At 63.5% G+C, this 56,394-nt stretch carries 52 protein-coding genes (1 of these 52 only partly in view); 19 read left to right on the forward strand and 33 right to left on the reverse strand.

Annotated elements, in window-relative coordinates; all coding sequences use genetic code 11:
- Positions 1-167: 167 nt before the first annotated feature.
- Positions 168-875, reverse strand: coding sequence for a YceI family protein (locus Q5Z11_RS17965; protein ID WP_303747660.1), 708 nt, complete (start codon positions 873-875; stop codon positions 168-170).
- A gap of 90 nt (positions 876-965) precedes the next feature.
- The gene (locus Q5Z11_RS17970; protein WP_282272292.1) at positions 966-1,556 is read right to left on the reverse strand and encodes a malonic semialdehyde reductase; all 591 of its coding nucleotides are present in this window, start codon (positions 1,554-1,556) and stop codon (positions 966-968) included.
- Positions 1,557-1,687: 131 nt separating this feature from the next.
- Between Q5Z11_RS17970 and Q5Z11_RS17975 the strand changes: the two genes are divergently transcribed.
- Both Q5Z11_RS17975 and Q5Z11_RS17980 read left to right on the forward strand, forming a co-directional pair.
- Positions 1,688-2,659: a mitochondrial fission ELM1 family protein gene (locus Q5Z11_RS17975; RefSeq protein ID WP_303747661.1), complete on the forward strand. Its 972-nt coding sequence runs from the start codon at positions 1,688-1,690 to the stop codon at positions 2,657-2,659.
- Positions 2,660-2,832: 173 nt separating this feature from the next.
- Positions 2,833-3,318, forward strand: a complete 486-nt coding sequence (locus Q5Z11_RS17980; protein ID WP_293705345.1) for a YajQ family cyclic di-GMP-binding protein — start codon at positions 2,833-2,835, stop codon at positions 3,316-3,318.
- Between the two features lie 21 nt (positions 3,319-3,339).
- Here Q5Z11_RS17980 and Q5Z11_RS17985 read toward each other — a convergent pair whose 3' ends face one another.
- The 3 genes from Q5Z11_RS17985 to Q5Z11_RS17995 all read right to left on the reverse strand — a co-directional run bounded on the left by Q5Z11_RS17985 (position 3,340) and on the right by Q5Z11_RS17995 (position 7,131).
- Positions 3,340-4,437 carry a helix-turn-helix domain-containing protein gene (locus tag Q5Z11_RS17985; RefSeq protein WP_303747662.1) on the reverse strand — a complete coding sequence of 366 codons (1,098 nt, stop codon included), beginning with the start codon at positions 4,435-4,437 and terminating at the stop codon, positions 3,340-3,342.
- Between the two features lie 92 nt (positions 4,438-4,529).
- Positions 4,530-5,654, reverse strand: coding sequence for an NAD(P)-dependent alcohol dehydrogenase (locus Q5Z11_RS17990; RefSeq protein WP_303747663.1), 1,125 nt, complete (start codon positions 5,652-5,654; stop codon positions 4,530-4,532).
- Positions 5,655-5,667: 13 nt separating this feature from the next.
- Positions 5,668-7,131: a benzaldehyde dehydrogenase gene (locus Q5Z11_RS17995; protein WP_303747664.1), complete on the reverse strand. Its 1,464-nt coding sequence runs from the start codon at positions 7,129-7,131 to the stop codon at positions 5,668-5,670.
- 222 nt (positions 7,132-7,353) lie between these two features.
- On the opposite strand from Q5Z11_RS17995, the gene Q5Z11_RS18000 reads away from it, so the two are divergent.
- Positions 7,354-7,917 (forward strand): DUF1415 domain-containing protein, encoded by a 564-nt coding sequence (locus Q5Z11_RS18000; RefSeq protein ID WP_303747665.1) that lies wholly within the window; start codon positions 7,354-7,356, stop codon positions 7,915-7,917.
- A gap of 195 nt (positions 7,918-8,112) precedes the next feature.
- On the opposite strand, the gene Q5Z11_RS18005 is transcribed toward Q5Z11_RS18000, so the two are convergent.
- The 5 genes from Q5Z11_RS18005 to Q5Z11_RS18025 all read right to left on the reverse strand — a co-directional run bounded on the left by Q5Z11_RS18005 (position 8,113) and on the right by Q5Z11_RS18025 (position 13,023).
- Positions 8,113-8,790, reverse strand: coding sequence for an HAD family hydrolase (locus Q5Z11_RS18005; RefSeq protein WP_303747666.1), 678 nt, complete (start codon positions 8,788-8,790; stop codon positions 8,113-8,115).
- Positions 8,790-9,497: a pseudouridine synthase gene (locus tag Q5Z11_RS18010; protein WP_303747667.1), complete on the reverse strand. Its 708-nt coding sequence runs from the start codon at positions 9,495-9,497 to the stop codon at positions 8,790-8,792. Before Q5Z11_RS18010 ends, Q5Z11_RS18005 begins: the two co-directional genes overlap by 1 nt.
- Positions 9,494-10,552: a class I SAM-dependent methyltransferase gene (locus tag Q5Z11_RS18015; protein ID WP_303747668.1), complete on the reverse strand. Its 1,059-nt coding sequence runs from the start codon at positions 10,550-10,552 to the stop codon at positions 9,494-9,496. Before Q5Z11_RS18015 ends, Q5Z11_RS18010 begins: the two co-directional genes overlap by 4 nt.
- 94 nt (positions 10,553-10,646) lie before the next feature.
- Complete coding sequence (locus Q5Z11_RS18020; protein WP_303747669.1) at positions 10,647-10,940, reverse strand: DUF3247 family protein; 294 nt, start codon at positions 10,938-10,940, stop codon at positions 10,647-10,649.
- Positions 10,941-11,004: 64 nt separating this feature from the next.
- A complete protein-coding gene (locus Q5Z11_RS18025; RefSeq protein WP_303747670.1) occupies positions 11,005-13,023 on the reverse strand; it encodes an ATP-binding response regulator in 2,019 nt (672 codons plus the stop codon).
- Between the two features lie 183 nt (positions 13,024-13,206).
- On the opposite strand from Q5Z11_RS18025, the gene Q5Z11_RS18030 reads away from it, so the two are divergent.
- Positions 13,207-13,776 (forward strand): DUF3016 domain-containing protein, encoded by a 570-nt coding sequence (locus Q5Z11_RS18030; RefSeq protein WP_303747671.1) that lies wholly within the window; start codon positions 13,207-13,209, stop codon positions 13,774-13,776.
- Between the two features lie 142 nt (positions 13,777-13,918).
- Here Q5Z11_RS18030 and alr read toward each other — a convergent pair whose 3' ends face one another.
- Together alr and Q5Z11_RS18040 are read right to left on the reverse strand one after the other, a co-directional pair.
- A complete protein-coding gene (gene alr / locus Q5Z11_RS18035) occupies positions 13,919-14,995 on the reverse strand; it encodes an alanine racemase (protein WP_303747672.1) in 1,077 nt (358 codons plus the stop codon).
- Positions 14,995-16,260 (reverse strand): D-amino acid dehydrogenase, encoded by a 1,266-nt coding sequence (locus Q5Z11_RS18040; RefSeq protein WP_303750083.1) that lies wholly within the window; start codon positions 16,258-16,260, stop codon positions 14,995-14,997. The genes alr and Q5Z11_RS18040 overlap by 1 nt, the downstream gene beginning before the upstream one ends.
- A gap of 150 nt (positions 16,261-16,410) precedes the next feature.
- On the opposite strand from Q5Z11_RS18040, the gene Q5Z11_RS18045 reads away from it, so the two are divergent.
- A complete protein-coding gene (locus Q5Z11_RS18045; protein WP_303747673.1) occupies positions 16,411-16,887 on the forward strand; it encodes a winged helix-turn-helix transcriptional regulator in 477 nt (158 codons plus the stop codon).
- Positions 16,888-17,116: 229 nt separating this feature from the next.
- Here Q5Z11_RS18045 and Q5Z11_RS18050 read toward each other — a convergent pair whose 3' ends face one another.
- Entirely contained in the window at positions 17,117-17,521 is a 405-nt protein-coding gene (locus Q5Z11_RS18050) for a classical arabinogalactan protein 4 (protein ID WP_303747674.1), read from the reverse strand.
- A 117-nt stretch (positions 17,522-17,638) separates the two neighbouring features.
- Here Q5Z11_RS18050 and msrB point away from each other — a divergent pair, with 117 nt between their 5' ends.
- The 5 genes from msrB to Q5Z11_RS18075 all read left to right on the forward strand — a co-directional run bounded on the left by msrB (position 17,639) and on the right by Q5Z11_RS18075 (position 21,103).
- Positions 17,639-18,106: a peptide-methionine (R)-S-oxide reductase MsrB gene (gene msrB, locus Q5Z11_RS18055; RefSeq protein ID WP_303747675.1), complete on the forward strand. Its 468-nt coding sequence runs from the start codon at positions 17,639-17,641 to the stop codon at positions 18,104-18,106.
- A gap of 200 nt (positions 18,107-18,306) precedes the next feature.
- Positions 18,307-19,161, forward strand: coding sequence for a flagellar motor stator protein MotA (gene motA, locus Q5Z11_RS18060; RefSeq protein WP_303747676.1), 855 nt, complete (start codon positions 18,307-18,309; stop codon positions 19,159-19,161).
- Positions 19,162-19,171: 10 nt separating this feature from the next.
- Positions 19,172-20,107: a flagellar motor protein MotB gene (gene motB / locus Q5Z11_RS18065; RefSeq protein ID WP_303747677.1), complete on the forward strand. Its 936-nt coding sequence runs from the start codon at positions 19,172-19,174 to the stop codon at positions 20,105-20,107.
- Positions 20,108-20,342: 235 nt separating this feature from the next.
- Entirely contained in the window at positions 20,343-20,813 is a 471-nt protein-coding gene (locus Q5Z11_RS18070; protein WP_303747678.1) for a hypothetical protein, read from the forward strand.
- 14 nt (positions 20,814-20,827) lie between these two features.
- The gene (locus Q5Z11_RS18075; protein WP_303747680.1) at positions 20,828-21,103 is read left to right on the forward strand and encodes a DUF4031 domain-containing protein; all 276 of its coding nucleotides are present in this window, start codon (positions 20,828-20,830) and stop codon (positions 21,101-21,103) included.
- Between the two features lie 143 nt (positions 21,104-21,246).
- On the opposite strand, the gene Q5Z11_RS18080 is transcribed toward Q5Z11_RS18075, so the two are convergent.
- Positions 21,247-21,789, reverse strand: a complete 543-nt coding sequence (locus Q5Z11_RS18080) for a DUF6630 family protein (protein WP_303747681.1) — start codon at positions 21,787-21,789, stop codon at positions 21,247-21,249.
- 129 nt (positions 21,790-21,918) lie between these two features.
- Between Q5Z11_RS18080 and Q5Z11_RS18085 the strand changes: the two genes are divergently transcribed.
- A complete protein-coding gene (locus Q5Z11_RS18085) occupies positions 21,919-22,167 on the forward strand; it encodes a DUF3297 family protein (RefSeq protein WP_303747682.1) in 249 nt (82 codons plus the stop codon).
- 153 nt (positions 22,168-22,320) lie between these two features.
- Here Q5Z11_RS18085 and Q5Z11_RS18090 read toward each other — a convergent pair whose 3' ends face one another.
- Both Q5Z11_RS18090 and Q5Z11_RS18095 read right to left on the reverse strand, forming a co-directional pair.
- Positions 22,321-23,964, reverse strand: a complete 1,644-nt coding sequence (locus Q5Z11_RS18090) for a Na+/H+ antiporter (protein WP_303747683.1) — start codon at positions 23,962-23,964, stop codon at positions 22,321-22,323.
- Between the two features lie 253 nt (positions 23,965-24,217).
- A complete protein-coding gene (locus tag Q5Z11_RS18095; protein ID WP_303747684.1) occupies positions 24,218-25,012 on the reverse strand; it encodes a DODA-type extradiol aromatic ring-opening family dioxygenase in 795 nt (264 codons plus the stop codon).
- Between the two features lie 101 nt (positions 25,013-25,113).
- On the opposite strand from Q5Z11_RS18095, the gene Q5Z11_RS18100 reads away from it, so the two are divergent.
- Positions 25,114-26,016: a LysR family transcriptional regulator gene (locus tag Q5Z11_RS18100; RefSeq protein ID WP_303747685.1), complete on the forward strand. Its 903-nt coding sequence runs from the start codon at positions 25,114-25,116 to the stop codon at positions 26,014-26,016.
- Here the strand turns inward: Q5Z11_RS18100 and Q5Z11_RS18105 are convergent.
- Positions 26,008-28,953: a bifunctional diguanylate cyclase/phosphodiesterase gene (locus Q5Z11_RS18105; RefSeq protein WP_303747686.1), complete on the reverse strand. Its 2,946-nt coding sequence runs from the start codon at positions 28,951-28,953 to the stop codon at positions 26,008-26,010. The two genes, Q5Z11_RS18100 and Q5Z11_RS18105, sit on opposite strands and share 9 nt — an antisense overlap.
- Positions 28,954-29,274: 321 nt before the next feature.
- Between Q5Z11_RS18105 and Q5Z11_RS18110 the strand changes: the two genes are divergently transcribed.
- Entirely contained in the window at positions 29,275-31,380 is a 2,106-nt protein-coding gene (locus Q5Z11_RS18110) for a M13 family metallopeptidase (protein ID WP_303747688.1), read from the forward strand.
- A 269-nt stretch (positions 31,381-31,649) separates the two neighbouring features.
- On the opposite strand, the gene Q5Z11_RS18115 is transcribed toward Q5Z11_RS18110, so the two are convergent.
- A complete protein-coding gene (locus Q5Z11_RS18115) occupies positions 31,650-32,576 on the reverse strand; it encodes an oxygenase MpaB family protein (RefSeq protein ID WP_303747689.1) in 927 nt (308 codons plus the stop codon).
- Between the two features lie 331 nt (positions 32,577-32,907).
- Between Q5Z11_RS18115 and Q5Z11_RS18120 the strand changes: the two genes are divergently transcribed.
- Positions 32,908-33,510 (forward strand): hypothetical protein, encoded by a 603-nt coding sequence (locus Q5Z11_RS18120; protein ID WP_303747690.1) that lies wholly within the window; start codon positions 32,908-32,910, stop codon positions 33,508-33,510.
- 136 nt (positions 33,511-33,646) lie between these two features.
- Here Q5Z11_RS18120 and Q5Z11_RS18125 read toward each other — a convergent pair whose 3' ends face one another.
- The 10 genes from Q5Z11_RS18125 to Q5Z11_RS18170 all read right to left on the reverse strand — a co-directional run bounded on the left by Q5Z11_RS18125 (position 33,647) and on the right by Q5Z11_RS18170 (position 43,656).
- Positions 33,647-33,976: a hypothetical protein gene (locus Q5Z11_RS18125; RefSeq protein WP_303747691.1), complete on the reverse strand. Its 330-nt coding sequence runs from the start codon at positions 33,974-33,976 to the stop codon at positions 33,647-33,649.
- A gap of 27 nt (positions 33,977-34,003) precedes the next feature.
- Entirely contained in the window at positions 34,004-34,777 is a 774-nt protein-coding gene (locus Q5Z11_RS18130) for a LytR/AlgR family response regulator transcription factor (RefSeq protein ID WP_303747692.1), read from the reverse strand.
- Positions 34,767-36,107: a histidine kinase gene (locus Q5Z11_RS18135; RefSeq protein WP_303747693.1), complete on the reverse strand. Its 1,341-nt coding sequence runs from the start codon at positions 36,105-36,107 to the stop codon at positions 34,767-34,769. The genes Q5Z11_RS18130 and Q5Z11_RS18135 overlap by 11 nt, the downstream gene beginning before the upstream one ends.
- 284 nt (positions 36,108-36,391) lie before the next feature.
- The gene (locus tag Q5Z11_RS18140; RefSeq protein WP_303747694.1) at positions 36,392-38,365 is read right to left on the reverse strand and encodes a WD40 repeat domain-containing protein; all 1,974 of its coding nucleotides are present in this window, start codon (positions 38,363-38,365) and stop codon (positions 36,392-36,394) included.
- A 460-nt stretch (positions 38,366-38,825) separates the two neighbouring features.
- Positions 38,826-40,475 (reverse strand): M28 family metallopeptidase, encoded by a 1,650-nt coding sequence (locus Q5Z11_RS18145; protein WP_303747695.1) that lies wholly within the window; start codon positions 40,473-40,475, stop codon positions 38,826-38,828.
- 65 nt (positions 40,476-40,540) lie between these two features.
- On the reverse strand, positions 40,541-41,791 hold the full coding sequence (locus Q5Z11_RS18150) for an RNA polymerase sigma factor (RefSeq protein ID WP_303747696.1): 1,251 nt from the start codon (positions 41,789-41,791) through the stop codon (positions 40,541-40,543).
- A 186-nt stretch (positions 41,792-41,977) separates the two neighbouring features.
- Entirely contained in the window at positions 41,978-42,334 is a 357-nt protein-coding gene (locus tag Q5Z11_RS18155) for a DUF1428 domain-containing protein (protein ID WP_303747697.1), read from the reverse strand.
- 13 nt (positions 42,335-42,347) lie between these two features.
- Complete coding sequence (locus Q5Z11_RS18160) at positions 42,348-42,761, reverse strand: VOC family protein (RefSeq protein ID WP_303750084.1); 414 nt, start codon at positions 42,759-42,761, stop codon at positions 42,348-42,350.
- Positions 42,758-43,195, reverse strand: a complete 438-nt coding sequence (locus tag Q5Z11_RS18165; protein ID WP_303747698.1) for a VOC family protein — start codon at positions 43,193-43,195, stop codon at positions 42,758-42,760. Before Q5Z11_RS18165 ends, Q5Z11_RS18160 begins: the two co-directional genes overlap by 4 nt.
- Before the next feature lie 29 nt (positions 43,196-43,224).
- The gene (locus Q5Z11_RS18170; RefSeq protein WP_303747699.1) at positions 43,225-43,656 is read right to left on the reverse strand and encodes a YciI family protein; all 432 of its coding nucleotides are present in this window, start codon (positions 43,654-43,656) and stop codon (positions 43,225-43,227) included.
- A 167-nt stretch (positions 43,657-43,823) separates the two neighbouring features.
- On the opposite strand from Q5Z11_RS18170, the gene Q5Z11_RS18175 reads away from it, so the two are divergent.
- On the forward strand, positions 43,824-44,171 hold the full coding sequence (locus Q5Z11_RS18175; RefSeq protein ID WP_303747700.1) for a YciI family protein: 348 nt from the start codon (positions 43,824-43,826) through the stop codon (positions 44,169-44,171).
- A 221-nt stretch (positions 44,172-44,392) separates the two neighbouring features.
- On the opposite strand, the gene Q5Z11_RS18180 is transcribed toward Q5Z11_RS18175, so the two are convergent.
- Positions 44,393-45,118 (reverse strand): hypothetical protein, encoded by a 726-nt coding sequence (locus tag Q5Z11_RS18180; protein WP_303747701.1) that lies wholly within the window; start codon positions 45,116-45,118, stop codon positions 44,393-44,395.
- Positions 45,119-46,328: 1,210 nt separating this feature from the next.
- On the opposite strand from Q5Z11_RS18180, the gene Q5Z11_RS18185 reads away from it, so the two are divergent.
- Positions 46,329-49,349: a TonB-dependent receptor gene (locus Q5Z11_RS18185; RefSeq protein WP_303747702.1), complete on the forward strand. Its 3,021-nt coding sequence runs from the start codon at positions 46,329-46,331 to the stop codon at positions 49,347-49,349.
- Positions 49,350-49,731: 382 nt separating this feature from the next.
- Positions 49,732-50,355 carry a hypothetical protein gene (locus tag Q5Z11_RS18190; RefSeq protein ID WP_303747703.1) on the forward strand — a complete coding sequence of 208 codons (624 nt, stop codon included), beginning with the start codon at positions 49,732-49,734 and terminating at the stop codon, positions 50,353-50,355.
- Between the two features lie 102 nt (positions 50,356-50,457).
- On the opposite strand, the gene Q5Z11_RS18195 is transcribed toward Q5Z11_RS18190, so the two are convergent.
- The gene (locus Q5Z11_RS18195; protein ID WP_303747704.1) at positions 50,458-52,542 is read right to left on the reverse strand and encodes an NHL repeat-containing protein; all 2,085 of its coding nucleotides are present in this window, start codon (positions 52,540-52,542) and stop codon (positions 50,458-50,460) included.
- A gap of 87 nt (positions 52,543-52,629) precedes the next feature.
- Between Q5Z11_RS18195 and Q5Z11_RS18200 the strand changes: the two genes are divergently transcribed.
- Positions 52,630-53,103, forward strand: a complete 474-nt coding sequence (locus tag Q5Z11_RS18200) for a hypothetical protein (RefSeq protein WP_303747705.1) — start codon at positions 52,630-52,632, stop codon at positions 53,101-53,103.
- 173 nt (positions 53,104-53,276) lie between these two features.
- Here the strand turns inward: Q5Z11_RS18200 and Q5Z11_RS18205 are convergent, their stop codons facing one another.
- Entirely contained in the window at positions 53,277-54,050 is a 774-nt protein-coding gene (locus Q5Z11_RS18205; RefSeq protein ID WP_303747706.1) for a lytic transglycosylase domain-containing protein, read from the reverse strand.
- A gap of 124 nt (positions 54,051-54,174) precedes the next feature.
- Between Q5Z11_RS18205 and Q5Z11_RS18210 the strand changes: the two genes are divergently transcribed.
- Entirely contained in the window at positions 54,175-54,483 is a 309-nt protein-coding gene (locus tag Q5Z11_RS18210; protein ID WP_303747707.1) for an ASCH domain-containing protein, read from the forward strand.
- A gap of 327 nt (positions 54,484-54,810) precedes the next feature.
- Here the strand turns inward: Q5Z11_RS18210 and Q5Z11_RS18215 are convergent, their stop codons facing one another.
- Both Q5Z11_RS18215 and Q5Z11_RS18220 read right to left on the reverse strand, forming a co-directional pair.
- Positions 54,811-55,887: a chitinase gene (locus Q5Z11_RS18215; protein WP_303747708.1), complete on the reverse strand. Its 1,077-nt coding sequence runs from the start codon at positions 55,885-55,887 to the stop codon at positions 54,811-54,813.
- 188 nt (positions 55,888-56,075) lie between these two features.
- Positions 56,076-56,394: the final stretch of a superantigen-like protein SSL4 gene (locus Q5Z11_RS18220; RefSeq protein ID WP_303747709.1), read on the reverse strand. The gene runs 653 nt beyond the window's last position; the window shows 319 of its 972 coding nt (coding positions 654-972); the start codon falls outside the window, past its right edge; it ends in the stop codon at positions 56,076-56,078.

The raw sequence follows: 56,394 nt of genomic DNA on the forward strand, positions 1-56,394 counted from the left end.
TCCTACAAAGGCAGGGAAGCCATGTTGCGACTTGCTTGACGCGCTTTCGCCTACCCTCACCCCAACCCCTCTCCCGGAGGGAGAGGGGCTTCAGGGCTTAACAACAAAGGCCCGCCAATGGCGGGCCTTTGCGTTTACTGCGTGCTGCGAAGAAACCGCTGGCGCGATTACTTGGCTGCAGCTTCCTCGGCCTTCGGGATCGAGGCTTCGGTGGTGATGCGGACCTTGACGTCGTCGCTGACGGCCGGGGCGTAGGCGCCCACGCCGAAATCGCTGCGCTTGATGGTGGTGGTGGCGTCGAAGCCGACCGACGGCACCTTGGCCATCGGGTGCTCGCCGGCACCGTTGACGGTCACGTCCAACACCACCGGCTTGGTGATGCCCTTGACGGTCAGGTCACCGGTCACGGTCAGCTTGTTGATGCCGGCTGCTTCCACCTTGGTGCTCTTGAAGGTGGCGGTCGGGAACTTGGCGGCGTCGAAGAAATCGGCGCTGCGCAGGTGCTCGTCGAACTTGGCAGTGAAGCTGTTCAAGCCGGACAGCGGCAGGGTCACTTCCACGCTGGACTTGCCCACGTCAGCGGCGTCATACACCAGGGTGCCGTCAGCGTTGCCGAAATGCGCGCTCGGGTTGGAGAAGCCCATGTGGCTCCACTGCACCAGCACGTCGGTGTGGGTCGGGTCGAGCTTGTAGGTGCCGGCGGCGATCTGGATCGCAGCAGCTTCCGGGGCAGCCGGGGCAGCAGCGGCATCGGCCGGAGCAGCGGCGGTTTCGGCCGGGGCGGCAGCCGGGGCAGCGGTGTCAGCCGGCTTGGAGCAGGCGGTGATGGCGGCGGCCAGGGCCAGCGGGAGCAGCAACTTGGTCATAGCGGACATGGATCTCTCCTTGGAGGTGATAGACGGGATAATTCTGGACAAGCAAGGCGTCAGCCAACGTGACGGACGCCGCGTGGAACACTTCAACAATCAGGCAATACGCGCGGCTTCGTCGAACGAAAGCCGCGGCAGGCGCGGGAAGATGCCGGACGGGTCGCCATAGCCCAGATTGACGAGGAAATTGGACTTGATGGCGGTGCCGGCAAAAAACGCTTCATCCACCTTCGCCGGGTCGAAGCCCGACATCGGGCCCGCATCCAATCCCAGCGCGCGTGCGGCGAGGATCAGATAGGCACCCTGCAGGCTGCCGTTGCGGAACGCAGCCTCGTGGCGGCCTTCGCGCGGGCCGTCAAACCAGGCCTTGGCATCGGTGTGGGGGAACAGGTAAGGCAGCTTCTCGTGGAAATCCAGGTCAAAACCAATGATCGCCGTGACCGGGGCAGCCAGGGTCTTGGCCAGGTTGCCCTCGGACAGGGCCGGTGCCAGCTTCTGCTTGGCTTCGGCCGATTTGACGAACACGAAGCGCGCCGGGCTGGCGTTGGCGGAGGTGGGTGCCCACTTCAGCAGGTCATACAGGGCGCGCAGCTGGCTGTCCTCGACCGGACGGTCCTGGAACGTGTTCTGGGTGCGAGCGGTGCGGAACAGCTGGTCAAGCGCGGCATCGTTGAAGATGTCGGACATGGAAACTCCGTGGTGAATTGGCTACGGTCGTGACATTGCACGGGTCGGCCCCGGACAATGACACGCCGATCAGAGGCCTCAGTGTAGAGCCCTCTGGCTGTTGCAACACCCAGCCTTACTGAAACGAATTAATGCCATACGCGAAACGATCGACGCTCCCATGGACGATCACCGACGGCCGCGCAGGCAACGTGCGCCAGGCGGTGGCGTTGGCGTCCGCGCTGGCGCTGGGCGGCCAGCAGCGCCTGCAACTGCTGCCACGGCCGCCGTGGCGCTGGCTGTCGCCGCGCCTGCTGCCGGGCGCTGCGCGGGGCTTTGGGCCGCAGTTCGCGCAGCTGGCCGGCAACCCTCCAGCGCTGGCGATTGGTTGCGGCCGGCAGGCGGCGGGCGCATTGCGGGTACTGGGCCAACGCGGCAGCCGCACCGTACAGATCCTCGACCCTCGTATTCCCCCGCGCCACTGGGACCTGCTGGTGGTGCCCGAACACGACCGCCTGCGCGCGGACAACGTGCTGACCCTGTTGGGCAGCCTCAACCCGGTCAGCGATGACTGGCTGGCCTGGGGCCGGGCCGCGTTCTCCAGCTTCGAGCAACTGCCAGGCCCGCGCACCGCCTTGCTGGTTGGCGGCCCCACCGATCACGCGCCGTGGCAGGACAACGACATCCAACCGCTGTTCGAGCAACTGGCGGCGCGTATCCGCGCCGAAGGCGGCAGCGTGTTGGCCACCACCTCACGGCGCACCCCAAAGCCGGTGACCGCCGCCCTGCTGCGGGCCTTCGATGACGTGCCCGGGGTGATCTGGGCAGATGGCGGCGACGGCTCAAATCCCTATGCCGGCCTGCTGGGCTGGGCCGACCGCATTGTCTGCACACCGGACTCGGTCAACCTGCTGTCGGAAGCCTGCGCCACCCGTGTGCCGGTCGGCGTGCTGCTGGGCCAGCGCTCGCAGGAACGGATGGCGCGCTTCCAGCAGGCCTTGCGGGAGCGAGGGCGGTTGCTGGATGGGCTGGCGGCGTTTGATGCTGACTTGAATCTCGCGGTTGAGCCATTGCGCGAGACCACCCGGATTGCGGCTGAGGTGAAGCTGCGCTTGGGGTTGTGAGCGTGGCTGTTGTCGCTGCGCTGCTTCCAACTGCGGCCCTCGACTTCGGTCCTGCCAAGGCAACGACAACAGCAACCGCAGCAGCAACGACAACAACCATGGCTAGCGCCTCCACCATCCCATGCCCGCCAATCGCCTAGAATGACCGCTGTTTTCTGATTGGAGCAGGCCCCATGCCTTCTTTTGACGTCGTATCCGAAGTTGACAAGCACGAGCTGACCAACGCCATCGACCAGGCCAACCGCGAGCTGTCCACCCGCTTCGATTTCAAGGGCGTGGCCGCAAGCTTCGAGCAGGATGGCGAGAAGCTGATCAAGCTCACCGCACCTACCGATTTCCAGCTCAAGCAGATGTCGGACATCCTCAAGCAGCGCCTGGCCGCGCGTAACATCGACTTCCGTTGCATGGAATTCGGCGACATCGAGACCAACCTGGGTGGCGCGCGCCAGCAGGTGACGGTCAAGCAGGGTATCGAGCAGAAGCTGGCCAAGCAGATCGCCGCCAAGATCAAGGAGTCCAAGATCAAGGTCGACACCCAGATCAACGGCGACAAGCTGCGCGTCAACGGCAAGAAGCGCGATGACCTGCAGGAAGTGATGGCGCTGCTGAAGAAGGGCGACTTCGAACAGCCGCTGCAGTTCGACAATTTCCGCGACTGATGTAAACCCGTTGCAGCAGGCTCAACCGGCCTGCTGCAGCTTGCGGTACAGGGTGGTGCGCGAAATACCCAGCTGACGTGCCGCGGCGCTGAGATTGCCAGCATGCGCAGCCACCGCTTCACGTACCGCCTGTACACCCTGCACACGCAACGAACTCGCCGCTGCCATCGCCACCGTCTGGGTACTGGCACGCGCGCGTACCGGCCCGCGCAGGTACTGCACCTGCAAGGCACTGTCCGCACGCAGCGGCACCCGATGTACCGGCCCGGCCTGCAACAGGCGGCGACGCTGGTGCACGCTGGCTTCGGCAAACACACCATCCAGGCTCATCAACGGCAGTGCGCCGCTGCGCGGCAGGCCAAGAAGGCGCCGCGCCACGCTGTTGGCGGCACGCAGCTGGCCGTCGTCGTCCACCGACAGCACGCCCTGTAGCGGCGTGCCCAACCAGCGCGCGTCGTGCTGCACGGCCAATAGATGACAATCGCGCTGTTGCTGGATCAGCTGGTTCTCAATCGACAATGCGGCCTGGCGAAAATAGCCACGCAGCAGTTCACTGTCGCGCTCACCGATGCCGGTGATATCCAATGCGCCCAGCACTTCGCCATCCGCGCCGTGCAGCGGCACGCTCAGGCAATACACTTTCGAGAATTCATCGAGGTAATGCTCGTTGCCGCGCACCAGCGCAGGTGCATCCTCGGCCAGCGCGCAGGACGGCGCGGTGGTGCCGATCTCGATCTCGCGCACGCGGCGCCCGACCTGGATAGGCCGCAGTATCGCCTCATCGCCCAGACCGTGTTCGCGCTGGGCGATGATCAGGCCATCACGGTTGACGCAGAACAGGGTCCAACGTCGGCCACCGAACGCCGCCCATAGGTCATCCATGTCCTGCCGCACACAGCGCGCAAGCAGGCGATCGGCCGGATCGTCCAGACGCAGCTTGCGCTGCGCCAACGATGAATACTGCGGCGCCTGTTGCGGGCGCACGCCAGCTTGCCGCGAGCGCTCCCAGGAACGCAGCACGGCCGGTGCCAGTAGTTGCGCAGGCAGGCTGCCGCCTTCCGCGAAGCGCTGTCGCGCTGCCGCCAGGCGTTGCTGCTGTTGCACGAGCGTGGTGGCCATGGGCGTCCTCCAGACAACTGCCCCAAGCCTACACCTCGCTCGCTGACTGGATCACCATCGCGGGCCAGCCCGGCCCGCGATGGTTTGTTCCATCAACCGATCTTGAGGATCGGCTTCAAGGTGATGCCCTTGGTGCTGTCCTCGGCCGCCTGGTTGATCTGCTCCAGCGGGTAGAACTTCACCAGCTTGTCGAACGGGAAGCGGCCCTGCTGGTACAGCTGTACCAGCTGCGGAATGAATACCTTGGGCACGCTGTCGCCTTCGACGATGCCACGGATGCTGCGCCCGCCCAGCAGCAGGTTGTTGACGTCGAACTCGGCCTTGGTGCCCAGCTTGGGCGCACCCACCACACCCATCACACCAAGTCCGCCCAACGCCTCGATGCCCTGCGCCAGTACCTCCGGGCGACCGGTCGATTCAAGCGCGAAGTCAGCGCCGCCGTCGGTGATAGCACGCACTGCTTCGACCACATCCACTTCGCGGCTGTTGATGGTGTGGGTGGCACCCAGCTCCTTGGCCAGCTCCAGCCGCGACGGCACCACGTCGATGGCGATGATGGTGGTCGCACCAGCCACACGCGCAGCCATCACCGCGCTCAGGCCAACCGCACCTGCGCCATAGGACGCAAAGCTGCTGCCGGCGCCAACCTTGAGCGAGTTGATCACCGCACCGGCACCGGTCTGGATGCCACAGCCCAACGGGCCAAGCAGCTCCAACGGCGCATCGACCGGCACCTTGATCGCATTGTTCTCGCGGCTCAGCGCATAGGTCGCAAACGAGGACTGGGCGAAGAAGTGGTCATGCAGCGGCTGACCTTGCGGGTCCTGGATGGCGGTGCTGCCATCCAGTTCACCACCGCCGAAATTCAGGCCGAAGAAATCCTTGCAGTAGGCACCATGCCCACCGCTGCAGGGATTGCAGTGGCCACAGGCACCGTAGGTGAGCACCACATGGTCGCCGACCTTCAGATCCTTGACGCCCGGACCCAGCGCTTCGATCACGCCCGCACCTTCGTGGCCGAGCACCGCCGGCAGCGGCACCGGGTAGTACTGGTCGCGCACGATCAGGTCGGTGTGGCACAGGCCGGTGGCAATCACCCGAACCAATACCTCGTCATCCTTGGGCCCACGGATGCGGGCGTTCTCGATGGTGAAAGGCTGTTCCTTCTCACGCACCACCGCCACGGTGATGTCACGCAGTTCTGCAGATGCACTCATGGGTTTCTCCTGTTCAGAGTGGATAGGCCGGGGCTTCGCCCTTGATGGTCAGCCATTGCCATTGGGTGAACTCTTCGATGTTGGCCGGGCCACCGATGCTGCTGCCATTGCCAGAGGCACCGACACCGCCAAACGGATTGATGACCTCGTCATTCACGGTCTGGTCGTTGATATGCAGGATGCCGGTGTGCAGCTGCTCGCCCAGCTTCAGGGCGCGGCCAACATTGCTGGAGACGATGGCCATCGACAGGCCGTACTCGGTTTCGTTGGCCAGCGCCGCGGCCTCTTCGTCGCTGTCGAACGGCACCACCACCGCCACCGGTGCGAAGATCTCTTCGCTGAAAGCAGGGTTGGTCCTGTTCACGCCACTGAGCACGGTCGGTTCAAAGAACAGGTCCTGGTAGCTGCCGCCGGTTTCCAGCGTTGCACCAGCCGCAGCGGCCTCGGCCACCACGCGCGCGGCATGATCGCGCTGCTGTGCGTTGATCAAGGGGCCCAGTGCGACATCGGCAAGCGCCGGATCACCAACGGTCAGTGATTGCGCCTTGGCGATGAGCTTCTCAAGGAACTGCGCATAGATGCCACGCTGGACCAGCACGCGGCCGGTGGCCATGCAGATCTGGCCCTGATGCAGATAGACGCCCCAGGCGGTATTGGCGATGGCCAGGTCGATATCGGCATCGTCGAGCACGATCAGCGCGTTCTTGCCGCCGAGTTCCAGCGACACTTTCTTCAGGTGCCGACCGGCTGCTTCACCAACCTTGCGACCAGCAGCAGTGGAGCCGGTGAACTGGATCATGGCGATATTGGGATCGCTGGTCAGCGCCGCACCCGCCGCGCCGTCGCCCGGCAACACGTGCAACACACCGGCCGGCAGCCCGGCCAGTTCAAACAGGCGTGCAATCACGAAGCCACCACATACAGCCGTGCGCGGATCGGGCTTGAGCACCACCGCATTGCCCAGCGCCAGCGCCGGCGCAACGGCACGCATCGCCAGGTACAGGGGGAAGTTGAACGGGGAGATCACGCCGACCACACCCAGCGGCCGACGTCGCGCCAGATTCAACCGGCCCGACGCCGACGGCAGGATCTCACCAACGCTGCGCGAAGGCAGCGCGGCGGCCCCGTGCAGGGCCTTGGTACTTACCTTGTTCTCGAAGCCGGCCTTGAGCCTGGTCGAACCGGACTCACGTACCAGCCAGTCGATGATCTCGGCCGCGTGTTCATCGGCCAGTTGCGCGGCGCGACGCAACACCTGCGCGCGGGTTTCATAAGGCGCGCTGGCCCAGTCACGCTGTGCCTTGGCAGCGGCGGCGGCCGAGCGCGCGATCTGCGCCGGGTCGGCCATCGCAATGCTGCCCAGCACCTTGCCGGTGGCCGGCTCGATCACATCCTGCTGGCTGCTGCCGGCCTGCCATTGACCATCAAACTGCTTGCCCGCCCATAGCGCGGGGGGAAGAAATACCTGTTCTGCCATTGCCTGTACTCCTAGCGTGGTCTGTGCCGACATTGAATACCTGCGCCCGGCCAGTGCCTATTAGCCTTCGGCAAGATCCTTGCAACCCGCTGAAACCATGGGGTTTTCCACAATGCACGGTGTCCAGTTTGTGGACAGTGAATGCCAGCCCGATGACAGCACGAGGGCAGCCGGCAGCGATGACCACTACAATCGCCTGCCCTGCCAGCCCGAGCGCCAGCCATGAACGAAGAAGCCGCCATCGATCCCATCGCCGTCACCCGCAACTGGGTGGAGAAGGCCGTGATCGGATTGAACCTGTGCCCGTTCGCCAAGGCGGTCTACGTCAAGCAGCAGGTACGCTTCGTGCTCAGCGATGCCAGCACTCCCGAGGCGCTGCTGGAGCAGTTGGCCGAGGAGCTGGTGTTGTTGCGCGACACCCCGGCCGAGCAGATCGATACCACGCTGATCATCCACCCGGACGTTCTGGAAGATTTCCTGGACTACAACGACTTCCTCGAGAACGCCGATGCGGCGGTGGAAGCCTTGGATCTGCAGGGCATCCTGCAGGTGGCCAGCTTCCACCCGCAGTATCAGTTCGCCGGTGCTGCCGCCGATGACGTCAGCAACTACACCAACCGTTCGCCCTACCCGACCCTGCACCTGCTGCGCGAAGACAGCGTCGAGCGTGCGGTGGCCGCGTTCCCGGACCCGGACGTGATCGTCGAGCGCAACATCGCCACGCTGGACAAGTTGGGCGTGGAAGGCTGGCACCGCGTGTTGGCGGGCGGTGAAGGCAACGCCTGAGAGATGACCTGTAGTGCCGAGCCATGCTCGGCAGAGGCCTTACCAGCAATGCTCAATGTAGTGCCGAGCCATGCTCGGCAGAGGCTTTACCGGTAATGCCAATGCCGAGCATGGCTCGGCACTACAGGTGAAGCGTTTGGCTGCGACATTGCTGGTAAGGCCTCTGCCGAGCATGGCTCGGCACTACCGTGAGACCTAGGCCGCGCTTACCGGCAGCCATTGCTGCAGCAGCTCGCGCACGTCGTGCAGCGAGGCGGTGATGTGGTGGCCATAGCCGCGCACTTCTTCGTCCGGCTCCAGCAGGTCTGGAATCTGGATGGTGGTCATGCCGGCCGCAAGGGCCGCACGCACGCCGGTTGGTGAGTCTTCCAATGCCAGGCAATGTGCGGGAGCGATGCCCAATCCGTGCGCGGCGTGCAGATAGATATCCGGCGCCGGCTTTGAATGGGCGACATCGCTGCTGGTGGCAACGAACTGGAAATACTGCAGCAAACCCGCCGCCTCCAGCTTGCGCTGGGCCAACGGTGAACGGGTGGCGGTGGCCACCGCGCGCGGGATGTCGTGCTCACGCAGCAGCTCCAGCAATTCGATGATGCCCGGCCGCAACGGTACGCCGGCATCGACGATGTCGGCATAACGCGCATAGGAGTCGGCCAACAACGCGTCGGTCCGTTGCATGCCCAGCACGTCGGCCAGCTTCTGCCGGGTGGTGGCATCGGAAGAGCCGATCAGGGACAGCAGCAGCGTATGCGGCAATGCATAGCCGTGATCCTGCGCGGTGCGCTCCAGGCAGCCCATCAGCGCGCGTTCGCTGTCCAGCATCAGGCCATCCATGTCGAACACCAGCGCCTGCGGACGGAACAGCAATTCCATCAGACCGGCTCTCCGAACAGTACGGCCAGATCAGCGGCATCGAGCTGACGCCATTGGCCTTCAGGCAGATCACCCAGACCCAGTCCACCAATGCGCGAACGGTGCAGCGCCTGCACGTGATTGCCCACCGCCGCGAACATGCGCCGCACCTGGTGATAACGTCCTTCGTGCAGGGTCAGACGTGCAGCGCGCGGGCCCAGCACTTCCAGCTCGGCCGGCAACAAGGGCTTGTCGTCCGATTCCAGCAACAGCGCGCCGCTGGCGAACTGCGCGGTCTCGTTGCCGCTCAGATCTTCCGCCAGCTGTGCTTCATAGACCTTGTCCAGCTTCGACTTCGGCGAGACGATGCGGTGCAGCAGCTGGCCGTCATCGGTCATCAGCAACATGCCCGAGGTGTCGCGATCGAGACGGCCAACGCTGGACAGCACCGGATCGCGGTCACGGAAGCGCTCCGGCAGCAGCTCATAGATCAGGCGACCGTGGTCCTTGGTGGAACAGGTGTATCCAGCCGGCTTGTGCAGCATCAGGATCAACCCCGGCGGCGGGTCCAGCACTTCGTCATCGATGCGGATGTTGTCGTGCTCGACCTTGTCGTCGGCATACAGCACATCACCCTGTGCATCGGTGATGCGGCCTTCGCGGAACATCATCTGTACCTGTTTGCGGCTGCCGTAACCGAGGTTGGCGATGTGCTTGACCAGCTTCATGCGCGGCCCCGGGTGCCGACGATGACCTTGAAGCCATCACGCTCGGCAGCAACCCGCACTTCACCGAAGCTCTCGGTGAGGATCTGCTCGTAGGGCAGATGGCGGTTGGCCACCATGAACAACTGACCGCCCGGACGCAGCGACTGCGCGGCCACGGCGATGAAGCGGCGGCCGATGTCGGGCCGGTCTTCGCGCGCCGGGGTGTGGAACGGCGGGTTGGAGACGATGAAGTCATAGCGACCATCAATGCCGGCGGTGACGTCCTGCCAGCGGAAATCCAGCTTCACCCGCTCGCCTGCGTCGGCCAGGTTGTGGCGGGCCAGCGCCAGCGCGCGCGCCTCGGCTTCGTACAGGTCCAGCGCGGTGACCTTGGGGCAGCGCGCCAGTACTTCGGTCGCCAGATAGCCCCAGCCAGCGCCCAGATCGGCACCACGGCCGGCCAGATCCGCCGGCAGCTGTTCCACCAGCAGGGCCGAGGCCGGATCGATGCGGTCCCAGGCGAACACACCGGGGCGGCTCAGGAAGCGGCCATCAACGATCTTGCGCGGTGCATCCAGTGCCGCCCAGCGCTTGTGCAAGGCCTCGTCGTGCTTGCCCTCGGCCGGTACCGACCAATACGCACGGCAGTGGTTCTTGGTCAGCGTGCCACCCAGCCCGGCCAGCTGTTGCAGGTCGCTTTCGCCGGAGCGGGCACCTTCGTTGTTGGACTGGCAGGCGAGGATGATGCCGCCCGGGGCCAGCTTGCCCAGTGCCTGCGCAAACAGCGCGCGGGCTTCGTCTCGCTGCCGCGGCGGCAGCACCAGCACCAGCGCGTAGCGTTCGTCGGACTGCTCCAACGCCTGCTCATCGCGCACTTCCCAGCCGCTGCGCTGCAGGGCGTCGGCAAACGGGCGGAAGCTCTGCGAACAGACCAGCTGCGAGGCATCTGCGTGCTCGCGCAACGACCAACCGTCCTGCGCGCGCAGGAACAGTACCGGCCCCTGCGGCCAGCGCAGACCAGCCTTGGAGAACGGGAGGAACAGGGTTTCCAACGGAGCGTCGTGCGCAGCAGGCATGCCGGTAATTCGTCTAGCAGGGCCGGCCATTCTACCGGGCCAGCCCCGCTCACCGGCCGCAGCCAGCTGAATGAGGCCTCGCGGCCGCGCTGGGTCAGGGTTCGGCGGCAGGCAGGTGCAGCACCTGGAGCACGCTGTCCAGCCAGATCACATGCTCCTGGCAGGCCCGCAACAGGTCTTCCAGGCGCACCGTGGCGTTCACCCCGGGCTGCTCGTTATGGTCGGCAAAGTGCTGCAATGCCGGCTGTGCGGTGACGGTGCCGGCAACCCGGCTGCCGTCCTTGAGTACCAGCATTACCCGCGCCTGCTCAGGCAATTGGCCGAGCAGCGCCTCGAGCGATGCGATGAACATCGGGTCGGAATAAACGTGGGGCGCGTACAGGGGCATGGCAGCGTCCGCAGGTGAACGCCATCACATTAGCGCTTTTTCGCGTGAAACCCATGCAAAGAAATCAGCGCGGCAGGCGCGCGTCGCGGATTGCAGAAATCAGCTGGGTCACGCTGTAGGGCTTGGCCACATGCCCCTGGAACCCTGAGGAGAACGCACGGCGCCGATCATCGGCGCGGGCCAGCGCGGTCACCGCCACTGCTGGCAGCTCGTCGGCAGCCACACCCAGGGTTTGCCGCAAGGTGTGGATAAGGCCGTAGCCATCCATGCCCGGCATGCCGATATCACTGATCAATACATCGAAGGCGGTATGCCCGCGCAGGTCCAGCAGCTCCAGCGCTTCGGCAGCGGTATTGGCGGTAACCACGGACGCGCCCTGCTCTTCCAGCAAGCGACGGATGTAGCCCAGCATGTCGACCTGGTCTTCCACCGCCAACACGCGCAGGCCCTGCAAGGCATTGGGTACCAGCACCTGCTCGCCGATGCGCCCACGCTGTACCCGTCGCCGCGGGTGGCTGACCGCCTTCTGTGCCTGGAACTCCGGCAGGCGCACGCGGAAGGTGGAGCCGCGCCCGGCACCGGCACTGGCGGCCGACACGGTGCCGCCATGCAGCTCGGTCAACTGCTGGACGATGGCCAGGCCCAAGCCCAGGCCACCGTGGCGGCGGGTGGTGGTGCTGTCTGCCTGGCTGAAGCGGCTGAAAAGATGCTCGAGGAATTCCGGCGCAATGCCGTCGCCGTCATCCTTGATCTGCACCACCAGATGCCCGGCCTCATGCAGCAGGCTGACCTCGATCCGCCCTTCCACCGGGGTGAACTTGATCGCATTGGACAGCAGGTTGCCCAGGATCTGCTGCAGGCGGGTGGCATCACCGAGCACCGGTTGCGGCAACTCGGGCAATTCGACCAGCATCGTCTGCGCCTTGCCCTCGACCACCAGCTCCTGCGCGCGCACGGCTTCACGCACCTGCTCGACCAGATCCAGCACTTCCACTTCCAGCTGCACCTTGCCCAGCAACATGCTGCTCAGGTCGAGCATGTCCGACATCAGGTGCTTCTGCGTCATCGCGCTGCTGGCGATCACTTCCATGCCACGCCGCATCGGATGATCGGGCTCCATCCGCTGCAGCAATAACTCGCTCCAGCCCAGCACGGTGGTCAGCGGCGTGCGCAGCTCGTGCGAAAGCGTGGCGAGAAACTCATCCTTCATCCGCGCCATGCCTTCGGCCGCGTTGCGCGCCACGCGCTCGGCGGTAAGCAGGTCTTCGCGGGCCATTTCGACCTCGCGGCGCTCGGTGATGTCCGGGCTGTTGCCGGCCAGGCCGATGAAGCGCCCATCTGCCGAAAAACGCGGAACCGCGTTCATTTCCAACCAGCGCCATTGCCCGTCATGGCGGCGCACACGGGTATTGGTGTGCAGCTCGCTGCGCTCGGCAAGGGCGGCCTGCAGCTGGAACTGGAACGAAGCGAGTTCATCCGGGTGCAGCAGCCGCTGCCAGGGATCCGCGCCCAGCTCCTGATCCGGATGCAGCCCGAAGAAGGTAAAGAACGCGGCATTGACGAAGCGCAGCTGGCCTTGATCGTCCAGCACCCATACCGGCATCGGCAGGCCATCGGCCAGGGCGCTGAAGCGTGCCTCGCTTTCGGCCAACTCGGTTTCAATGCGCTTGCGGGCGGAGATATCGAACAGGAACACCGCCACCTGGTGTTTGTCCGGCCTGCCGATGCGTACCGCTTCCACCGAGTACCAGCGCGCCGGTGCCGACACCTCACGCTCGAACTGGCTGATGCCACCATCGCTCAGCACCTTGGCAAAGGCCTGGAACCAGTCCGCTTCCATTGCCGGCACCACCTCGCTGGCACGACGACCAGTGACATTGCTCAGCCCGGTCACCCTCTGGAAACCGGCGTTGACCTTGCGGTAGATGAAATCGACCGCGACACCACCGTCAAACACCAGCTCGATCACGCAGAAGCCACTGGCCACCGCATTGAATACCTCCCGATAGAGGCTGGAGCTATCCAGATCCTCTTCGTCCAGAGACAGCAACGAAAGGTGTGAGTCCGGGTTGGGAGCGGGCATTGTCGGGAGGGAGCAGGTAGCGGCAAAGAAGGAGGTGGACGCCGGGGAGTCTGGGCGATGGCCGATCCACACCCCGTGATGATGAACCATCGTGCAATCCAACGTAGCCCGCCTCGGGCCATTCATTGCAGCGTATGCGTATCGGCTTCACACTTCGCTCATCGAAGTCCCCAGGAGTACGTAATGAAAACCCTGACCATTACCGGACTTGCCCTGGCCTGCCTGCTGGCCGTCGGCGCCGCCGAAGCCAAGCCGCGTACTGTTACCGACCCCGAGGCACCGCGTGCCCTGAGTGTCGAAGGCCCGGTACAGGTGCAATGGACCGATCCAACCCAATTCACCGAACTGCGCTACAGCCGCAACCGTTGGGATGCCGAGCGCGGTAACTGGGTGGAGACCCTGGCCGAGTACCTGCGCACGCAGGCGAGCAAGCAGTTGCCGCCCGGACAGAAGCTGGATGTGACCATCACCGACATCAAACGTGCCGGTGATTACGAGCCATGGCATGGCCCGCGCCTGGATGACGTGCGCGTGATGCGCGATATCTACCCGCCGCGCATCACCCTGCAGTTCACCTTGACCGACGCCAATGGCCAGGTCATCGACCAGGGCGAGCGCAAGCTCTCCGATAGCGGCTACCTGCTCAACAGCAGCCTGCCCAACAACACCGACCCGCTGCGTTATGAAAAGCGCCTGCTCAATGACTGGGTGCGGCGTGAGCTGCAGAGTGATCGCAGTACTGCCGGGCTGTAATTCGCAATTGATGGATGGAAACAGAAAGGGCCGCAATGCGGCCCTTTTTTTTCATCTGTAGTGCCGAGCCATGCTCGGCAGAGGCTCTATCGGTAACGCCCCTGCCGAGCATGGCTCGGCACTACCTGATCCCGCAGACGCGTTACGCCGACAGATACACCCGCGGGGTGCGCTTCAGGCTGCACGGCAAGCGATAGGCGCTGGTATTGCAGCGCGGTGCCAACTCCGAGATGGTCGGTGCATTGCCCCACAACTGCACGATGCTGCCGCGTGCGGCCTGCGGGTGATCGGTCAGGTCAACGGTGAGCATGTCCATCGATACCCGGCCGATCAAACGACCAGGAACGCCATCGATCAGCACCGGCGTGCCATTGGGTGCGAACTGCGGATAGCCATCGGCATAGCCCATCGCCACCACGCCCACGCGCGTTGGCTTTTCAGCAACAAAACGCGCGCCGTAACCCAGCGGTTCGCCGACGGCGAGTTCACGCACCGCGATCACCCGCGACTGCAGGGTCATCACCGGGCGCAGCTGCGCGGCGTGCGGGCTGGGCTGCGGGTACAGCGGATCGGCACCGTACAACATCAGCCCCGGGCGTACCCAGTCACTGCGCACGTCAGGCCAGCCCAACAGCGCCGGCGAATTGCACAGGCTGGTTTCACCGGCCAAACCTTCGGTGGCACGGACGAAAACATCGAGCTGTTCGCGGGTGCGGTTGCTGTCCAGCTCATCGGCACGTGCCAGGTGGGTCATCAGCACCAGCGGGCCGACCTGCGGCAATGCAGTCAGGCGTGCGTGTGCGTCGCGGAATTCCTCCGGCGACAAACCCAGCCGGTGCATGCCGCTGTCCAGCTTGAGCCAGATGCGCAACGTGGCATCGGTCTTGAATGCCTCCACCGCTTCCAGCTGCCACGTCGTAGCCACCACCACCCAGAAATCGTGCTCGACGATCAACGGCAGTTCGGCCGCGTCGAAGAAGCCTTCCATCAGCAGGATCGGGCCACGGATACCCGCTTGGCGCAGTTCCAGCGCTTCTTCGATGCAGGCCACGCCGAAACCATCGGCCTCGTCCTGCAGCGCGCGTGCGCAGTTCACCGCACCGTGGCCGTAGGCATCGGCCTTGATGATCGCCAAGGCCTTGCCACCGCCCAACTGGCGAGCCAGCCGGTAGTTGTGGCGCAGTGCGTCCAGGTCGATCAGTGCCTGTGCCGGACGCATCAGTGCTGGCCCTTGCCGTAACGGAAGATATCCAGGCCTTCCGTGCTGATCTGCGGCTTCTTGCCGCTCATCAGATCGGCCAGGTAACGGCCCGAACCCGCCGCCATGGTCCAGCCCAGGGTGCCGTGGCCGGTATTGAGGAACAGGTTGCGATATGGCGTTGCGCCGATCACCGGGGTGCCGTCCGGCGTAGCCGGGCGCAGGCCGGTCCAGAAGCTGGCCTTCGACAGATCGCCGCCGTCCGGATACAGATCCTTGACCACCTTCTCCAGCGTGGCGCGACGACGCGGCTCCAGCGACAGGTCGAAACCGGCCACCTCGGCCATGCCGCCAACGCGGATGCGGTCCTCGAAGCGGGTGATGGCGATCTTGTAGCTCTCGTCGAGGATGGTCGAATTCGGTGCCATCGCCGCATCGGTGATCGGCAGGGTCAGCGAGTAACCCTTAAGCGGATACACCGGCAGCTGCATGCCCAGCGGGGCCAGCAGTTGCGGCGAGTAGCTGCCCAGCGCGAGCACGTAGTGATCGGCAGTCTCGAGCTTGCCATTGATGCGCACGCCGGTGATGCGGTCACCATCGGTCTGGATCGAGGCGATGTCCTGGTCGAAGCGGAACTCGACACCGGCCGCTTCAGCCAACGCCGCCAGCTTGGTGGTGAACATCTGGCAATCGCCGGTCTGGTCCTCGGGCAGGCGCAGCGCGCCGACCAGCATCTCGGTCTTGCCTGCCAGCGCCGGCTCGACCCGGGCGATGCCCTGGCGGTCCAGCACTTCGTAGGGCACGCCGTATTCGCGCAGCACCTGGATGTCCTGCGCGGCGGCATCCAGCTGCTGCTGGGTGCGGAACAACTGGGTGGTGCCGAGCTGGCGGCCTTCGTAGTCGATGCCGGTGGCGGCGCGCAGCTCGTTGATGCAATCGCGGCTGTAATCGGACACCCGCACCATGCGCGCCTTGTTGACCGCGTAGCGGGCCGAGGTGCAGTTGCGCAGCATCTGCCACAGCCAGCGGTACTGGTTGAGGTCGCCGGTCGGACGGATGGCCAGCGGCGCATGCTCCTCGAACAACCACTTGACCGCCTTCAGCGGCACGCCTGGCGCCGCCCACGGTGAGGTATAGCCGAAGGACAGCTGTCCAGCGTTGGCGAAGCTGGTTTCCAGCGCCGGCGCCGGCTGCCGATCCACCACGGTGACCTCAAAGCCGGCCTGCCGTAGATACCAGGCACTGGTCGTGCCGATCACACCGCTGCCAAGCACCAGAACGCGCATTTTCATTCTCCGGACCACATCATTCCCTGCGCTCGGGGCAGCAGGGGCTAGGAACCGCGCAGTATATTCACGGTCAAGCAGTTGTTTTCCCTGTATTAGCTTGCCGAATCAGGTTAATTTCCCGTTTCGTTCATCAAAAGCAGAGCCGCCATGGCCACCCGCAGCCGCGAACTGGACAAGATCGACCGCAAGATCCTGCGCATCCTGCAGCAGGAGGGCCGCATCTCCTTCACCGAGCTGGGCGAACGCGTCGGCCTGTCGACCACGCCCTGCACCGAGCGCGTGCGCCGGCTGGAGCGCGAAGGGGTGATCACCGGCTACTACGCGCGGCTGGACCCGTCCTCGGTGAAAGCCAGCCTGCTGGTGTTCGTGGAGATCAGCCTGGCCTACAAATCCGGCGACATCTTCGAGGAATTCCGGCGTGCGGCGCTGAAGCTGCCCAACGTACTGGAATGCCATTTGATGTCCGGTGATTTCGATTATCTGCTCAAGGCACGCATCAACGAAATGGCCTCCTACCGCAAGCTGTTGGGCAGCACCCTGCTGACCTTGCCGCACGTGCGTGAATCGAAAAGCTACATCGTGATGGAAGAAGTAAAAGAGACCCTGTGCCTGCCCATCGAGTAGTGCCGAGCCACGCTCGGCAGCACGCCCCCTCCGTTTGGCCTCAGGCCAAAGGGAGCGCTGGGGAGGGGGGCTTTTGAGCCCCCTCCCTTTGGCCGCAGGCCAAGGGGAGGGTTGGGGAGGGGTCGCTTTTGACTTTGGCTTGGAATGCCCCTTGCCGAGCATGGCTCGGCATTACGCGGATGCTCTATCGGTACGGCCCTTGCCGAGCATGGCTCGGCACTACGGTGTGCTAGCGCGTGCCTGCCGGCGGCGGCACCACCTGCTGCCCCAAGCCGCTGGGCACGGTGTCGTAATAGCGATTGGTGCGTGTATCCAACACCCGGCCCGGGCTGGTCTGGCGCATGTGCGGCGCAGGCTGGCCCTTGCTGTCGTAGATCGGGCGCACGGGCTGCGGCGGCTGGGTGATCGGCTTCACTTTCGGAGCCGGCTTGGGCTTGGTGACGGGCCGTGGCGGCAGCCGCACAGCCTCCTCCCGCGGATCGGTGGGCACCGTTACCGGCTGCCGGGACGACGGCGGTAGCGTCACCGGACGCGTTGCAGTCGGTGACGGTGGCTGCTGCAGCTGTGCGTGAGCGAACAACGGCACGAACGCCAGCACTGCCAGCGCCAGATACGCCATCGGTCTCATCTGCATCTCCCGTTCCTGCATGCGCTGAGCATGCGCCGGCCCAGCTTGCGCCGCCATGAATGCGCCCTTGGACTGGCCCCTGCCCGCCCCTACCATTGATACCTGTCCCACGGATGCCACGCGATGACTGCCTTCGACCTGACCCCTCCCAGTTCCACCCAACGTGATGCCCTGATCGCCGGGCTCAGCAGCGAAGAGCAGCGCGTGCTGTTGCAGCACGGCACCGAGGCACCGTTCTGTGGCGTGTTCCTGGATAACAAGCGTGATGGCGTCTACTGCTGCCGCCTGTGCGCACTGCCACTGTTCCGCTCCAGCACCAAGTTCGATTCGGGCACCGGCTGGCCGAGCTTCTTCGCCCCGTTCGATCCGGCCCATGTGCGCGAGATCCGCGACATCAGCCACGGCATGATCCGCACCGAGATCGTCTGCGCGCGTTGCGGCAGCCATCTCGGCCATGTGTTCCCGGATGGCCCACCGCCGACCTTTGAACGGCATTGCCTGAACTCAGTATCGCTGGGCTTTGTAGAGAATGGCCAGCCCTACCCGGACCCGCTGCAGCGTGGTGGTGCCGAGGCAGCGCCGGCAGCGTAGTCGCAGCACCTGTAGTGCCGAGCCATGCTCGGCAGAAGCGTTACCGGTAAAACCCCAGCCGAGCATGGCTCGGCTCTACAGGGGATGGCTTCCTGGTAAAGCCTCAGCCGAGCATGGCTCGGCACTACAGGAGCCGCCCGGCTCTACAGATTTTCCGCTGACGGCCGACAACGGGATATCCCCATCCGTTGTCTGCTCCCATGCTCATCATCGTTGGCCTGCTCGTTGTCATCTTCGCTGTCCTGGGCGGCTACGTCGGTGCGCATGGCCGTCTGGCCGCGCTCTGGCAGCCCTACGAACTGGTCATCATCGGCGGCGCTGCGCTGGGTGCGTTCCTGATCGCCACGCCACTCAAGACCGTCAAGCAGACCCTGCGCGCAACCGTCAGCGTGTTCAAAGGCCCGCAGTACAAGCGCCAGGACTATCTGGACGTGCTCAGCCTGCTCTACGAACTGCTCAACAAGGCGCGCCGCGAAGGCTTCATGGCGCTGGAAGAACACGTCGAGAATCCGCAGGAAAGCGCGGTGTTCGCCAACTACCCGAAAGTGCAGTCCGACCACCACCTGCTGGACTTCATCACCGACTGCCTGCGGCTGATGATCGGCTCCAACATCGAGCCGCATGAGCTGGAACCGCTGCTCGAGCTGGAGCTGGAAAAGCACCACCACGAGGCGCTGGAACCTGCGCACGTACTCAACAAGGTCGCCGACGGCCTGCCTGGCTTCGGTATCGTCGCGGCGGTGCTGGGCATCGTCATCACCATGGGCGCGATCGGCGGCGACATCAAGGAAGTCGGCGCGCACGTGGCTGGTGCCCTGGTCGGCACCTTCCTCGGCATTCTGCTCGGCTATGGCTTCATCGGCCCGCTGGCGGCGGCGGTGGAAGCCCGCGCCGAGCAGGACGCACGCATCTACGAATCGGTGAAGACTGCGCTGCTGGCCTGCCTGCGTGGCTACAACCCGAAGATCGCGCTTGAGTTCGCCCGCAAGACCGTGCCGTCGGCGCTGCGTCCGGGCTTCAGCGAGTTCGAACAGCACCTGAAGTCGGTCAAGTAAGGCGCGTGCCATGACCGAGACCAAGCCCACGGTAATCGTTCGCCGGGTGAAAAAAGTCCAGGGCGGCGGCCACCACGGCGGTTCGTGGAAGGTGGCCTACGCCGACTTCGTCACTGCGATGATGGCCTTCTTCCTGGTGTTGTGGCTGATGGCAGCCACCACCAAGCCCGAGCGCGCGGCGATCTCCGAATATTTCCGCAACCCCAGCCCGCTGGCCGGCAGCAGCAGTACCCCAGCACCAGGCATGGCCGGGCCTGGCGGCGCCAGCACCTCGATGATCAAGCTGGGCGGTGCCACCGACGTGTCGCGCGGCAACAGCAACGATCCCTTCCAGAACCGTCAGGAAGCGGTGCCGACGCCGGTGCAGGAACGCGAACGCGACAAGCAGCGGCTGGAAGCACTGAAGCAGGAGCTGCAGGAAGCGATCAGCAAGAGCCAGGCGCTGGAGCCGTTCAAGGACCAGCTGCTGCTGGACATCACCCCGGAAGGCCTGCGCATCCAGATCGTGGACAAGCAGAACCGGCCAATGTTCGACCTCGGCAGTGCGCGCCTGATGCCGTACACCAAGACGATCCTGCTGGAGCTGTCGCACTTCATCAACCAGGTGCCCAACCACATCAGCCTCACCGGCCACACCGACACCACCGCCTATTCCACCCAGCTGGGCTACGGCAACTGGGAGCTTAGTGCGGACCGTGCCAACGCGGCGCGCCGCACCTTGCTGGAGGGCGGCATGGAGGAAGTGAAGGTCGCACGCGTGGTCGGACTGGCGTCGTCAGCACTGTTTGACAAGGCCAACCCGCAGAACCCGATCAACCGCCGCATCAGCATCGTGGTGATGACCAAGGAAGCCGAAGCCGCCGCGCTCAACGAGACCGCGACGCTGGCCTTGCCACCGCCGAACGCTGCCGTGGCGATAGATGTGGTGCCGACAGTGGCGGATTGAGGGCGGTGTTTGTCGCTGCGAGCTGACGGCCTTACCCCTACCCAACCCTCCCCTTGCCTGCGGCAAAGGGAGGGGGCTGTTTCTACAATCTGCCGAAATCCTGCCGTCGCCAGGCTTCTGCCCCCACCCTTTCGCACAGCGAAGGGGTCGGTTGGGGAGGGGTAAGCTTCGACTGATCAAACGCCAAACCGGCTTGGCGCCTACAATAGGCATCGTTTTCAATCAGCCGAACCTCATGTCCAAGCTCTCCAAAGCCAAGCGCGACAAGCGCAAGAAGCAGGCCCCGCGCCGCCCGTTCGCCCGCCTGAACGCCCAGCAGCCGGTCCAGAACCACGCCGTCCTGGTCAACGAAGAAGGCCAGGTCGTGGCCGCCATCGGCCTGCAGGGCACCGAATGGCTGCTGGCCATCGGTGGCCAGACCATGGGCAATGCCGACAACCCCGTGCCGATGCTGGCCATGCTCAAGCACCTGGCCAATGTGCAGGAGAAGGAAGGCCGCAAGGTCACGCTGGAGTATTCCGCAGCACTGCAGCAGATGATCGACGACCTGGCCGCCGACGAAGGCAAGACCGCCGACGATTACCTGGCCGGCCTGGTTGCCGAGTTCGAAGGCGTCGAAGGCGAAGAAGCTGCCGAAGCGGCTGCTGATGACGTTGTCGCGATTGCCGAAGAAGTGCCGGCCGACGACGACAAGTCCAAGGCCTGAGCCCAAGCCCGGACGTGACGGTTTATATCGACGATGCGGTACATCCCTGGCGCGGCGAGCGTTGGGCGCATCTGATGGCCGACACCTTGCCCGAGCTGCATGCTTTGGCGCAGCAGCTCGGGATTCCGCGCAGGGCTTTCCAGAACCGCCCCAGCGGCGTGCACTACGATGTGCCTGCCCCGTTGCGTGAGCAGGCGATTGCGCTGGGTGCGCAGGCGATATCGCGGCACACCGATCGCGCGCAGATGCGCCGGGTGATTGCCAATGCACGGGCGTTGTACCAGCCCTGATAGATGCACCGTAGTGCCGAGCCATGCTCGGCAGAAGCTTCACCGGTAAAGCCCTGCCGAGCATGGCTCGGCACTACATGTTGGTCTATCGGTAGAGCCCCTTGCCGAGCATGGCTCGGCACTACCGTTGCGTTGCTGCGGGCTCAGAACGGGTCGCTGCCCGGGCGCACTTCCACACCCAGCAACGAGCACAACGCCAGCATCGCTTCATCGTCGCGGCTCAGTGCCACCCAACCGGCGTAGGCGTCGCCACCGGTATTCCAGTTCCAGACCGTGTAACCGTGCTCGCGCAGGCGGTCATGGGCGGTGGTCATCAGGGTGGGTACGTCGAGGTCGTCGGTGAAGTCTTCGTCGTCGAAGTCACCGCCCCAGGCGATATCCAGGTTCCAGCGCGCTGCCATTTCGTCCAGTGCGGCGACGAAGGAATCGGTGTCCTTCCAGTCCACGTAGAAACCTGAACGCCAGTCGATGGCATCCTTCAGGTCCCACAGCCATTGCTCGTCGGTGGCGTCTTCCTCGTTACCCGCGCGCGCCTCGCGCCAGGCATCGAACTGCTGCAGCGCTGCGTCCTCGTCACCGGGATTGATCAGCCACAGCAGGTTCCAGACCCGCGCCGGATGGTCGTCTTCGTCGAAGTCCGGTTGCAGTTCGTCAGAGTCTTCGTAATCGGCGCTGTTGTCAGGCATGAGGCGGTTTCCACTACGTAATGCCGCGCATTCTGCCGCCAGCAGCGTGCCAGCGAAAGCCTTGGCACGCCACAGCGGTTATCCTTGCGCCCCGAAGAGGGCCACGGTGGCCTTCACTGAAGCATTGATATGAGCGATACCCCTCCCGATCATCTGGCGGTCAACCCGCAGAGCCCGTTCCACAATGCCGAAGCGCTGCAGCGCGGCGTCGGCGTGCGTTTCAACGGCATCGAGCGTGATGACGTGGAAGAGTATTCCGTGCAGGAAGGCTGGATCCGCGTACAGGCCGGCAAGGCCCGCGACCGCCGCGGCAACCCGATGACCTTGAAGATCAAGGGTTCGGTTGAGCCGTATTTTCTTGAGTTGAAGAACGTTTAAGAGCTTAAGAGCCTACCCTCACCCCAACCCCTCTCCCGCACGCGGGAGAGGGGCTAAAGCGGGATGGCTTGCGCTCTGAAAGCCCCTCTCCCGCCTGCGGGAGAGGGGTTGGGGTGAGGGGAAGCTCCTAGCTAAAGAACCCCAAAACCACCCTCAATCCCGCTGCCGCGTCTCCAGCAGATCCAGATTGCGGATCATCTTGCGCGCGATCTCATCGGATACCTGCCCGCGCCGGGTCAGCCGGAACAGCTCCTCGCGCTCGGCGTTCAAGCCGGCCGAACGCAGGCTGCGATAGGCCTGTTCCATGCGTCGCACCTTTTCCGGGTCTTCATCCGGGCCCTGCCCTTTCTCCAGATTGCGCTGGTACAGCAGGCTCACCCGCGCCGCAGCATCGTTCAGCAGCTGCACGGCACCGGTGGACTGGCCTTCCACCAAGGCCTGGCGCGCCTTCTCCACCGCCGCCAGGGCAGCCTTGGACGAGGCCCTGCGGGCCAGGTCTTCCTCGCGCCGGCTGTCGTCGTCCTTGGGCAGCTCCAGGCCCTTGAGCAGCCGCGGCAGCATCAGGCTGGCGCCGACCAGCGATACCAGGATCACCGCTGCGGCAAGGAAGATCACCAGATCGCGGGCCGGGAACGGCTCGCCGCCAGGCACCATCAAGGGCAGGGTCAGCACGCCGGCCAAGGTGATCGCACCACGCACGCCGGCCACCGACATCGCCAACACCACCCGCCAAGGCGTGCTGGCCTCTTTTTCGCCACGCATCCGCGCCCGCAGCAGGTTCCAACGCAGCGACAGCCACACCCAGGCCAGGCGCAGCACCACCAGCACGGCATTGATCGCCAGCACATAGACCAGCAGCCACCACGCACTGTGATGGCCGGTCTCCGACATGGTCTCGATCGCGCGCTCGACAATGCCCGGCAACTGTTCGCCCAGCAGCACGAAGATGATGCCGTTGAAGCTGAACTGCACCATGTTCCAGACCGCATTGCGCTGCACGCGCATGCTGCCGCTGATGCGGCCGGTCAACTCCACGTAACTCATGGTCACGCCCGCGGCCACCGCGGCGAGGATGCCCGATGCATGCAGTTCTTCCGCCAGCAGGTAGGCGGCAAACGGGATCAACAGGTTGACCAGCAGCGCCGCGCCCGGCTCCTCACCGAAGCTGCGCCACAACCAGCGCTGGAAGGTGGACACGCTCCAGGTCACCGCCACGCCAATCGCCAGGCCAGCGAACGCCACCCACAGGAAGGTCAGCGAGGCCTCTGCCAACGAGAACGAACCGGTCATCACCGCCGCCACCGCGAAGCGGAAACAGACCAGGCCGGAGGCGTCGTTCAACAGCGACTCGCCTTCCAGGATGTGCATCAGCCGCTTGGGAATCGGCACGCGCGAAGCGATGGCGCCGACCGCCACCGGATCGGTCGGCGAGATGATCGCCGCCAACGCGAATGCCACCGCCAACGGCATCGACGGAATCATCCAGTGGATCAGCAGGCCGGCACCGATCACGGTGAACACCACCAGCCCGAACGCCAACTCCAGGATCGCGCCCTTGTCACGGAACAGGCCCTGCTTGGGAATACGCCAACCGTCGAGGAACAGCAGCGGTGGCAGGAACAGCAGGAAGAACATGTCCGGCTCAAGCGCATGGCCGCGATTGAACACGCCAGCGATCAGCGCACCCAGGCCGATCTGCACCAGCGGCAACGGCAATGAGAAGGGGAGGATTCTTACCAGATAGCCACTGGCGACAACCGCCACCAGCATCGCCAGAACTACTTCAATCGTGTGCATGCCCGTTCCACGGATTCACTACCGCGGCAGCAGGCTGCCGACACTGGCAGTGGCGGATGAATACCTTGGAAATTACCACAGCAATCAGGCAATGCAGTTGTCGATGTGTTCGATCACTGCCCGCAAGCGCGCCACTGGAACCAGCACATCCACTGTTTCGGCAGCATCCACGCGCACTCCGTCCGCGCGAAATCACTCAGCGTGCAGCGCGGGTTCCTGCGCTGCACGCCGACCTGTCACCCGCAGCCTTCAATCACGCCTCGCCATCAAAGCGGTAGATGTCCATGGCCAGGAAGCCCATGTCGATACCGGCATCAATCCGCTGCGCGCCGAGCTGGTCGCTGCCGGCCGCGCCCATCGCGAAATACAACGGCAGTAGATGCTCGTCGGTGGGGTGCGCCTGCGCCGCGAATGGCGCCTGCCGGCGGTAGTCGAGCATGGCCGGCACATCATTGGCCTCCAGCTTCTGTTCCACCCACTGGATGAAGGGACGCACATAAGCCGCCTCCTTGCCGTCCTGGTAATTACGCCATTCGTGCAGGTTGTGGGTGATGCTGCCCGAGCCGACCAGCAGCACGCCCTGCTCGCGCAGCGGCGCCAAGGCGCGGCCCATCGCAAACTGGTGCGCTGGCCCAAGCGACGGCTGGATCGACACCTGCAACACCGGGATATCGGCCTGCGGATAGAGATAGCGCAGCGGCACCCAGGCGCCATGATCGAGCCCGCGCTGCGGGTCGATGCCCGGCTGCAGGCCGGCTTCGGCCAGCCGCTGGGCAACCTCCTGGGCCAACGCCGGGGCACCCGGTGCCGGGTATTGCAGCTGATACAACTCGTCCGGGAAACCACCGAAATCATGGATGGTTTCCGGCTGTGCCGCCGCCGACACCCGTGGCGTACGCCCCAGCCAGTGCGCCGAGGCCATGACGATGGCCCGCGGCCGCTGCATCCCGGCAGCCAGTTCGGCCAGGCGCGGGCCAACCAGCCCCGGCTGCAGGGCGGTCATCGGTGAACCATGCGAGATGTAGAGGGAAGGCAGCCTGCTGCTCATCGTGAACTCCCTGACGGGGTTTGGAGAGTGCACAGGTTATTGCCGGGAGCCCCGGCAACAAATAATCTCGACGGCAACGTTTTATTGCGGAAACGGGAACAATGGACACCATCGATGCCATGCGGGTGTTTGTCACGGTGGTCGAGCGCAATGGCTTCAGTGCCGCCGCCGACGCCCTGGACATCTCCACCGCCGCCGTTACCCGCCAGGTCGCCGCGCTGGAGAAGCGCCTGTCCACCCGCCTGCTCAACCGCACCACCCGCCGGGTCAGCCCGACCAGCACCGGCGCCGCCTATTACCAGCGCTGTATCCAGCTGCTGGCCGAATTCGATGAACTGGAAGCCTCGGTCGGCGCGCAGGCGCTGCAGCCGTCCGGACGGCTGCGAATCAACGCGCCGGTCAGCTACGGCATCGCCCGGCTGGGTGCGCTGCTGCCGGCTTACAGCGCGCGCTATCCGCAGGTGGAGCTGGACCTGCAGCTGTCGGACCGCTTGGTCGACATGGTCGAGGAAGGCTATGACCTGGCCATCCGCATCATCCGCCAGCCTGCGCCCAACCTGATTGCCCGGCACCTGGGCCAGGTCCACATCCGCCTGTGTGCGGCGCCCTCCTACCTGGCCCGACGCGGCACGCCAGCTACTCCACAGGATCTGGCCACGCACGAATGCCTGGCCTACACCTACTCCGCCGCCGGCGAGGCACTGCAGCTGCTTGGGCCCGAGGGTGAGGTCAGCATCCCCGTGCAACCGCACCTGCGCGCCAACAATGGCGAGGTGCTGCGCGAGGCTGCGATTGCCGGCATGGGCATCATTGCCCAGCCCGATTTCATCATCGGCCAGGCGCTTGCCGATGGCCGCCTGGTACCGGTGCTGCCGCAGTGGGAAGTACCGCCGATCGGCATCTATGCGGTCTATACCAGCCGCAGCCATCTGGCGCCCAAAGTGCGCAGCTTCATCGACTATCTGGTCGAATGCCTGGACGAAGACGCCGCCCGCTCAGCGTGAGCGGCTGTCTTCCAGCATTGTCAGCACCTGTTCCAGCGGCATCGGCCGGCCCAGCAGGAAACCCTGCACCTGGTCGCAGCCATGCGCAGCCAACCAGCGCCGCTGACCATCGGTCTCCACACCTTCGGCGATCACCGACAGGCCCATACTGTGGCCAAGTGACAGCAGCGCGCGGCAGATGGCAGCGTTGCGCGGATTGCTTTCAACGTCACTGACGAAGCCACGGTCGATCTTCAGCGAATCCAGCGGCAGATGCTGCAGGTAGGACATGCTTGAGAAGCCGGTACCGAAGTCATCCAGCGCCACACCCACACCATTGGCATGCAGGTGCCCCAGCGTTTGCAGTGCCTGGGTTGGATTGCGCATCAGCACGCTCTCCGTGAGCTCCATCTGCAATGCACCGCGGGCCAGGCCATGGTCCTGCATGGCACGGCTGAACTCGCCGACCAGATCACTGTTGAACAACTGCACCGCCGACACGTTCACCGCGATCGGCAGGTGCTGCCAGCCGGCCGCGGACAACTGCTGCTGCGCGCGTGCGGCAGCGTGTATGACCCAGCGGCCGAGCGCGATGATCAGGCCGGTGTCTTCGCACAGCTGGATGAAATCGGCCGGCGGGATGAAGCTGCCATCGGCCTGCGGCCAGCGCAGCAGGGCCTCCAACGCCACCGGGCTGCCCTCGGAGGCATCCAGGATGGGCTGGAAGTGCAGCAGGAATTCGCCACGATCAATTGCGATATGGATGCGCCCGGCCAACTGCAGGCGCTCGGTGTAATGCGCCGCCATGCCGGTATTGAAGTGCTGCAAGGCAGTGCCGGTCTCGCGCGCGGCATGCGCCGCCTGTGCGGCACGGCCGAGTACCTGTTCGGCCAGTTCGCCATCCAGCGGGCAACTGGCCACGCCGATGCGCGCTTCCAGCTGGTGGTAGGTGTCACGGCCACGGATCGGCTCGGCCACCGCGGCCATCAGCGCATCCAGCGCCAGCTGCGGATCACGCTCGCCCTCGATGGCCAGCACGAAGTCCTCGGCCGGCTGGTGCGCCAGCAGACCGTAGCGCGCGGCGAGCCCGCCCAACCGCACCGACACCGCGCGCAGCGCTTCCTCGCCGGCATCACGGCCGAGGGTATCGGTGATCATCTGCAGGCCGCGCAACTGCACGTGGGCGATGGTGTAGCCGCGGCTGCCTGCATCCAGACGTTCGGACAAGGCACGCACGGTGAGCAGGCCGGTGCCGGCATGGTGGCTGGCGCGGTAGGCCAGCTCGTTCTCATAGCGCAGGCGCTGGCTGACGTCCTCGGCCAGTACCAGGCAGGCATTGCGGCTGGCAAATTCCAGCTTGGCAAAGTGCCCCTGCACATGGAAGGCACTGCCGTCCTTGCGCAGGTGGGTGCTGACCTGCAGGCCCAGCAGTTCACCGCTCAGGGCACGCCCGGCGCTCTGGCGGATCTCATCCCATTCCGCCGCCGGACGGATGTCCAGGATCGACATCGACAGGAATTCCTCGCGGCTGTAGCCGTACTGGTCGATCGCTGCCTGGTTCACTTCAAGGAAGCGCAGCGTGACCAGATCGAAGATCCAGAACGGTGCCGGATTACGGTCAAACACCAGCCGGAACTGGCGCTGTGCTTCCTGCGCGCGCGCCTCGGTAGTGACCCGCTCGCTGATATCCACCACCGCGCCAGCCAGGCGCTTGCGCTCGCCGACATCGTCGACAAGCTCACCGCGTGCGGACAGCCAGCGCAGCGAGCCATCGCCGCCGCGCACGCGGAACATCGCGTTCAAGGCGCCCTTGCCTGCCAGCGCCCGCGTCAACATGTCCTTGAGCCAGTCGCGGTCTTCCTCGTGTACCCGTTCCAGGAAACCATCCAGCGAGGTGCTGCGCCCGGGCAGGTTCAACATCTGCTGGGTCAGCGCCGACCAATACACGATCGGCCTTTCACCGTGGATCGACCAGGTACCGACCTTGCCTACTTCATGCGCAAGCGCAAGCTCGGCATTGCCCGCCTGCAGCTCTTCGCTGAGCTGGCGCTGGTGGCGAGTGCTGCGGTCAACCCGGTACAGCAGGTAGCCGAAGCCAATCAGATACAGCAGATAGATGCCGATCGACGCATATAGCAGCAAGTACCAGCCTGCCATCACCTCGCGGTAGGACAGCGCCGCGTACAGGCTGAGCGGGTAGTCCATCGGCACGCTGACCGCGGCGATACGACGCTCACCGTCGTACGGACTGGTCACCACCCCCTGCTCCAGCACCGTTGGCGATGGCGGCAGTACCCGCATCGGCCGCGGTAGGGCATTGCCAACCAAGCGGCCCGGGTCGCGGCTGTGGGCCAGCAGCTGGCCATAGCGGTTACCAATCGAGGCGGTACCGTCGCGACCGAGGTCCAGGCCACTGACCACCTCCTGGAACGCGCCCAGCCGCACCCGCGTCAGCAACCACTGGCCCGGCTGCACCTGCAAGGCCGAGCGCAGTACCCAATGCTTGTCCGGCATCTGCTCCAGGGCACCGAGATAGAGGCCACCATTGAGCAGGCGGTTTTCCGGAAGCACCCAGTTCTGCAAGGTCGGGTCGCCCTCGCCGGCCGACAGCGGCGCGCCGTGATCATCCACCAAGGTGATGGACGCCAGGTCCTGGTTGCGCTCCAGCACGCCGCGCAGGCTGGCCTCAAACAAGGCAGGTGCCTGATCAGGCACCTGTCGATAGAACTCCCGGGTATCGCTTGCAGTACCGCGCAAGGCGCGTTCCCAGGTCACCAGCTGCGCGCGCAGCAGGCGGTTGCTGCCACTGGCCAAGGCCGTCGACTGCCGCTGCGCGGCCTCGAGCCGACTGTTGCGGTCGTTCCACAGCATGCTGATCAAGCCACCCGCCAACAGCAACGCCACCGCGATGCCGGCGATGATCATGACCCGCAATGGATGCGCAGGCGTCCGAGTCACCGCTGGGCCCAACGTATCGGTAGATGGTCAACTGGCATTGCGTATGTTGGTCCTGGCATCACTACAACTAGGAACCGGCAGGTGGGGACCTGCAGCGGCTGCATGCGAACACCACATACTCAACGCTGCCGATGTCTCCCCAGACATCATCTGCAGCGCGTTCGCTCAAGCATGCAGCAGAACCACCGTCGGCGTGAAGAGTGCGTGACCAATTTTCTCGCATTCCCCGCACTTGTGCACATCCGTCAAGTGCCAGAATCGATATCTTTGTGAACGCGGTTGGAGGTCTAGACTTGTCATACCCATCCTCTGGATACCGTCATGGCTTTGCAACGTTCTCTCCTGGTACTGGCAATCGGCGCCGCGCTCACGCTCAGCGGCTGCGCCAAAGATGCAAGCGCGCCTGCCGCTGATACCAGCGCAACTTCCAAACCTGCCGCCACTGCAGCCAAACCACAGTTGGGCAGCTTTGGCTTTGATGCCGACGGCATGGACCGCAGCATCGCCGCCGGTGACAACTTCTTTGACTTTGCCAATGGCCAGTGGGTGCAGCGCACCGAGATTCCCGCTGACCGTTCCAACTATGGCAGCTTCAATGTGATCGCCGAGAAAACACTGGCCGATACCCGCGCGATCATGGAGGAAGCCGGCAAGGCCGACGCTGGTGAAGTCCGCAAGATCGGTGACTATTACGCCGCGTTCATGGACGAAGCAGGCATCGAAGCGCGCGGCATCGCCCCGGTACAGCCTGCCCTGCAGGCTATTGCCGGCATCGCCGACAAGCCAGCATTGGCAAAGGCGCTGGGCGCCAGCATGCGCGCCGACGTCGACCTGCTCAATGCCACCAACTTCTATACCCCGCACCTGTTCGGCGTCTGGGTGTCGGTGGATCTGCTGCAGCCGGACCGCAACGCGCCCTACTTGGTGCAGGGTGGCCTTGGCATGCCGGACCGCGATTTCTACCTGCAGGACGGCCGCATGGCCGAGCTGCGTGGCGCCTACCAGGCCTATGTGGCCAAGCTGCTTGAGCTGTCCGGCGACAAGGACGCGGCTGCCAAGGCGGCGCGCATCGTCGCGCTGGAAACCAAGATCGCCCGTGCCCACGCTACCCAGGAAGAAACCAACGACGTGCAGAAGGGCGCCAACGCCTGGAAGCAGACCGATCTGGCCGGCAAGGCACCGGGCATGGATTGGAATGCCTTCCTGGACGGTGCCAAGCTCAGCGCGCAGCAGGATTTCATCGTCTGGCAGCCCAAGGCAGTAGCCGGCCTGTCCAAGCTGGTCGCCAGCGAGCCGCTGGATGTATGGAAGGACTACATGGCGTTCCACGCGCTGGATGAGGCCGCTGCCTACCTGCCGAAGGCTTTCGCCGATGCCAGCTTCGCCTTCCACGGCACCACCATGAGCGGCACGCCGCAGCAGAGCGATCGCTGGAAGCGCGCGGTCGCCGACACCAATGGCGCGATCGGCGAGGCGGTCGGCAAGATCTACGTCGAGCGCCACTTCGACGCCAATACCAAGGCGCGTGCCGACGAGATGGCCAAGAACATCATCGCCGCCTTCGCCAAGCGCATCGACGCGCTGGAATGGATGTCGCCGGAAACCAAGGCGCACGCCAAGGCCAAGGTCGCCGGGCTCAAGGTGGACATGGGTTACCCGAGCAAGTGGCGTGACTACAGCGCGTTGGAAGTGAAGCGTGACGATGCGCTGGGCAATGCCGAACGCGCCTCGTTGTTCGAATACCAGCGCAACATCGCCAAGCTCGGCCAGCCGGTCGACCACAGCGAATGGGCGATGCTGCCGCAGACCATCAACGCGATGAACGTGCCGCTGGAAAACCGCCTGGTGTTCCCGGCGGCAATCCTGCAACCGCCGTTCTTCGATGGTGCCGCTGATGATGCGATCAACTACGGCGCCATCGGTGCGGTGATCGGCCATGAGATCAGCCACGGCTTCGATAATGCAGGCGCGCTGTTCGATGAAACCGGCAAGCTGCACAACTGGTGGACGGCGGAGGATCTGAAGAAATTCAATGCCGCCGGCGACGCGCTGGCGATGCAGTTCGACAGCTACGAGCCGTTCCCCGGCGTGCACGTCAATGGCCGCCTGACGCTGGGCGAGAACATCGCCGACGTCGCTGGTCTTGGTACTGCTTACGACGCGTATCGGTTGTCGCTACAGGGCAAGCAGGAGCAGACGCTGGAAGGCTTCACGCCGGACCAGCGCTTCTTCCTTGGCTTTGCCCAGGCCTGGCGCAGCAAGGCACGTGAGCAGGCGCTGCGCAATTCACTGCTGACCAATGTGCATGCACCGGGCCAGTTCCGTGCATTGACCGTGCGCAACGTGGATGCGTGGTACCCGGCGTTCGAGGTGAAGGAAGGCCAGAAGCTGTATCTGGCACCTGAGAAGCGGGTCAAGGTCTGGTAATTGCCCCCCCTCCCTTTCGCGCAGCGAAGGGGAGGGTTGGGGAGGGGTAGCTGCTGGCGGCAGTGCCGAGCCATGCTCGGCAAGGGGCGTTCCCGATAAAGCCCCTGCCGAGCATGGCTCGGCACTACAGTTCTAGCCCCTCTCCCGTTTACGGGAGAGGGGTTGGGGTGAGGGGCGCCCTTCGCAGGTAACACCCCTGCCGAGCATGGCTCGGCACTACGCGCCCTCCCTTTCGCGCTGCGAAGGGGAGGGTTCGGGAGGGGGCATTTTCAAGCGGGCTCCGGCCACCGCAAAAGCACCGCAGGCTCCTGCCCTACCCGCTTGCAGGCACGCGTCGAAATGCCGTCATTCAAGGCAATCCGGAACAACGGTGCCACGCTGCGCAGTACGCGCGCCGCAACCACCGACTGCAGCTGCTGGCCACGACTGCGGCCAAGCAACTGCACCGCCCATTCCGGCAACAAAGCCGCACCGGCAGCAAGAAACACATCGCGCGACACGCCCGGCAACGGTACCGGCAAGCGCACTTCACTCAGCACATCAAGCACCTCACGCGAGCGCTCATCCATGCTCAGCTGCGGCTGCTGCGCCTGGAAGTACTCGCGCACCTGTGCCTCGCTGGCCGGCACATCGCGCGCGCCCAAGGCCTCGGCAACGCGCCGGTACTCGTCGTAATAGCGATCAGCAATGGCAGCAGGCACCTCACGGCAGTAACGGCGGCAGCCTTCGAGGAAGCCATAGGCCTCGGTGACATGCACCCAGGTCAGCAGCTGCGGATCATCGGCGGCATAGCCACGGCCATCCGGCAGCGTGCCCACTACCTGTGCATGGATACGCCGCACCTTGGCGATCAGCTTTTCGACCTCGGCCGCTGGCGCATAGCTGGTACCTGCCACAAAACTGGTGGTGCGACGCAACCGCCCGACCAGGTCCTCGCGGAAGTTGGAGTGGTCGTACACGCCGGCCAGCGCGCGTGGATGCAGCAACTGCAACATCAACGCACACAGCCCGCCGGCCAACATGCCGGGAAACTCGGAATGAATGCGCCAGGTGACGCTGCCCGGCCCGAACCAGCCCGGATCGCCCAGCGGCGCGTCGTACTCCACGCCGTTCTGGTTACGTGGAAAGGCGTCCAGCACCCAGCGACGGATGTGGGCGGTGGCGGCGGCGGAGACAGGGCTGAACAGGGATGACATGGCGCCTATCGTACCGGTCCAGCTGCGCAGCTGGCTTGCCGGAACCGCTGATCCGGCAGCCGTACAGCCGCCGTCAAGGCCGGCGGGGTGCTGCGGCCACTCCATGTGCAAATGCAGCAAGAAATTGCACGAAAGCTGAAACGTCCTTCGGCTTGAACGATGACGCAGCGCAAAAAATCCACGCTGTCGCGGCGTTGCGGCCAACAGTGCCGCTCGATTCTTCGCACCGCCCCCATTGCCAAGTACGACGAAAGTGCTAGAACTGAGCCTGCCTGACCGCACCAACCTGCATCCGTCGCTCGTTCCAGCAAGTATCTGCAAGGAGCTCAACATGATCGCACTGTTCAAAGGTTTGGGATTGCTGCTGCAAGACAACGAGCTGTACAACAGCCCGTTCGAGAAACAGGTCGATCATTGGAAAAACCTGAGCGATCAGCAGATACGTGAGGAAGTGTCGGTGCTGGCCAAGGCCAAGTGCCAGTGGCTGATGGCCTCGATCGTGCTGTGGCAGGCATCGTCACTGCTGATCCTGGGGCTGATCACCAATTACCTGTGGCGCGATGATTTCCATATCACCTTCACCCGCATCGTGATCGTGCTCGGCTCCTGGGTATCGATCCTGTTCGTGATCTGGTTCATGGCCAACATGTTCGACCACACCGCCGGTTTCGAGCGCTGGATGAAGGCCTTCAACAGCCGCGCCCGCATCAGCTCCGATGCCGACAGCGTGGACGAAGTGGCCGAAGCGCTGGACATGGCCGAGCACTACCCGGAAGTGCTGGATTACAAGCAAGCCGTCACCAGCACCCGCGAACTGCGCCATGAAGACGTGCGCATCATGCGTGAACTCGGGCGCATGCGGCAGCATTCGGAACTGGTCGGCAAGCTCAACCACATTGGTGATGATGGACTGCGATTGCAGCCTGCGTTCTGAACCTGCCTGAGCTTGGGGGAGATCGCCGCGCTTGGTCGCGGCGATTTTTTTTGCGCGGTAAAGCTTCCTCTTCCCCCGTGTCCCAGGTGCGCTGCACTTATGCGGGCCACTTGAACCGCGCTATCCCGCGATGGGCCTATTTCCGCAACGTCACCTGCTGCGAATACCCAGCCGGCAGACCGTGCATCTGGCGGGTGGAGCCAACCACGACGACAAAGTCACCCAGAGCCTCGCGGCGACAAAGCTGCGCATCGGTAGCGCCACTGCAGTGCTCGCGGTACAGCTGGTAATTGCAGCGCCCACTATCACTCTGCAGGCACTGGAAGCGACTGACACCATTGACCACGGTGGTGCGGCTGAGCAGGCTCTGCTCGCCACTGATGCGGGTCACCGAGGTCTGCCCCGGTGTTTCATGGATGCCCAGCATCGACAGCAGGCTGCCGATCAGAACTGTCAGGTAATGCATGGCAATACTCCGGCAAGCTTGGCGGCATCACATGCCGCGGAACAGACTCATGAAGGGTTGGCTGACCACCAGCGTTTCACTGCGCTGTTTCAGCCGCAGTACGCCGCGGCCGCTGTCATCGCGGCTCACCGCCGCTACCGCCTTCATGTTGACGATGGTGGCGCGGTGGATCTGGCGGAAGCTGTTGGCATCCAGGGCGGCGCTCAGTTCGCGCAGCGAGCTGCGCAGCAGCAGTTCTTCCTCGGCGGTGACCACTACGGTGTATTTGCTGTCGGCGCGGAAATACAGCACTTCGTCCAACATCACCAGGCGGGTTTCGCGGCCATTGCTGGCGGTGATCCAGGCCAGCGGTGGTGCCGCCAACGGCGCGGCGGGTTGCCGCGCCAACTGCTGCAGCAGGCGCTCCAGTACACCCGGATCGGCATTGCCGCTCTGGCGCCTGGCCAGTACGCGCTGACGGGTGGCCAACAGGCGCTCATCGCTGACCGGCTTGAGCAGGTAATCCATCGCACCCTGCTCGAACGCACTGATCGCGTACTGATCGTAGGCGGTGACGAACACCACTTCGGTCAATGGGCTCAGCTGCTGCAGCGCGCGGGCAACATCCAGGCCGGTGATGCCAGGCATGCGGATGTCGAGGAAGGCCAGGTCGGGCTTGTGCGTTTCCAGTGCTTCCAGCGCGGCGGCACCATCTTCGCATTCGGCGACGATATCGAGCTCCGGCCACAAGCGCTGCAGCTGGGCGACCAGCGCCTCACGCAGCAGCGGTTCGTCTTCGGCGATGAGTGCTTCAAGATGCACGGGGCAACTCCGGGATATTCACTGTTGTCTGCGACGGCGCATTGTTTAACGGTGCAGCTGTCGGTACAGCGGCGACTACCGGCGGCGGTGATGCAATGCGTTTTGGCAGGCTGATGGTGGCGGCCATGCCACTGGGGAAGTTGGACACCAGCGCAAGCGTGGCCTGTTCGCCACAGCTCAGGCGCAGGCGCTCGCGCAGGTTCTTCAGGCCGATGCCGGTGCCACTGTTGTCGGTACTGATGCCCTGGCCGTCGTCGGCGACGGTGATCGTCAGCTGACCATCCAGTTCGCGCGCCAGTATCCACACCGTGCCACCGCCGCTCTTGGGCTCCAGGCCATGCTTGATCGCGTTCTCGACCAGGGTCTGCAGCGACATCGAGGGCAGGCAGACGCCGTGCAGGTGTTCGGGCACGTCGATCTGCAAGCTGAGTCGCGAGCCCATGCGGATCTGCAGGATCTCCAGATAGGCCCGCACGCGCTCAAGCTCCTGGCCAAGCGTGGAAACCGACTGGTCGATGCCCGGCAGCGAACTGCGCAGGTATTGGATCAGGTGTCCAAGCATCTGCTCGGCGCGGGCCGGGTCGCTGCGGGTCAGTACCTGTGCATTGGCCAGCGTGTTGTAGAGGAAGTGAGGTTCCACCTGCGCATGCAGCAGATTGAGCCGGGCCACGCTGAGCTCCTTCTCGGCTTCGGTGCGGGCCGCGTGCTCGCGCTCTTCGCGGCGCTGCTGGGCGACCTTGCCGCTGAGCGCATGGGTGACGGCCTCGGCATTCTCGTAGTTGCTGCCTTCATCGAGCAGCAACAGGTCCACCCAAGCACCGGCATCTGGCTCGAAGAACAGGGTGACGCTACTGGTATCCGCGCCGGGAATCACACGGGCGGTGATCTGGTTGTGCTTGATCGCCAGCCGCGCCATCGGGTTCCAGCGTGACGGCGGACGCTCACCATAGGGATCGGCGCGGCGCTGTGTGGCGCGCAGCTGCAAGGTGCCGACCGAGCGCTCCAGTTGTTCGATGCGCGGCATCTGCCCGATCACCTGCTCAAGCAGCGCGAAGGCGGTAGGGGCATCCAGTGGCAGCTCGACCTGGCGGCGATGGCGATTGGCAAGACTCTGCGAATCCAGCCGGTCGGCGATCAGGGTGACGCGGCGGATATGACCGACCACGGCGGTCAGCGCGAATATCATCAGCGCCATCGCGGCCAGGCCGAAGATCCAACCCGGCGACTGGTCCATGCCGCTGAACAGGCCACTCCACAGGAACGCGGCGACGAGGATCGTCAACGCCCAGGCGGCGAGGATGCGGAAACCGAGAAAGAGGCTGGCGAACATGGGGCAGTCACCGTAGGGATTGGGGCTGAGCATAGGCGCCGCCCGCCAAGCTGCAAGCGGCCTGCGACGAAACCGGGAAAACGGCGATCAAAGCCGGATTGGGCGGGATGGAAAACGGCGGCCACTGTAGTGCCGAGCCATGCTCGGCAAGGGGGCTCTACCGATAGACCCATGTAGTGCCGAGCCATGCTCGGCAAGGGGCTCTACCGATAGATCCATGCAGTGCCGAGCCGCGCTCGGCAAGAGGCTTTACCGGGAAAGCCCCTGCCGAGCATGGCTCGGCACTACCTCGACCGCCACTCGCTGGGCAACACCCACCGCGCCACACCATCGCCACACAGCCCGATCAGCGCGTCACCCTGCGGCGCCCAATGCAGCTGGCGCAGGTCCCAGCAAGCAGAGCGGCTGGGATTCAATGACAGCGACTGCCCCGACTCAAGGTCCCACACCGCCAGCACCGGGGTGCCGCCATCGTTGCCGCCCAAGGCCAGCAGGCGCCCGTCAGCCGAAGCCGTTGCCGCATTCAACGAGTTCAGCCCCGGCAACGCCAACGAATACCGGAGCTTGCCGCTGGCCAGATCCACCACATGCATACCGGGATCGCGGCGGTTGCCTTCCATCAGCACGAAGCCGACGGCAACCCAACCGCCTTTGGCCGAGCCCAGCGGCGCTGGCACCCACTGCGCCATACCGGTGTCGTCATTGCCATCGACCTTGCCAAAGCGACGCGGCACGGCCAGCACGCGACTTACGCTACCGGTCGCGCCATCGAGTTCGGTCAAGCCCGCCGGGTCCTCGATCCAGAGGCCCTGCCCCGGCCCGTCCCAGCGCACCGGCTTGACCAGCGAGTTGCCCGGATAGCCGCCCACCACGCCCTGTCGTGTCGCGTCGAAGCGCAGCGCATAGACCCATGGCTCGCCTTGGGCCGCCGGCGTCGCCTGCGGCTCAAGCACGCGCAGCACATCACGGATCACACCACCGCCGTCCAGTGCGTGGTCGTAGGGCACCGGCCTGCCTTGCGTGTCATGCGTCCACTTCCAGCCGCCGCTGATCGGCTGACGCACACCTGCTGCCCAGCGCAGCGGATGGGCCAGCGCACGTTGCTGGTCCAGGCTGTACTCCACGATCTGCTGCTGTACCGCCAGCCAGGCAGTGCGGCCCTGCGGGTCCACGCTCAGGCCTGCGCGACCGGCATCCGCACTGGCTTGCCACAGACGTTGCGGCTTGTCGCCCATGCCCGGCGCCCAGCGCCACAAGGCGTCGGGATAGCTGCTGAGCAGGAGTACGCTGCCATCGGCCAGCGGCCGCATGTCGTAGTAGTCACCACTGCCGAAGGGCAGCAGGCGTTGCGCTGCGGGCGCATCCTTGTTGCCGCCCGGCACCGTCAAGCTCGGTTCGACGATACGACTGTCTGCCTGCGCCGGCAGCTGCCAATCACTGGCACTGACTCCGATCTGCAGGGCTGCACCTGGCAGCGCGCGCACCGCGTCATAAACCGGCGTGAACACCGCCTCCGGCACGCGGCGTCGGCTCAGGCGTGGCGAGGGCCCACCGCCCATCACATTGAACTCGCGCAGCTGGTCGACGATGCCACCGTTCGGGTTGGGCCAGTCGTCGGTTCGGCTCAAGCTGATTGCCGTTGCCGGTTTGCCCAGCGCTTCGTCGACCTGCATCACCCGCACTTCAACCGTGCTTTTGGCACGGCCGAGTACGCCATGTTTCTGCTCGGTACTGGCCTGCCAGCTGGCGAAGCTGCCCTGCAGTTCGGCCAGCTTGTCGCTCATCGCATCGACCGTGGGGTCACGCTGCAGGCGCTGCTCGCGTAGCGGCAGTTCTTCAGCAAGCAATGCGCCCTGCTCCACCGCCGTACGCAATGCCGGCATGCGGTAGCGACGGATGAACTCGGCCTTCAGTTCAGGACGGCGCGCGATCAGCACATTGCCCCAGCCGTGATCCATATAGGCCACGCGGGTACGTTGCACCGGTGCGTTGAACTTGCCCACCGGTGCCAAGCTGGCTTGTACCACCGGCAGCACTTGATCGAACGGCAAAGCCACCAGCAGCTCGACCTGCTGCAGCGGGCGCTGGTTCTTTGCCAGCAGCGGCGCCTGCAGGGCCGAAGGCAGGCCTTTCTCTGGCTCCTGCTGCGCGGTCGGCAACATCTGCCAGTTTGCCGGCAAAGGCGCGGCAGAGGCCCACAACGAGGAGGTGATGCCAACCAGGCACAGGATCGCGCCGCAGGCGCTGGTGTTTGTCATGGGTCTTCCTTGATGGTGCTGTGACCGGATTCTTGGGGGCTGTATGTATTTAGGGGGCCCCTGCCCTCACCCCAACCCCTCTCCCGGAGGGAGAGGGGCTTGTAGTGCCGAGCCATGCTCGGCTGGGGCTTCACCGGTAGAGCCTCAAGCGCAGGATCGCTGCGCTCCAAAGCAAAAGCTGCCCTCACCCCAACCCCCGCTCCGCGCCCCGGCCCTTGCGCTGGCGCAAGGGCGTTCGACGGGCAGCGAACCTGTGGTTCGCACCCTGCCCCTCTCACCCCGTGAACGGGAGAGGGGCTTCGAAGCCTGTAGTGCCGAGCCATGCTCGGCAGAGGCCTTACTGGTAACGCCCTAAACGCAGCATGGCTGCGCTCTACTGCAAAAGCTGCCCTCACCCCAACCCCTCTCCCGTGAACGGGAGAGGGGCTTCAAGAGCTTCAAGAGCCTGGAGCATCAAGCTTTACTTACGCTCAGCCGCACTCGCATCACGTGTCGCGCGGAAACTCTCTTCCGGGCTCCAGTTCGGCCAGTCACGCGAGTTGGCCAGCTTCTCGCCCAGGGTATAGAGCACTTCCAGGTCACGCGCGGCACCGGCGAAGGTCCAGTCGGCCTGCCATTCGTCGCCCTGCTGGTGGTAGCGCTTGGCGGTGTACTCGTCGGAAGCCTTCTTGCCAGCGGCGACGCCGCCGTCGATCCAGTCCTGACCCGCGCCATACGACAAGGCCGGCACGCCGCGCTTGGCGAACGGGAAGTGATCGGAGCGGAAGAACAGGCCGGCTTCCGGCTTGGTGTCCGGGGTGTAACGGATGTCCCAGCCCTTGGCCACGTCCTTGAGCTGGTCCAGCAGCTCGACCTTGGCCGTGCCATAGATACCGAAGTCACGCGACGGGCTGTACGGCGACATGCCGTCCATGTTGATCACCGCAACCGTCTTGGCCAGCGGGTACAACGGGTTGCTGGCGTAATACTCCGAGCCCAGCAGGCCCTTTTCTTCGGCAGTGACCGCCAGGAACAGCACCGAGCGCTGCGGCCTGGGCTGGGTGGCGAAACCACGCGCCAGCTCGACCAGCGCCGCGGTGCCGGAAGCATTGTCCATCGCGCCGTTGAAGATGCGGTCGCCACGTGCGTCCGCTTCACCAACGCCAATGTGATCCCAGTGCCCGGAATAGATGACGGTTTCATCCGGGTAGGTGCTGCCTTCCAGGCGCGCAACCACGTTGTGCGAGGTGATGACTTCGTTCTTGACCTGGTAGCTGGCCGAGAAGGTTTCACCCTTCAGCTCCACCGGCTGGAAGTCACGCGACTGCGCCCGCTTCTTCAGTGCTTCGAAATCCAGTCCGGCACGCTTGAACAGCTCCACCGCCAGGTCGCGCTGGATCCAGCCTTCCAGCGCAGGGTGCGCCTCGGCCGGGTTCTGCCGGACCACGTCGAACATGGTGTTGGTATTGGAGCCGGCCACCGTCGCCCAGCCATAGGACGCCGGTGCGGTTTCGTGGACGATCAGTACGCCGGCTGCGCCCTGGCGCGCACCTTCTTCGTACTTGTAGGTCCAGCGGCCGTAATAGGTCATGCCCTTGCCGTCGAAATCACCGGCGCCGGTCTCGAAATCCGGGTCGTTGATCAGCACCACGGCGATCTTGCCCTTCAGGTCCAAGCCCTTGAAGTCGTCCCAGTTGCGCTCCGGCGCCTTGACGCCATAGCCGAGGAACACCAACGGCGCATTGCTGATATCCACCGCGTTGGCGCCGTTCATGGCCGCGCGAACGGCGATTTCCTGACCCTGGGTCAGCGTCTGCGGCTTGCCCTGACTGCTCAAAGACAGCACCGGCTTGCCAACGATGTCGCCCTTCAGCAGCGGCACCGCCTGGGTCCACAGGCGCTTGCCGTCCTGCAGGTCACCGCCCGGCTGCATGCCGGCAGCGGCGAACTGCTTGCTCAGGAAGGCGATGGTCTTCTCCTCGCCGGCAGTGGCCGGGGAGCGCCCCTCATAGGCGTCGGAGGCGAGCTCGCGGACGTCGGCCGAGATTCGGGCACCATCGAACTTGGGTGGGGCAGCCATCAAGGCCGTGGATACCGACATCGCCAACAGGCTGATTACGACTCGTTTCACGCTGTACTCCAGTGGTAAGGCAACCCCCGGAGTGTAGCCAGCCCAGCACGCCATTGCGCAGTGTCTTATTGCAGGGTTGCCGCGCGGCCCAGCAGCGCCTCGCGTTCGCGCGCATTGCTGCTCAGCGCCGCGGCCTGTTCGAACGCCTGGCGTGCCTCATCGGCACGCCCCAGCCGCGCCAGCAGGTCACCGCGCACAGCCTGCAACGGCGCGTAGCCTTGCAGCTGCGGGTCATCGATCAACGCTTGCAACAAGCTCCAGGCCGGCAACGCGCCGTGGGCCTGCGCCACCGCCACCACCCGATTGAGCTCAACCACAGGTGAGGGCATCACTTCGGCCAGGCGCGCATACAGCACGGCGATGGCCTGCCAATCGGTCTGCTCGGCCAGTCTGGCGCGCGCATGGCAGGCAGCGATGCTGGCCTGCAGTACGTAGGCGTCATCGGCACCACCCATTTTCAACGCCTGATCCAATGCAGCCTGGCCGCGCCCGATCTGCAACCAGTCCCAGCGGCTTCGGTCCTGCTCCAGCAGCAACACAGCCGAACCATCGACAGCGGTCCGCGCACGCAGCCGCGAGGCCTGCAGCTCCATCAAAGCCAGCAGGCCAAGCACCGGTACCGTATTGGGCATCAATCCGGTCAGCACCCTGCACAGCCGCAGCGCCTCTTCGCATAGCGCCGGCCGCATCCAGTCCTCGCCGCTGCTGGCCGCGTAGCCCTCGTTGAACACCAGATAGACCACGTCCAGCACCGACTGCAAGCGTGCGGACAGCTCCTGCAGGCGCGGCACTTCGAACGGCACCTTGCGTTCGGCCAGCAGACGCTTGGCGCGGACGATGCGCTGGGCGATGGTGGGCTCTGGAACCAGATAGGCACGTGCGATCTCGGTGGTGCTCAAGCCGCACAGCAGGCGCAGGGTCAGTGCGACCCGCGCATCGGCAGGGAGCTCCGGATGGCAGGCGACGAAAACCAGCCGCAACAGGTCGTCACCGATGTCATCCAGATGATCGGACTGGTCCGCACCCATGGCGTAGTCCTGTAATTCATCAATGACCTGCGCCTGCCGCTGCGCATGCAGACGCCGTTGCCGCAGCCGGTCGATGGCGCGTCGCTGTGCGGTGGCCATCAGCCAGGCGGCGGGATTGTCGGGGATTCCTTGTTTTGGCCAATGCTCCAATGCCGCAACCAGGGCGTCCTGGGCAAGTTCCTCGGCGCTGTCGAGATCGCCGAGCATGCGTGCCAAGCGCGCTACCAAGCGCGGCGATTCCATGCGCCAAAGCGTGTCGAGCAGTCGTTGCAGTTGTGGATCGCTCATAGGGCGCGATCAGAGCATTGCGGTGCGACTGCCGCAAGTGCGGAGTGCAGCTTTGTAGAAGCAGCGTCTGCCGCGAAGCTGATGATGCATACGATCAAGGAAACTTCCATCACCGGGGCCCTAAACAAAAACCACCCCCTCCCCAGCCCTCCCCTCCGCCTACGGCGCAAGGGAGGGAGCGGAGCATCACAACTGCACGAACGGCTTGAACCCGCCCCAGAACATGCGCTTGCCATCGAAGGGCATGTCCTTCGGTCCCATCCCGGCCAGGCGTGGATCGGCCATAGCCTTGGCATTGACCTTGTCGCGGTGGGCGCGCGAGCGGAACAGCACATAGGCGAACACCACCACCTCGTCCTCCTTCAGCTTCACCGCCTGCGGAAACGAGGTGCGTTTGCCTGGCTTCACGTCCTCTGCTACCGCCTCGACGTACGCCAATGCACCGTGTTCTTTCCACACCTTGCCGGCCTTGCGTGCGATGCGCTTGTAGTCATCGAGTTTGGCGCTGGGTACCGGCAACACATATCCGTCCACGTAAGCCATGATCGTCTCCTGGTTATTGGCCCGGCTCGCCATCCATATGGGCGACTTCCCACAGGTGGCCATCGAGGTCCTGGAAGCCGCGCTGATACATGAAACCGTAGTCGCGCGCCGGCATCGGCTCGCTGCCACCGGCGGCCAGGGCCTTGTCCACAAGCTCATCCACCGCCTGCCGACTCACGGCCGACAAGCAGGTGATCACCTCGGTCTGCTTGCGCGCATCAGTCAGCGGTTTGTTGGTGAAGGTCTGGAAGAACGGCTCCACCAGCAGCATCACGAAGATGCTGTCGCTGATCACCATGCAGGCCGCGTTGTCATCGCTGAACTGCGGGTTGAAGCTGTAGTCCAGCGCAGCAAAGAACGTCCTGGACGCCTGCAGGTCACGAACGGCGAGATTGACGAAGATCATCTGCGGGTTGCCCATGCTCAGCCCTCCGCCGGCATCGGCTTCATGCAGTTGACCATCCACGGCTTGCCGTAGCGGTCAAGCAACATGCCCCAGCGGTGCGCCCAGAAGGTCTCAGCCAAGGCCATCTGCACCTGCCCACCTTCGGCAAGGGCTGCGAACACGCGCTCGGCTTCCTCGATGCTGTCCACGTCGACATTGATGGTGGTGGCACAGCTGCCATCAGCTTGCGGACCATCGGCGGCCATCAACGTTGCGCCGCCGGCTTCAACCTGGCAGTGCGCAACCTGATCCGCTTGCGGCATGAAGCCGCCGCAGCCCTCCGCATCCATGTCGGGACTGGGCGGCATGTCGCTGTACTTCATTTCCGATACAACCGTGCCACCCAAGGCCTTGGCGTAGAACGCCATCGCCTCGTGGGTCTGGCCGTTGAAGCCCAAAAACGGAATCAATTTCATTGTCCTGCTCCTGCTGCTCGGGGTTGGGTTCAGTTGTTGCGCTCGATCTGCTCGCGTAAACGCTGCTCCTGCGCCTGCAATTCCGGAGTGAAGGCCGCGCCGAAATCTTCAGCTTCGAAGAACGGGCGGATCTCCACTTCCACCGCACTGCCGTTGGTCGGGGTGAACGGGGCACGCTTGAGCCACTCCACCGCCTCGTCCAGCGAGCGCACCTGCCACAGCCAGAAGCCGGCCACCAGCTCACGGGTCTCAGTAAATGGGCCATCGATGACGCTGCGTCCTTCAGCGGCAAAGCGCACGCGCGCGGCCTGCGAAGTGGGCTTCAAACCCTCGCCAGCCAGCATGATCCCGGCCTTGACCAGTTCTTCATTGAAGGCCCCCATCGCCGCGATCTCCGCCTGCGTGGGCATCACCCCGGCCTCGGTCTCGGGGGTCGCTTTCACCAGCACCATCACTTTCATCGCCGTTCTCCGTTGCAGGCGGCATGCCCGCTACACATCAGGTACGACGAAGCACGGCAGGCAACCTCGACAAGCTCGCGCCCGATTTTTATGAACGGATTAATGCGGCACTGCAGCAGGTTTCATGCGACATGATCTGCGCTTCCCGCGCACGAGAACGTCCCACCATGAAATTCCTGCTGCTGATCTACATCGACCCGCAACTGCTGCAGACCGTACCTGCCGACGACTACGACGCGCTGATGCGTGGCTGCCTGCAACATGCCGATGCCCTGCAGACGCAGGGCACACTGTTGATGTCGCAACGCCTGCAGCCACCAACCACCGCTCAGACCCTGCGCAGCCGCAAGGGCCAGTCACGGATCATCGATGGCCCCTTCGCGGAGACCCGCGAAATCCTGGCCGGCTTCAACCTGATCGAAGCAGCTGACGCCGCCGAGGCCATGCGCATCGCGCGGCAATTCCCGTGGGCGGCGTACGGCAGCATCGAGGTGCGGGCGGTGGATCAGACGTAGCAGCCTAATGGCTTTTACCTCAAATCCCTGCACCTTATGCGCGAACTCGCTGACTCACAAGCAACAGGACTCGAGCAAAAGCATTGATTCCGTTGAGATGAGTCGAACTGCGAATACTGAAGAAGCCGATACGAAGGATATCGGCTTCTTCGCTTAGTGGATGCGTCGGATATAGCAGTACTTCGAATCTTCTGCTTGTGCCCGCGCCCGCCCCAACTTCATCATCTTACCGGCATCGATTCCGGAGCCCCCAACTCAACATGCTTCTTGCTCCAACCGCCCGAGTAAACTTCGTACCGTTTTTCCAATGCTGCCAAGAAGCGATCATCCGATGCCATGGTGCAGCCACCATGTCCGTCAACAAACTGATTGAAAGCTGCAGCAACAGGTAGTCCGCCAGCACCTGGAAGACATTGCCCCCTCCCATATACAGGATTGCTGGTCATTGCACGAAGCGATCGCTCGAACCGGCTTTCAGCCCGTAGGGCTGCGACATCATCCGAATAACGGCTTCCGAGCTCGGCCAAGATCAGTGCGCCAGCTCGCCGCTCTTCCTCGGTCGATTGATCAAGTGCCGAGTTGTAGAGGGTAGCTGCCTGGGCTTCTTTTCTCTCTGCAGCCAGAGCCAACCACGCCAAACCGAGCGACTTGTCCCGCGCTAGTCCGTCACCATTGAAGTAAGCCACGCCCAAGGCTCGCTGGGCGGCTTTGTTCCCCCAGCCAGCCGACAACTCCAGCATTTGGCGGGCAGATTCATAGCGGCCAGAATCCCAGTACTTTTGTGCGAGACAGAAGTTGTAGTCCCCCGGCAAGGCTTTACTGACACCAGTGTTGCAAACCAGTTGAGTGGGTTGCTGTCCTGATGCTGCCCCCACCTCGTCCGCTTGAGCGGAGAGCATTGGAATGCACACCAGCAGCGCAGATAGAGCAAAAGAATGGTTGCGCATTGCCATAACCTCCATTTTTCAGCTGGAAGGGATGTACTTGCAGCCTCTCTATATTTCTTTCAAATGAAGAGCGCAAGCAGAATTTCTATCACGAATATGAACCATTAATCGTTGACGGACTTCCGAGATTTTCTTGATAAACGAGACCCTCATCTGCAGCGCTCGTACCGGCTCGAACGCTGCCCATCTTGACAGCAGTTCCGCTACGCCAATGCTGACTCAGCAAGTGCCTGCTTCCCTGCAGAAGATGGCTTGCAGATCGGCAAATGCAAGATCTCAAATTGCAAGCGCTGACTCGGCCGGGAAATGGCGAGTTTGTAGTGCCAGCTCGCAGTGAACGCTGTCGAGGCAAGCAAGACTCACACTCTTCCCACTTGGCGGCGTGCTTGTACCAGAGCGTGGGGCGATCACGCTGCAGATGGCATGGGGCTTCGCTGGAGTATCACTGACAGCAGGGGGACCTCAGCCCAACTCCCCGCCTCGGCGCCCCTCCTGAAGCGACTACTCTGATCCTTGACAAAGCGTCGCTCGCATCCGGCCTGTTCGCACGACAAGGATCCTAGTTGGCGCCGCTGCATCGCGAAGACCAGATTGCGTTTACGGATCCGATCGGCGCGAATGCTCATGCGAGTGGATAAGGGACATCAACTCTCATGGCCCTGCATAGTCGGCAAATGTAGTCGAGGATCTTCAGCGGATTGCCAGCGCACCTTTCGATGAAGGTCCGCACATCACCTGATTCTGCCCAAGCCCGCTGACAACTGCTTGGCCATGTGGCCGACGGCTTTCCCTTCGACGCATACAGACAGCGTGCCGCTGCAAAGGCCCACTTCGCCAGGCCCCTCTTGCCTGACGCCCCATATCGACCACTTTTCCTAAATTCAGTCAACTAAAGAAGGAAAAGTGTGCAGACGGCTTGATACGGCATATTTCCAAATAAAAACAACAGGTTATGTTGAACAAGGCTCTCCCATCCTGTCATGCTCGAGAAGAAACCAAAAGAAGTCGCTTTGCAAGGAAAAAATTATTAATATATAAATCAAATACTTAGATCAAAAATAAGGATTACAGAACTTTAAAAAGTTAACCTTCTGTTTAGATTGCCCCAGGATATGGTTAGTATTCGTTCACCTTGGCTTTGCATTCGACCAACTTTCAGATGCAACCAAGCCCAAATGACTGACTGTTTTGTTCCAGGAGAGAAAACGCAATGATCAAAACCAAGACCATTCGCCGAGCATCGCTGTGCGTCGCTCTGGGCTTGTGCCTCGCCTCTACGGCGAACGCCCAGTCCAATGCGTCAGGCTCCATCTACGGCGCTGGCGGCGAGCCGGGTTCTACTGTGACTATCCGCAACACGGAGACCGGCCTGACCCGCGAGCTTCGCGTGGATGCCAATGGCCGTTACAACGCATCGGCGCTTCCAGTTGGCAAGTACCAGGTCGAGCTGAAGCGCGACGGCCAGGTGATCGCTTCCAAACCTGACGTGATCGTTCAGCTTGGTTCGGGCAGCGAAGTCTCCTTTGCCGCTGCAGCCGGCGCTTCAGGCTCCGCCACTGACATGGATCGCATTGAGGTCCGCGGCAGCGCAGCTGTGAAGATCGACGTGTCCTCCACCGACACGCGTTCGGTGTTCACCGCTGAGCAGATCGCCAAGATGCCGATCGGGCGCAACATCAATGCCCTTGCCTTGTTGACTCCAGGCGTTGTCGCCGCTGACTCCCGATACGGCAATGTTGCCTCCTTCGGTGGTTCTGCTGCTTCCGAGAACGCCTTCTACATCAACGGTTACGCCGTTACCAATCCGCTTACCAACCTAGGGTCGACCTCGCTGCCGTTCGATGGCATCAGCCAGTACCAGGCAATCACCGGTGGTTATGGCGCTGAATTCGGCCGTGCTACCGGCGGTGTGGTCAACATCATCACCAAGAGCGGCACCAACGACTTCAAGGCTGGTGCTCAGGTACTTTGGAGCCCGGACAACCTCCGCTCAAAGCAGCGCAACATCTACTACCCGAAGAACGGCACGCCAAACGATGGCCTGCTTTACCAGAACCTCAGCGCTCAGGAAACTGATTCGCTGACCTACGGTGCGTACGTCAGCGGCCCAATTATCAAGGATCGACTGTTCTTCTACGCGTCGGGTGAATTCGAGGATCAGGATCGCGTTACCGTCGCAACCCGCTCCAACACGGACTCCGGCTTCCATAAGCGCAACTATGAAGTTCCGCGCTGGCTGGCCAAGTTGGACTGGTACATCACCGACAATCACTTGCTCGAGTTCACCGGTATTGGTGACACCACCAAGCAGACCTTGTCCCAGTATGAGTACAACTACACCGGCACCAACCCGTTGACCGGCGGCAACACCAAGAATGCTGGCTACTACTATGAAGATGGCGGTGAGTTGTACATCGGCAAGTACACCGGCTATCTGACCGACAACCTGACGCTGACCGCCCTTTATGGCAAGCAGGAACAGGATCATATTGCTACCCCGTGGGGCTACGATCCTTCTGTCGTTTACGTCAGCGATTCCCGCAACAACCCGAATCCGGTTCGTTTCGGCGCTTACGACCAGCTCGACTTCCCTGATGCATACGACAAGACCGATGGCGGCCGTATCGACCTGGAATGGCGAATCGGAGACCACACACTGCGTGCGGGCTATGACGAACAGAACTCCGAGTCGCGCGCTGGTGAAGTGACGTCGGGTCCTGGCTATCGCTGGAGCTACAACTCGGTTGGCGCTGCCAATGCCAATCAGAACATCCCAGGCAGCGGTGGCGCGAGCGGCCCTGGTGGCAATGGTGACTACGTCATCAAGTACGTCTATGCCAACGGTGGCACCTTCAAGGTTGAACAGAAGGCTTTCTATCTGGAAGACCGCTGGCAGATCAACGATCGCTGGTTGCTTTCGGTTGGCGTCCGCAATGAGCAGTTCCAGAACTTCAACGCAGACGGCATCGTCTACGTGGAACAGAAGGATCAGTGGGCTCCGCGTCTGGGTGTGAGCTGGGACGTTTACGGCGATTCAACGCTTAAGCTCTTCGCAAATGCAGGCCGCTACCACCTGGCAATGCCGAACAACGTAGCACTCCGTGGCGCTGCAGGCTCGACGTACACGATGGAGTACTTCTCCTTCACCGGAATCGATCCGAACAACGGTACTCCGTTGGGCCTCACCGCGTTGGGCGACGGCCCGTACTCATCCAACAATGAGTACGGCCAGGCTCCAGACCCCGCATCGGTAGCAGCAAAGGGCTTGAAGTCCCACTTCCAGGATGAATTTGTCCTCGGTATGGAGAAGCAGCTGAGCGATTCGCTGGTGTTCGGCGCACGCTATGTCTATCGAGACCTGAAGAGCGCCATTGACGATGTCTGCGACTGGCGTCCCGCGTACAACTGGGCGATTGACAACGGTTATTCGGAGGATGTCGCGGAAGCACTTGGCGACGGCCTGAACCACTGCCGTTTGTTCAACCCGGGCGAAGCAAATACCTTCCAGTTGGACGATGGCAATGGCAACCTGATCACGGTTCCGCTGTCCGCCAAACAGATGGGCTTCCCGAAGCTCAAGCGTCGCTATCAGGGCATCGACCTGTTCCTGGAACACCCGTTCGACGGCAAGTTCTACGGCAAGGTGGACTACACCTGGTCGCACAACTACGGCAATGCCGAAGGCCAGTTGAAGTCTGACGTTGCGCAAGGTGACGTCTCTCAGACGATGGATTGGGACCATCCGGAGATCATGTTCCATGCAAATGGCAACCTTCCGAATGATCGTCGCCACTACCTGAAGGCGTTTGGCTTCTATCAGTTCAACCCGGAGTGGCGCGTCTCGGCCACCTTCACGATGATGTCGGGTCGTCCCAAGAACTGCACCGGTATCTATGCCGGTCCGGATCCGGACGGCGAGTTCAGCAATACTGTTGAGTACTCCGGCCCGTACTACCGTTACTGCAACGGAGAGGTTTCGTCGCGTGGCTCCGCCGGCACCACTCCGTGGATCGGCCGCCTGGATCTCGGCGCAGCTTACCGTCCGGCTTTCCTCAAGGATAAGCTGGAGCTGACTGTAGACGTGTTCAATGTAACCAACTCGCAGACTGCTCAGAACTTCATTGAGTACGGTGAAATTGGCTCTGTCGGCAATCCCTATGCTCAGACCGACCGCGTGGTCAGCTACTCGACCCCGCGCTACGTCCGCTTCGGGCTGCGCTACGACTTCTGATCGGAGAAAAGCAGCTAGCTCTCTCGAGCAAGTTTGATCCTATTGACCCCGACGCTCGCGTCGGGGTCTTTTTTTCTTGTGTACCCAGCCTGGCGAAAAGCCGCTTAGCAGTTAAAGATTTGCCATTCTCAAGGAATCCGCAAATAGCGTGCCTGATGACCTTGATCCTGCTCTTTCCCCCTCGACCAGACTTGTCCTGAAAGCTGCCCCGTCAAGCCGTTGGTGCGACAAAGACAAAGCTTTTTTGGGTTGTCATCAAGCCGATAGGTGGTGGTAAGGCTTGCAATTGACCCGACGTGGCGGCGACGGCACCACCGCCCCCCTTAACGTCTTTTCCGACAAAATGGGCCCCGAGGCCCAACGTGACTACAAGGCACTGTAGTTGGCAGCGGAGAAGCACACCGACAAGTGGTATGCCAGCTTCAACTACACCTGGGTCAAGCTCAGCGGCAACTACGAAGGTCTGGTGAAGAGCACCAATGGTCAGAGCGATACCGGTACCACCTCGGATTTCGATTTCGCCGAGATCATGTACGGCCCCGATGGCTATCTTTTCAACGACCATCGACTTACCTTCAAGCTATACGGCGGCTACAACTTCAACGATGAGTGGCAGGTGGGCGCCAACATCCAGGTACAGTCGGGCGCACCGATCAGCTGCCTGGGTGGTGGCACCGGCACGTTCGGCACCGAGTACGGCTACGCTGGCGTATTCCATACCTGCAACGTTGGCGAGGACGACATTTCCAAGCTGGGCAGCTCCGGCCGCACGCCATGGACGCTGAGCTTCAGCCCCAACGTGGTCTACAAGCCGAAGTGGGCCGAAGGCCTGAGCATGCAGCTGTCGGTGCTCAATGCCTTCAATTCGATCAAGCCGTTGCAGGTGTATGAGACCAAGTACTCGTACAACTCGGCGGGTACGGTCACTGACTTCTACAGCTACCGTGCCGGCAAGTACTACACCTCGCCACGCTATGTCCGCATGCAGCTTCAGTACGACTGGTAAACATCGGAAGATGCACGTAAAGGTGGGCACGGATCAAATGATCCGTGCCCACTTCCTGCATCCGCGATCTGAAGCATGAGCACAGCGCTCGTGCTCAAACGCTCACTGCTTGACGCTGATTTCCAGCGTGTTTCCTACCAAGGCCTGGTTGCCGCTGAAATCCTTGGCACTTATTCGGATGGTGTAGTTGCCCGGTTGCAGTTCCAGCAGCTGCAGCTCACCTTTCCCCAACAAACCATCGCGCACGGTATTGGTCAGCACATAGCGGAAGCGTGTGCTGCTGCTGCCATGCACGGTGATGCCGCTGTCGGCTGCGTACGCCAGCTTCACCGCTTCGCGCTGCGGCGGCATGCGATTGAAGATGATGTTGGTGCGTGGTTGTTCGTAGCCTGGCAGTGGCCTGCCACTGGCATCCAGGATCTGGTAGCCAAGACTGTACAAACCCAGCCGACGACGCGGCAGGTTGTTGTCGACCTGGTCCCAGGCCTCCACCACCAGTTGCAGACCAGCACCATTGCGTGGCACCAGCAGGCGGCCGTCGAGCTTCTCGGTCAGGCGTTGGTCGTTGCTGTCGAGCAGAGCGATGTCGTCGATCTTCGGGGCAACGTGGTCGGCGTAGTTGGAGAAGCCAAGACGTACCGCGTTGCGCTCGTAGCCAGATGGACCGATTGCGAGATGCACATGTGCCTGGTTGTTGATGCTGCCCAGTGCGTCACCGGGCTGGAAGCGGGTGCCGCGACGTACGCGCACGCGATCCAGTTGGCCGGCTTCGTCGTAGACAAGCTGCATGCGCGTCGGATCCAGCGGGCGGTTGGCTGCGTCGCGACCAACCTTCATGTGGATGTAATCGAGCTTGTCCAGCGACAGGCCTTCGGCCTGCCCACCCAGCGTCCAGGTCGATGCCGGGCTGCTGACCTTGGCGCTGGCAACCGCCAGCACGGTCTGGCCAACATCACCGCGCACATCGAAGCCGCTGTGCAGGTGGTGCCGGCTTTCGCCACTGAAGTTGCCGCGCACCTCGCCCAGCGTACCGGTGACTTCATGCCAACCCAGCTGCGGCGCCAACGGCCAGCGGCCTTGGTTGCCAGGCAGCGGATTGTCCGGCGATGGCCCGAGTTGCGGAGGCAGATCAGCCGCCGTCGCTGTGCGCGGCACGAGGTGGTGAATGCGATACGCATCGGCATCGCTCAGCAGCAGGCTGCCGTCCGGCGCCAGCGCCAATCCTGCAGGCCGCGCGAAGCGCTGCGCGTCGTTGCCCGCGACGGCCACCAGATGGCCATGCGGTGACAACTGCACCACACGGCCGCTCAGCCGCTCGCCCACATAGACCACGTCGTCATGGGTGATGGCCAGGCTCATCGGCCCCCACAGCACGCGATCGGCGTTGGGCATGCCAACCCGGGTGCTGACCATGCCGGTGCTGCTGACCGTGCGCAGCGCGTTGTTCTGCAGGTCGGCAACCCACAGGTTGCCGTGGCTGTCGAATTTCAGATCGGTGGGTGTATCAAAGCGTGCCTGCGCACCCTGCCCGTCTTCCCAGCCCGGCAGTGCACCGCCAGCGAGGGTGCTGACCGTGCCATCGGCGGCAATCACCCGGATGCGATCGTTCCAGGTATCGGCAACATAGATCCGGCCGTCCGCGCCCACCGCCACGCCCATCGGCCCATTGAAGCGCGCCTGTGGACCGTTGCCGTCGGCGAAGCCTGGCGTACCGTCGCCGGCCACGGTCGTGACCTGCCCCTGCGTGGTGATCCTGCGGATGGCGTGGTTACCGGTGTCGGCCACGTACAGGTTGCCCTGCGCATCCAGCGCGATGCCAGACGGCGTATTGAACCTCGCCGCAGTGCCCTGCCCGTCGGCGAAGCCTTCCACACCACCGGCCAGCGGTTGGAAGACACCGTCCAGGCTGCGGTAGAGAATGCGGTTGTTCTCGCCGGCATCGGCCACAAACAGCAGGCCGCCGCCCATCGTCACACCCCAGGGATCACTGAAGCGGGTTTGGTCGCCCTTGCCAGCGCTATTGCCTGCGATTCCGTCGCCGCCCAACAAGTCGATCTGCGCCTGCCAGCCCAAGGGTGTCGGTGCTGGGCCAAGCGGCTCAGGCGCCTGCGGTGCCCACAGGAAGCTGGCGCCCAAGGCGACAGCGGTGACGGCGACGACGGCAATTACCCAATGTTTGCGATCCATGTACACCCAACCAACGACGGACCCGGCACGATAGACGCTCACGGCCCGCGGCGAAACCGCCGAAAGCCCTGCCCGTTGGAGAACCGCGTGCATCTATATCTACAAGAAGACCTGATCCGCCTGCAGGCCGGGCAGACCACCGACATCAGCCTGCCGCTGTCGTTGTCCTCGCTGCTGGAGGCCGGCCTGCGGCACTTTCCACCGTCGGAGCAGGCATTGGAGCAGGCCATCGCCGCCACCGAAGACGCCTTGATGCCATGGATACCCGCCCTGCGCATGGATCCACTGGACCTGCTGGAGAGCTCGGATCCCGTGCTGGCGCTGTTGCCGGGCGTATTGGCTTACCCGCATCAGGCCATCTGCGAATTGGATATCGAGGAAGTGGAGCGGGCATTCAACCAGCTGGCGCAGGTAGCGGCAGGCATGCCGGCAAAAAACCTGGATATTCCGGAACGGCCGGATTTCGTCGCCGCGCTGGTGGTGGTGCGTGAGCTGATGCATCACGTGGGATGGCAGCAGTTGCGGTTGATGGAGGTTGGGACGGTTGGGGCTGAGAGCTGAAGCCAAGGTCCAAACCAAAGCCAAAGCACCCCTCCCTAACCCTCCCCTGCTGCGCAAGGGAGGGGACTGAAGCAAAAGCTGCAGTGCCGCTCGATCCGCCCCCTCCCTTTGCCGCAGGCAAGGGGAGGGTTGGGGAGGGGTGCTTTCGCTCTGCTCGCTTTCCTACCAAAAAACTACAACGCCGGCCGCTCCGGCCCAGTCCCCATCGCCTCGCGATAACGCCCGTACAACGCCAGCACCTTGTCCACGTACTGACGCGTCTCGGCATACGGCGGCACGCCGCCATAGCGGGCAACCACCCCGATCCCGGCGTTGTATGCGGCAGCCGCAAGAGTTCGATCACCGTTGTAACGACGCAGCAGCGATTTCATATATCGCGCGCCACCATTGATGGACTGCGCAGGTGACAAGGGATCACTCACGCCATATTCGCTTGCCGTCTCCGGCATCAACTGCATCACGCCCTGTGCGCCCTTGGGCGATATCGCCTTCTCGTCGAACGCACTCTCGGCATGCGCAACGGCACGCAGCCAGGCGTCATCCACGCCGGTAGCCTTTGCCGCAGCGCGGAACTGAGGTGCGTGACGGTTCAACTGTGGTGTGCCGACCTGCCCCAGCCCTTCATGGGCCGGTTCACCCGGCGGCGTGGCCACGGTAAAGCGCAGGTAAGGCCTTGAGCCGGGCAAGTTGCGAGTGGAGTAGACCAGCTTGCCGTCCTGCTCACGCTCGTACAGGGTGCCACTGAAGACGCCGAAGTTGCCCCACAGATTGGGCGTCTGCACGGCGTTGTCGTCGAGCTCGATGGCCTTGCAGCTGGAACCCGGCTCCGGCGCCGTAGCCATGCTGACCGTCCCTTTCTGCACGCAGCGGTACACCGTGCGTGCCTGCAACGGCGCGCACAGCCCGTACAACAGCAGCAACAGCACAAGCGCGGCCGCGCGCGGCATGGGGCCAGGTCCAATCTTCAGGAAGGACACGATGCTGAGCCTGCATGTTTGAACGGCAGGTGATGAAAAACCCGCCAATCGCGCCCAGAATGAATACCCGCTTTCCACGCCCCGGCCCGCCCTCATGTCCGTGCCCCTGCTCGGCTTCGACAACCCGCAATTCCATACCGGACGCAACACCAGCGTACGGCGCGGAGCACGCTGGCACGGGGTCGCGCAGGCCTGGGTTGAGCTGGGTGAAGGCCGCCAGCTTGGCCCCCTGCCACTGCAGACAGAACTGCGGGCGTTTGATGCATTGGACCAGGCTGATCTGCGTGATGAGCATGACCCAGCCTGCCGGACGCCTGCGGGGTTATTGGCGGTGATGCAGCGCCTCTATCCCGGTTTTCGCAGCGACGAGCTGGTGACCTTGGTGCATTTCTGGATCGAATGAGAGCACTGGCTTGGATGGCAACGGATAGGCTGGTTGCGTAGCAACCCCTAGCCCGGGTAAGCGCAGCGCACGCGGGAAGCAAAGATGTAGTGCCAATTCGGATGGTCCGCAAACAGCCCCGGGTGCGCTGCGCTTACCCGGGCTACCGTGCACCTACGGCTGCGGCCCTTGCTGCGGCTTTTTGCTGTTGCTGTGGCTGTTGCTGTTGCTGTGGCTGTCGCCCTTCCCTTCTCCCGTTCACGGGAGAAGGTGGTGCGAAGCACCGGATGAGGGGTAGCTTTTGCTTTTGCTTCACCCAGCAAAAACAACAAAAACCCCCAACCACGCTCAACGCCGCTGCGCAGCCCGCAGATGCGTACCAACAGGCACCGAGAACGCACGCCCATCGGCCAGATCCCAGTTGATCGACCAGGTCATCACGCCACGGAAATCCGGATGCGGCTGGCTCGGCTTCACCTCGTCGCATTGCTTCGCCGTGGTCAGGCAATCAAAGGCGCGATTGATATCAGCTGGCGTTGCATAACCATTTCCTGCGGCACGCAGACCCGACGGCAACGCCAACGCAACCTGGTCCGCACGCAAACCCACAAAACGGCCCTTGCCACCAGCCAGGTCAAAGCCTTCGATCAGCATCCTGGCCGAGCCCACCATCATGTCCACGCTGCCGCCCGGATACTTCTCGGCACGATACGGTGTTGGCAAACCACCGTTGTTGTAGAGCTGCACGTGCAGCAGGTCCAATTCCTCGCGCAGGCCATCGATCAGTGGCAGGTATGCACCCCAGATGCCCTCCATCGATACCATGCCGCCCTGCACATACGGGTGCTCCGGTGCCATCGAGACATACAGGTTCGGGTACATGCCATGCAGGCGCTTCACCGCCGAGATCAGGTGCGGCGTAACCGGCGCACCGTGCACCACACCTGCGATCTTTTCCAGATCGACATCGATGCCATCGAAGCCATAGGTATTGATCGCATCGGCGGTGGTGCGCACGAAATTGTCTTCGTCGCGCTGCGTGTTCAAGGTCACCGTGCCCAGCTCGCCACCGAACGACAGCACCACGATCTTGCCCTGCGCACGCTTGGCGGCGATGTCGGCAATCAGCTGCGTGCGGTCCAGCGCGGGATCCGGGTTGAACGCCACCTTGCCCTCGCCCATGTCATCGGCGAAGGCCAGCACGATCACGTCCCAACTCTCGTCCACCTTGCCGACGGGCAGCAAGCCCTGGCCGTTGTCGAAGTTGTGCAGATAGCCCACCAGCGCGTGCCTGGGCAGCGCATGGCTATGGCCGGGCGCGACGCCAACGCCTGCCGCCGGCACCGGCACCGGCGCCGGCGTTGCCTGACAGCCGAATGTGGAAACAAGCGCCAGCACGGAGAACAACAGACCGATCGACTTCATTGCAGCACCAGAATAGGAAGACGCCCGATTCTAGGCATGCGAAACCGGCAAAAAACCATTCAAAGACAATAACTTAGAAAAGTCGTCCTGTTTTGTCCCGGTTTGTCTGGCAGCTGTCGCGCAGGTCGATCAGCAGGAACCGGCAATGGCAACAGCCAGGCCCGCTGCTGGCCCAGGATGACCGCCGCTCAAGTGCACATTTTCATGCGCCGCTCGGCATCCCACAGTGCGCGCCGGGCCATGTCATAGGCGCTGTCGGCCGCGCTGAGCAGGCTGTGCTCGGCCTCCACCGGATCGGCGCCATTGTTGAAGCGGTACTCGGCGCGTTGCAGCGCATCCAGGTGCGTCATCGCCGGGGCAAGCCATTGCCGGCGCTGCTGCCCATTGCATCGCGGGTAGCGCTGCTCCAGCGCCCCCAGTGCGACGCGGATACGGCGGCTGGCTTCGCCTTTCATGTCCGGCGCCTTTTCGTAGCGGATGGGCGCCGCCTTATAGGCATCCCCGGTG

The organism is Stenotrophomonas sp. 610A2, from assembly GCF_030549615.1.
In the GTDB taxonomy this organism is placed as follows: Bacteria; Pseudomonadota; Gammaproteobacteria; order Xanthomonadales; family Xanthomonadaceae; genus Stenotrophomonas; species Stenotrophomonas pigmentata.

Excerpts from the sequence above, each read along its gene's own strand:
- Q5Z11_RS17965 (WP_303747660.1), bottom strand. The coding sequence starts at position 875 with ATGTCCGCTATGACCAAGTTGCTGCTCCCGCTGGCCCTGGCCGCCGCC.
- Q5Z11_RS17970 (WP_282272292.1), bottom strand. The coding sequence starts at position 1,556 with ATGTCCGACATCTTCAACGATGCCGCGCTTGACCAGCTGTTCCGCACC.
- Q5Z11_RS17975 (WP_303747661.1), top strand. The coding sequence starts at position 1,688 with ATGCCATACGCGAAACGATCGACGCTCCCATGGACGATCACCGACGGC.
- Q5Z11_RS17980 (WP_293705345.1), top strand. The coding sequence starts at position 2,833 with ATGCCTTCTTTTGACGTCGTATCCGAAGTTGACAAGCACGAGCTGACC.
- Q5Z11_RS17985 (WP_303747662.1), bottom strand. The coding sequence starts at position 4,437 with ATGGCCACCACGCTCGTGCAACAGCAGCAACGCCTGGCGGCAGCGCGA.
- Q5Z11_RS17990 (WP_303747663.1), bottom strand. The coding sequence starts at position 5,654 with ATGAGTGCATCTGCAGAACTGCGTGACATCACCGTGGCGGTGGTGCGT.
- Q5Z11_RS17995 (WP_303747664.1), bottom strand. The coding sequence starts at position 7,131 with ATGGCAGAACAGGTATTTCTTCCCCCCGCGCTATGGGCGGGCAAGCAG.
- Q5Z11_RS18000 (WP_303747665.1), top strand. The coding sequence starts at position 7,354 with ATGAACGAAGAAGCCGCCATCGATCCCATCGCCGTCACCCGCAACTGG.
- Q5Z11_RS18005 (WP_303747666.1), bottom strand. The coding sequence starts at position 8,790 with ATGGAATTGCTGTTCCGTCCGCAGGCGCTGGTGTTCGACATGGATGGC.
- Q5Z11_RS18010 (WP_303747667.1), bottom strand. The coding sequence starts at position 9,497 with ATGAAGCTGGTCAAGCACATCGCCAACCTCGGTTACGGCAGCCGCAAA.
- Q5Z11_RS18015 (WP_303747668.1), bottom strand. The coding sequence starts at position 10,552 with ATGCCTGCTGCGCACGACGCTCCGTTGGAAACCCTGTTCCTCCCGTTC.
- Q5Z11_RS18020 (WP_303747669.1), bottom strand. The coding sequence starts at position 10,940 with ATGCCCCTGTACGCGCCCCACGTTTATTCCGACCCGATGTTCATCGCA.
- Q5Z11_RS18025 (WP_303747670.1), bottom strand. The coding sequence starts at position 13,023 with ATGCCCGCTCCCAACCCGGACTCACACCTTTCGTTGCTGTCTCTGGAC.
- Q5Z11_RS18030 (WP_303747671.1), top strand. The coding sequence starts at position 13,207 with ATGAAAACCCTGACCATTACCGGACTTGCCCTGGCCTGCCTGCTGGCC.
- alr (WP_303747672.1), bottom strand. The coding sequence starts at position 14,995 with ATGCGTCCGGCACAGGCACTGATCGACCTGGACGCACTGCGCCACAAC.
- Q5Z11_RS18040 (WP_303750083.1), bottom strand. The coding sequence starts at position 16,260 with ATGCGCGTTCTGGTGCTTGGCAGCGGTGTGATCGGCACGACCAGTGCC.
- Q5Z11_RS18045 (WP_303747673.1), top strand. The coding sequence starts at position 16,411 with ATGGCCACCCGCAGCCGCGAACTGGACAAGATCGACCGCAAGATCCTG.
- Q5Z11_RS18050 (WP_303747674.1), bottom strand. The coding sequence starts at position 17,521 with ATGCAGATGAGACCGATGGCGTATCTGGCGCTGGCAGTGCTGGCGTTC.
- msrB (WP_303747675.1), top strand. The coding sequence starts at position 17,639 with ATGACTGCCTTCGACCTGACCCCTCCCAGTTCCACCCAACGTGATGCC.
- motA (WP_303747676.1), top strand. The coding sequence starts at position 18,307 with ATGCTCATCATCGTTGGCCTGCTCGTTGTCATCTTCGCTGTCCTGGGC.
- motB (WP_303747677.1), top strand. The coding sequence starts at position 19,172 with ATGACCGAGACCAAGCCCACGGTAATCGTTCGCCGGGTGAAAAAAGTC.
- Q5Z11_RS18070 (WP_303747678.1), top strand. The coding sequence starts at position 20,343 with ATGTCCAAGCTCTCCAAAGCCAAGCGCGACAAGCGCAAGAAGCAGGCC.
- Q5Z11_RS18080 (WP_303747681.1), bottom strand. The coding sequence starts at position 21,789 with ATGCCTGACAACAGCGCCGATTACGAAGACTCTGACGAACTGCAACCG.
- Q5Z11_RS18085 (WP_303747682.1), top strand. The coding sequence starts at position 21,919 with ATGAGCGATACCCCTCCCGATCATCTGGCGGTCAACCCGCAGAGCCCG.
- Q5Z11_RS18090 (WP_303747683.1), bottom strand. The coding sequence starts at position 23,964 with ATGCACACGATTGAAGTAGTTCTGGCGATGCTGGTGGCGGTTGTCGCC.
- Q5Z11_RS18095 (WP_303747684.1), bottom strand. The coding sequence starts at position 25,012 with ATGAGCAGCAGGCTGCCTTCCCTCTACATCTCGCATGGTTCACCGATG.
- Q5Z11_RS18100 (WP_303747685.1), top strand. The coding sequence starts at position 25,114 with ATGGACACCATCGATGCCATGCGGGTGTTTGTCACGGTGGTCGAGCGC.
- Q5Z11_RS18110 (WP_303747688.1), top strand. The coding sequence starts at position 29,275 with ATGGCTTTGCAACGTTCTCTCCTGGTACTGGCAATCGGCGCCGCGCTC.
- Q5Z11_RS18115 (WP_303747689.1), bottom strand. The coding sequence starts at position 32,576 with ATGTCATCCCTGTTCAGCCCTGTCTCCGCCGCCGCCACCGCCCACATC.
- Q5Z11_RS18120 (WP_303747690.1), top strand. The coding sequence starts at position 32,908 with ATGATCGCACTGTTCAAAGGTTTGGGATTGCTGCTGCAAGACAACGAG.
- Q5Z11_RS18125 (WP_303747691.1), bottom strand. The coding sequence starts at position 33,976 with ATGCATTACCTGACAGTTCTGATCGGCAGCCTGCTGTCGATGCTGGGC.
- Q5Z11_RS18135 (WP_303747693.1), bottom strand. The coding sequence starts at position 36,107 with ATGTTCGCCAGCCTCTTTCTCGGTTTCCGCATCCTCGCCGCCTGGGCG.
- Q5Z11_RS18140 (WP_303747694.1), bottom strand. The coding sequence starts at position 38,365 with ATGACAAACACCAGCGCCTGCGGCGCGATCCTGTGCCTGGTTGGCATC.
- Q5Z11_RS18150 (WP_303747696.1), bottom strand. The coding sequence starts at position 41,791 with ATGAGCGATCCACAACTGCAACGACTGCTCGACACGCTTTGGCGCATG.
- Q5Z11_RS18155 (WP_303747697.1), bottom strand. The coding sequence starts at position 42,334 with ATGGCTTACGTGGACGGATATGTGTTGCCGGTACCCAGCGCCAAACTC.
- Q5Z11_RS18165 (WP_303747698.1), bottom strand. The coding sequence starts at position 43,195 with ATGAAATTGATTCCGTTTTTGGGCTTCAACGGCCAGACCCACGAGGCG.
- Q5Z11_RS18170 (WP_303747699.1), bottom strand. The coding sequence starts at position 43,656 with ATGAAAGTGATGGTGCTGGTGAAAGCGACCCCCGAGACCGAGGCCGGG.
- Q5Z11_RS18175 (WP_303747700.1), top strand. The coding sequence starts at position 43,824 with ATGAAATTCCTGCTGCTGATCTACATCGACCCGCAACTGCTGCAGACC.
- Q5Z11_RS18180 (WP_303747701.1), bottom strand. The coding sequence starts at position 45,118 with ATGCGCAACCATTCTTTTGCTCTATCTGCGCTGCTGGTGTGCATTCCA.
- Q5Z11_RS18185 (WP_303747702.1), top strand. The coding sequence starts at position 46,329 with ATGATCAAAACCAAGACCATTCGCCGAGCATCGCTGTGCGTCGCTCTG.
- Q5Z11_RS18195 (WP_303747704.1), bottom strand. The coding sequence starts at position 52,542 with ATGGATCGCAAACATTGGGTAATTGCCGTCGTCGCCGTCACCGCTGTC.
- Q5Z11_RS18205 (WP_303747706.1), bottom strand. The coding sequence starts at position 54,050 with ATGCCGCGCGCGGCCGCGCTTGTGCTGTTGCTGCTGTTGTACGGGCTG.
- Q5Z11_RS18210 (WP_303747707.1), top strand. The coding sequence starts at position 54,175 with ATGTCCGTGCCCCTGCTCGGCTTCGACAACCCGCAATTCCATACCGGA.
- Q5Z11_RS18215 (WP_303747708.1), bottom strand. The coding sequence starts at position 55,887 with ATGAAGTCGATCGGTCTGTTGTTCTCCGTGCTGGCGCTTGTTTCCACA.